This is a genomic window from Aliiglaciecola sp. M165 (genome assembly GCF_007197995.1).
GTDB lineage: Bacteria > Pseudomonadota > Gammaproteobacteria > Enterobacterales > Alteromonadaceae > Aliiglaciecola.
The window spans coordinates 288,358-345,885 of the sequence record NZ_VKKH01000005.1; the positions used below are offsets into that span (position 1 = coordinate 288,358).

Sequence of the window (57,528 nt, forward strand, 5' to 3'; positions counted from 1 at the left end):
TATTAATGTCGATTCAGCAACTAACTCTACGTTCAAACGCGTATTGCCTGGTGACGCAGAAAACAGCTTCTTTTACTTGAAGATTATTGGTGCAGCGATTGCTGGAAACCAGATGCCACTAGGACAAACACCTCTTGATTCGCAAACTCAGGAAACGATTAAACAATGGATTGATAGCGGCGCTCCACTCTCTGCACAACAACTGACAGCGGCGGCAAAAACCGTAAAAGCGAGTAGCTCTTCTACTGAAATATCTTTGACTTTCAGCCAACCGATGGATTCAGCGACGCTTCAAAGCAGCAGTTTTTCGCTTGTTGATGCATTGAGTAAAAACGCCATATCGGCAGAGACGTCAATTAACTGGCTTACGCCTCAAGTGATGACGCTCAGTTTCACTGCAGACAATCTATCACAACAGCAACCCATACTAATCATAAACCAACCTTCACTGTCTACCGTCACTAGCCTAATTGGCCACCAACTAGACGGCGATAGGGATGGCATTGAAGGAGGAGAGTTTCATCATGAAATCACTTTCTAAACCTAATAATAGTGTTGCCGAATTATTACTTGCTCCATTGATGCTGTTGTATACCATTTTTTTGGTTGTAGCACTTATGACCACCAGCTTTGAAGCTTCTGCAGAACCTTATCTAGCGGTGAAAAACAACCTTAAGTGCAGCGCTTGTCATGTAAATCCAATAGGAGGAGGTCTGCGCAATAGTTTTGGTAACATTTATGGTCACACACAGCTACCAGTTGATGTGTCCGATTTTACCTCTGCCGAAATTGGCAAAATCACCGACTTTGTTTCTGTGGGTGGCAACTTGCGCTATAACGGTCAATTTAGCGAAGACGATGCGGATCAAGATTCAGCAACATTTCGTGTGGATTCTGCTCAGGTCTATGTTGCCATAACCCCTAAAGACTCAGGGTTGACCCTCTATTTAGATCAACAGATAGCGCCAGGGGCGGCGGTAAATCGTGAAGCTTACATTCAGTATCAGTTTTCTGGCCAGCATTACATAAAAGCTGGAAAAATGTATGTGCCCTATGGTCTCAGACTTGAAGATGACACTGCCTTTGTCCGCCAAGTCACCGGGTTCAATTTTGATAGCAGTGACAACGGCATTGAATTAGGGCTTGAATACAATCAAGCCACAGTAAATCTGTTTGTCACAAATGGCACGAGCTCGGTTAGTAACAATGACGATAAGTTTTTGTACGGCATTAAAGCAGAGAAACTGTTTAGTGGATTCCGCTTAGGCGGCACAGCTGTTATCAATACCGCCGATGAAAACGAAGAACGATTGTGGAATTTGTACGGTGGAGCGGTATTTGGTGATTTCACCTTTTTAACCGAAATCAATCTAATTCAAACCGAACAAAATTCGGGCCCTGATTTGGAGGAGTTTGTGGGTTTGGCTGAGGTAAATTACCAATGGCGCAAAGGCTGGAATTTTAAGCTGACCGGCGAATACTATGATCCCGACAGATCATTTCCAAATAATCACGAAACTCGTTATTCGTTCATAGTGGAATATGCGCCCGTGTCAAATATACAGCTGCGCGCAGGTCTACGTTCCTCTGAGGGGATCCCTCAACAACCTAATCGTACTGGAGAGCTTTTTTTCCTACAAAGCCACGTATACTTTTAATTGTTGAGCTTCCCTCACCCTTTTGAGCCAATCCTAGATTGGCTTTTTTTTTACCTGCGCAACTTTCAATCAACACTGACGTATTGCTTAACAGAAGCATTTAAATCATTCGTTTTGCTAACCTACAAGGAGAAGAGAAATGAAGTATTCATTATTACCACATCAGACCAACCGCTTATTTATGACGGATGGTGGCTTAGAAACCACAATGATTTTTCACAAAGGATTGGAACTACCTTACTTTGCATCCTTCACTTTACTCAATGAGCCAAAAGGACGAGACCAACTCATGGATTACTTCCATGGTTATTTATCCGTTGCTGAACAGCACGATTGTGTGATGATTTTGGATACACCAACCTGGCGTGCCAATGCTGATTGGTGCGAATTGTTGGGTCTGGACGCAACACAAGCGCATAGGATCAACACTCAAGCTACAGCGTTGATGCAAACGATTCAAGCAGGCGCGCCCCGTACTCCAAGTATCATCAGTGGTTGTATTGGTCCAAGGTATGATGGGTATTCAGCCATTCAACAAATGGATCAGATGGACGCCTTTTATTACCATTTACCGCAAATTGAGTCGTTAACTCAGGCAGGGGTCGATATCATTAGTGCGTTAACCATAAATTATGAGCAAGAGGCGATAGGCATGGTTAGAGCGGCGCAAACGTGTAACATTCCTATTGCCATTTCATTTACAACGGAGACGGATGGTCGTTTGCCCAATGGTTCTAGCATTGAATCGGCGATTGAAAATGTCGACAAGGTTACCGGCTATGGTCCGGCGTACTATATGATTAACTGTGCTCATCCGCAGCATTTTCAACAAGCGCTGGCTGCGGGAGAGGCATGGACGAGGCGAATTCATGGTATCAGGCTCAACGCATCGAAAAAGAGCCACGCTGAACTCGATGCCTGTGAAACTCTTGACGATGGAAATCCTGAAGAATTAGCCCAACAGGTAAAAAGCTTGAAAAGCATTCATCAAGGGATCAATATTGTCGGTGGGTGCTGCGGCACTGATACTCGCCATTTATCGGCCATGCTTAATCTTTGTGCCTAAAGGTTTGCCTTAAGTGTGTCATTGGAGTGATATGTTGTGGTTGAAAACTCGCCACGCAACTTTTTCACTGACACGACGTATATAGCAACAAGCATATCGTTTAATCACTGATTAGAGAATCAAGATAAACATGACTAACGCGACAGAACCGGAAAGGCTACAACAATTGCTTGCTCAATGTGCATTGGGCAATCAAACGGCCTTTGCGCAATTATATGAGTCCGTCTCAGGCAAACTTAATGGGATTGCTTACCGTATCCTTCACAGTGTCGACTCCGCAAACGAAGTATTGCAAGAAGCCTTTGTTCAGATTTGGCACAAGGCCGGGGAATATCGCTCAGACAAAGCCGAGCCGATGACCTGGATGGCTTCGATTGTGCGCTATCGCGCCTACGACAGGATCCGTTTTGAACAACGTCGAATTGAAGGTGCGCAGGTGCAAGCCGAATTAGATAATTTCGAATCGATTGCCGATAGTAGTCACGATCAGCCACTGATGTGCGAATTTGGCCAACAATTGGAAGATTGTCTTGCCACATTGGACAGCAGCCAGCAAGGGTCGATATTGATGGCTTACTATTATGGGTTTAGTCGTGAAGAAATATCCGAGCATTTCAAAACTCCGGTAAACACTGTCAAATCATGGTTACGTAGAGGAATAGTGAGGTTACAACAATGTCTGGAAAAATAAATCAACAAGACTTTGCTCGCTACTTCTCATCGGAAGTAGTCGACCATTTGGCATCCAACTATGTGATGGGAACATTGACAACACGAGTTCGTAATCGCGTTGATGCCTTGCGCAATGGTTTTGAATGTAGGCATATCAATGAACGAATTTTGTTTTGGGAAAACCGTTTGTCACCGTTGGACGAAAAAACCCCCGAATTAGCCCCTAAAGCGCAAACCTGGCAAAACATTCAAGCACAGCTCAATATGACACCACAAGTGGCTTCGGGTAGCGTACAGGAGACATCAAAGAAATTTGATTGGTCGTCTTTGTTTTTATATCGCTGGGCAACCGCTTTCTCGTTAATGCTGGTGGTGATTGTCGGTGTTGCAGTGATGCAAAAACCCGAGACTGTCGGCAATTTGAGTTATGTGGCGGTACTGGCAGATGAGAACCAAAAACCACAAGTCGTAGCAGCGACTTACGGTGATACTCAGACTTTAATGTTGGATATTCTTGAACTGCCAGAGGTCGAGGAAGGCGAATCCTTCGAACTTTGGGTGACCTCAAAAACTGACAGACAAACACGCAGTTTAGGCGAGATACCTATTGGTCAATCTAGCTTTAATCGACAACTCACCGATGCGGAATGGCGATTAATCAAAGATTCGGATTCACTGCTAATTTCAATTGAAGAGATAGGCGGATCGGCGATGGGTGAACCAACAGGAGAAATCGTTTCGAGCGGTCTATGTATTCGTCTCTCGGCATGGCAACAGCAAGACCAAGCATAATGATGAAATTCCTTATTGCTGCTATTGCATGTTGCATGTTGTTGCCAAGTATTACTGCAAAGGCTGACGGATTAACCGTAGAGCCAACAGCCAGATATCGTTTTCAACAAGTTAATGATCCAATAAGGGGAGATGCACAAGCGAGTACCTTAAAGGTTCGTCTAAGTGCAGCTTGGAAAGATCAAAGCCCCGTATCTGCTTTTGTGCAAGCTGATTATGTTGAAGCCTTTAATGAGAATGGCTTTAACTCAGTGACCGTGACCCGAAATGCCAGTCCTATTCCTGATCCACCTGGAGGTGAACTCAATCAGGCCTGGCTGCAGTACACTGGAGAGTCTAATTGGTACCTGCGCGCTGGTCGACAATGGTTAAAATTTGATAACGAACGCCACGTCGGCACCATAGAATTCTGGCAGAACGATCAAACCTTTGATGCATTGTCGCTTGTGTACAACGACTCATTAAATTGGGACATCTCATTGGTACATATTGAACGCGCTCATCGGATTTTTGGTGACGACGCAAAAGCCCGATTACCGGAGAATGACATTCGATTTGAAGTTAATCCAAACCGCCCCGTGTTTGAATTGGGTAATCATGATCATAACAGCCACATTATAAATGCTCGTTACTCTGCTGACCGAAGACTAGCGGTTACCGCCTACGCCTATTTGTTAGAAAACGAATCGGCACAGCGATTATCGACGAATACTTTTGGTGCGCGGCTTAGTGGCGAGTTCAAACCTGAAGCAATCAAATATGCGTACACAGTCGAATTTGCCAAACAGAAAGACAGTGGTGACAACCCTTGGCAGTTGGATGCTAACTACACGCTTGTTGAGCTGAGCGCCCAATATAAAAGTCATCAATTGATGATTTCCCATGAACGTTTAGGTGAAAGCAATGGATTTGGTTTTGCGACATCATTAGGCACAAATCACAAGTTTTTGGGTTGGGCCGATGTGTTTACCAACTACATATCGACAGGGGGTATCCGCGATACCTTTTTCACCTATCGAGGTCGCGCCGCAAAACTACGCTGGCGCATTGTCGCTCATCAATTCAGAGATGATGGCAGTGGTGACATTGCTGGTAACGAGCTGGATCTGGAACTCGGTTTTCGCTTCAATCGACGGTGGGAAGGCAAATTGATTGCCGCAAAGTATTTCGCTAAAAACGGGATTCCAACCTTACCCGCTTCACAACAAAACCTAAGCACCTGGTCATTGTCGCTCGCCTACAATTTCTAACATCAAGTTGGGAGCTCATACCAATCCACATAAAGAAGTGATCAGTCAGAATGCGCCCAGCGGTTTTTGAACAAAGCGGCGCTATGCCCGAAGGGTGGTTCCCTTTTAAATAGCGACAATGCAGGTCAAAAGCCGCTGGGACATTCCCTTCGGGCGAGATTTAAATGGGCGTACTCAGCGTCGCTTGAACTTAAAAGAGCCCCACTCTTGATTCTTTCAAGCGCCTTGATTACGCCCATTTACTTTCTCGCTGCCTGACCACTTCTTTATGTGGATTGGTATTAGTCACTGCCAGTCGTCTGCATTGCCGTCATGACTGATCACAATCCCGGTCTGTTCGTCATAAAAATCGTAGAGCTCGTCTGGCATAGGATTTTGTTTAACATCTAGATATTCAAGTTTGCTTAGTCCGGTAATTTGCAAATCTTCTAATTGGTTGTCAAATAAATGCGCTTCGCGTAACGAAACTAAGGATGTAATGTCGAGTACGGTTAACTGATTCTGCATCATTCTTAATTTTTGCAACGAAACCAAGCCTTGCATATTGATTGAGGTGAGGTTGTTTTTAAATAGAAAAAGTGTCTTTAACTCTCCCAACCCGCTTATTTGCAAGGAGACTAAATCATTGTTAGCAAGATTAAGCATTTCCAACCGGTTTAGCTGGGTTAAGTCTGCTTCTTCAATGCGGTTATTGAATAATGACAAACTTTCAAGATTGATAAGTTGTTGGATGCCATCAAGACTCTCGATACCTTGGTTGTGGCATTTCAGTTTAGTGATTTGTTCAACACCCGTTACACCTTGTTTTGATAAGGCTGCCTGGATACAGGCTTTAAGTGCCGGGTCTTTGATTTGCTCGAGAGGCGACCCGTAGGCCTGTAACCAGCCTATCGACAGAGCTAATCCTAGCGCGACCCAAAGTTGCTTGGTCTTCAAATATTTTTCCCTTTGTTGAATTCAAATTAGAACATAACTGACTAGAGCACAGATTAAGACCATGACCAATCACAAATTACTCCACATAAATACAAATTTATATTGAATTGTCTGTCGAGATATTTCATATTTGTTGCTGAATGTTACAAAATATTTCAATAATAAAAACGATAAAGAGAAATTCACTATGTCACTGACCCAATTTGATGTGCAACCTTTGTTTGCTGTTCCCTATTTTCGAGCCAGCCTTGCTGATGCCATTTCCAAGGAGCAAGTTGAATACATCAAGAGTTTTAAAATGCTCCCGAACAAGCAAAACCTCATTTCAGAGAACCTCTCTATATTTGAGGACCCCAAATTAGCCAGCATCAAAAAAGCTGTGCAAGAGGCACTCGATGTCTATGCCAAAGAAGTGATGGGGATCAGTCAGAAATTATATGTGACCCAATCCTGGTCACTGATCAATCAGCCTAACATCGGTATGCACACCCATTCTCACTCAAACTCTATTGTTTCGGGTTCTTTATACTACGCAGAATTGCCATCGCCAGCGTCGAGAATGATCTTTGATCGTCATACCACATACCGTCAATTGGTTATTAATCCGGCACAAGACAAACAAAACATCTACAACACGCCACTAAATGTTGTGACCCCAAAAACCCATGAAATATTACTGTTTCCATCTGATCTTACTCATCAAGTGGAACCTAACATGTCTGATAAACCACGTTACTCCATTGCCTTTAATTGTTTCATAAAAGGAAAATTGGGTGACTTCAGAGACGTATCTCATTTAGTGTTGTAACAACGAGATTAGAGCGTGTTTCGAAAAAGCACCTCTTTTGCAGGTGCTTTTTTTGATTTCACTGATATCATTTAAAAGATGCTGCCCGGCGCGTTTACCAAAAAAGAATGCCTGATGAAGCAGTCTCGCTGATTACTTTTAGTTTGTGACTTTGTCGGCTCGAACCTTCTTACCTGCGAAGTAGGTTAGCGGCCAAATCAACACGAATATCCATCCTGACGCTTGGCCATTGAAAGGTGCCGGAACAATCCAAACGAGTAGTATCGACAAGACACAAATACCCACCACAATGAAAAACTCAATAATCCCAAGATAAGTTAATTTAATTTCCTGTTCATCCAGCGCTAGTTCCTTATGCAAACGGTATGCTTTGTAATAAAACCAGGCAAAACAAAGGTGGATCGCCAATATACCACCAGCATAAAAGCTGTGAATGATGCTGTAGCGTTCCATCGTAAATCCGTCTATTTCTATCCCTAAAGGCACATCGAGGCCAAGAAACAGATTGAAGAATAAAAAATTTATAACAAAACTGACCGCCCAACGAAACGGAAAGACAAAAAACAGAACAAGGAACATCAATAGGCCATTAACCACAACTATCGACATATTATTCAAGCCATAGCGCCTAAAAAATACGTAGTGGTGATACCAAATTGAAAACAAAAAAATAAAGGCAATACCAAATGCGGGAAATTGCAGGAGAGTGTTGATCAGTCCGTCAAAACTTTTGGGGACCTCGAGCGATACAATCAACAATGTCATAGCAAATGCAAATACTGCGTCAGATAGACCCTCTATGCGGGAAACGTCCCCTCCTCGCCATCGAAAACCGGGATCATCTCCAAAACCTTTCTCGCCTAGTGTCTTACGCATTTAAGAAACCTAAACTATTGTTTATAAAAACATTTGCATTGGATGTTATGCAAGTTTAGTTAATCATGACCAAGTTGCCAGTATCGAGTTTAAGTATATTTGACTGATACCCTATTCGACGAACAAAACAATCGAACCGAGTCAACAGGATTGGCAAGCTGGAAACTTGCTATAAGAACTTAGATACTGGTGGTTCAAAAATGTCAGGTTTTGTTGAGACCTCAGCTGAGGCTTGGAGGTATTCGTTCAACATGTTTTAACCACTGCCAATCCGCTATAACCTGAGAAGCATATTGTTTGGAGGAGGATTGCAATTGTGACTGAACCTTGGGCAATGCCACAAGCATAGCATGCTCGAAGCTTAGTGAACGGCGATCACCACGGCAGTGAGCTAACGCCAAGGCGACGCCGCATGCTCTAGCGTATTGCACAAACCCGCCGTCGTGGGTATTAATATGACCAATACCAATGTGTTCAGGATCAATACCTACTTTGGCGTGATGGCGTGATCGAATTAACCAGTGTTGGCCTTGCCAATAGGCCTCATCTACCAATATATCGGGTTTGCGTTGCATTAACCGTTGACAGCGAGCTGTTAGATGAGCCGGGTTTAATTTGTTTTGTACTGCAATGTCAGGGAAGTAATAAAGCGGCGCTGCCTCGCGTTGTTGTTTGACTTCAACAACGTGGCATAATTTTAAATCTACTAAGTTTGTCAAATTCTCTGGGCCAACTAAAAAGTAAAAGCGTTCCATATTAACCGAACCGGTTCCTGATCCCTGGCGAGCAACTATATCCAAAATGGAGTCATTCATGTATGGTGCAAAAGCCGTCTTAATTTGGCTAAACTCCTCCTCTGCCAGAGGAAGAAACTTGTCTTTAAGCTGTCGAAACATAAGAGGGATATTATCGATATTGATAGCTTTCGCTAAAGAGCTCTTTACTAAAAAATGCTCACTGCCAGCTGCTCGCTTTTTTGCTTTTTTAAAGCGTTTGACCAAAGCCGATGGTGATTCGAAGTCGTTGAAAACCTGATCAAGATGATTGTTATCTTCATCGCCCTTCTGACATACACTCATATAGCCATCAAAAAAAGCATGGATTGCCTGTTCACTCAACCCATCACTAACTGCCGGTTCTGCCGATAAAAGCCTATCTGAAAAAATTTCGCCTTTCACTAAGCGCTGACAATGGTCAGCACATAAACGCAAGCTCACGCAAAATCGAAGCAGATCCCATAACGGATTGCCAAAACAGGCGTCGTCAAAATCGTTGATGGCAAATATCACTTCATCACCGTGAGAGCCCTCTTCTGTAAAAAATCCAAAATTGGACGTATGACAATCTCCCATCACTGTTGTAATTGGCATTTGCACGGCAGGAAAATCTATAATTTGAGCTTGGATATCGGCATAGAATAATTGTGAGGAACCACGAAAAAACACAAAAGGACTGGTTGTCATTTTAATATGTTTGGGCAACCCAGCACCTGGACCCACTCCATCAATTCGCTTCAAATGCATGCGTAAAAAAGCGTTTCTATCAGTCATAATTTTTCTACGGATCCAAAGTGACTTTGAGTGGGATGTCACAAGTGTAGTTGATATGAAATACCTGAAAAAGCCTCTTGGTTACTATTTTTCCAACACTCGTTTAAGAAGTAAAACTTTCTCTGAAGAAGTATATTGCAATAGCCAGACTTTCAAGTCGATAAAGCTGCTGCAATACCCGGCAATACGACATTCTAATTTTGATATTAATCTTTGCAATGGTAGTCTTTAGTGACGTGAGACTTAACTTAATTGTAGAAAGCTCCAAATGACCGTTCGAGCACTATTCTTTTTTCTTGTTGCTCTTGCACAACTGAGCGCCCCCTTGCTCGCGCAAAATATTAATGAAAGATCATCAAATAGCGACAATACAATTCTATTCCCAAGAGTTAAAGACGCTGCTTTGTATCAAGATCAGGCGAATTATTACTTCGAACTTTTAGAGCTTGCATTGGAACGCGCTGATGTGAACTACAAAATAGAAATTGTCCCGATCCCAACGATGGCGCAAAGTCGCAGCTTACTCAATGTAGAGCAAGGTGTTTATGACCTGCACTGGGGAGTTACTTCGACGGAGCGAGAGCAGGCATTGCTCCCTATCAGAATTCCTTTGTTACGCGGGTTACTAGGGTTGCGAATCCCTCTGGTTAATGAACGAAGAAAACGGCTGTTAGAGAAAGTCACACAATTATCGGATTTCAAAAATGTTTATTTTGGTCAAGGTCACGATTGGATTGATACACAGATTTTTAAACAGCACGGTTTGCGCGTGATTGAAGCGTCCAACACAAAAGCTTTGCATGAGTTACTAAATAAAGATCGTATTGATGCCCTGCCGCGTTCAATACTAGAAGTTTGGTATGAGCAAAAACATATGCAACACACCAATGTCTATGTTGACCAGCACATCGCGTTTTTCTATCCACTTCCAACCTACTTTTTTGTCAGGAAGGGTGAAGATGAAATTCATCAACAGTTGACGATAGGGTTGAAACGAGCCATTGAAGACGGCACTTTTTTGTACCTTTTTAACAAATACTTCGAAGATGACATTCAAAGAGCAAACTTAAAAAACCGTCGGTTGTTTCGACTCAACAATCCATTTCTACCTGCGCTAACACCACTTGATGATTCGGCGTTGTGGTTTGATTTTCCTATCAATGATTAGGTTGTCAGACCGTAATGCGAATGTCCAATTATTGGGGTCACTTCAATTTGTGGCGTTTTTCTAATAACAATATAGAAATGTAGCGTGAGCGATTAAGCTCTTTTAAAGCACATATTGTTAAAACCAAGCATTGGCACTAATACATAGATATTGGATAAGTCTATTTCTCAAGATTGATTATCATCGATTTGCTCTGGATTTACTTCAACAATCTTGAATGAAGTGCCTTCATCACCTTCAAAAAGCACGCTGCACTCTCCCCAAGAAGCAGGGACCGACCACATCGAATCCTCTTTAAACGTAAATTTTGTTCGTTTGCTCTGACATCGAATATCAACGGTTTCCAAGTTGCCATTTAACTCAGACACACCAAATGAGTTTCGATATAGTTTGTGAACTTCCACACCTCGCGACCCAATCTTTTGATTACGAACCAATAGCTGATCACTATTCATATAATTTTCGAGCTTTTTGGCGGTTTCAAGTAAATTCGCGCTTATTTTCTGTGAGTTAGGACTATCCTCAATAATTTGGAAGGTATCTAACGCATCGGTGTAAAGCTCGCTTTTCAACTGCAATATAAAAATTCGCTGTTGACTCAACAAGAAGTTATCACTACCCAGGTATTTATCTCCATCGTTTGAGGAAACCGCACGACTGAGGCTTGATAACTCGCGACTCTCGTCTTTAAGCGCTGAGGCGACTTTAGCATCTAACATCCAAAACCAAGCATTTTCATACATATTCCATATTTTACGTGATTTCATTTTGCTTAGGACGTCATCGGCTTCAACAAAATTTCCCTGCTCCAAGTAATCGCTGGCCTTCATATACATGGCCCTAAATCTTTTCCTTACTCCGTCGCTACCATTGTTTAAAACAAAGTCCATTTGCACTTTCATCTGACATTGTTGGATTGGTTCGCCGTCACGCATTGCAGGAGAATATTGCCATTTTTTAATCGCTCTAAGAGTCGCTTTTTCAAAGTCTTTTACACCAGAAGAATCAATAATTACCGGATCAATTACTTGACCATTATTATCAATCACATAACTCACCTGAACCCATCCTTCCTGGCCACGACGGGCTGACTCCTCTGGGTATCTTGCTGCTTTTCTCTCAAGAGGTTTAGCTTCGACCATTTCATATAACAATTCGGACGATGGAGAGTCACTTTTCGCGACAGAAATATTGATTGAGGCGGTAAACGCCACTAAAACCGCAATGGAAAATTGGGCACAACGCATGAACATTCCTTTGTATAGATTGGACAGATTAGAGTTCAAGATAGCAACGGATATATCGACAAGGCAAGCACTTTTGGTTACTCCATACAGTGCACCTTAGAGCACTTAACATAAAAAAAACGCTCATCTAAAGACGAGCGTTTTTAGTGCAGGCTTATTTGTTGACTATTTTCTAGATAGTCTCATCGAACCCAATAGTCCTGCCAAAAAAAGTATAAAAATAGAAGGCTCAGGTATTTGCGTATTACCAATCAATAGATTGTCCAGTTCAAAATAACCTTCACGCACATCTGACAAACCATCGATCCCGATATTTACCAAGCGAACACCAATTGTTGATGTTACACCAAAAAAGCTGTCAAATGACCCATCATTAAAAGCAAATGACCGAGGTAAAGCAAACAACTCAGTTGTATCATCCGCATAGGTAACTAAGGCTGAATACAAGGTATCCCCGCCATTTAAAAAATCAAAGCCAAAACCATAAACACCACCGCCATTTGACACAGACGTGCTTTCAAAATTTAAAGCAAATGAACCATTGCAGCCGGCACAATAGGTTCCGCCTCTGGTGACAACGTTCAGGTCGTTAAATCCTGTACTTTGATATTGAGTTTCACCCAAAACCGCAGACATTACAGCATTTGATTGAATAAATTCGTAAGCGTCATTGCTATAGTCATCGAATACGATTGAATTAAGCTGAGCACGAAAGTCGGTTACATTCGAATAAATCACTCCCGCTAATGATTGCGACGAACAGAGCGCCCAGAAAAACCCACATGCCAATATTTTTTTCATTCTTACTTCCTTACCTCGAGAATAAAATGACCCAGTTATGTATTCCGGGACTAATGAATAAATTTGTTAATGCGATGCATTTGCAAGTATCATACCGAGATAATTTTCCATGACTTTCAATTAGTTAGGGCATCCTATCAATTCAATTGCAAAAAGAACTGACAGTGAATTGTCTACGTTTTATCCACCTCGGGCTCAACGAGGTCACTGACAATCACTTTATTTTCGACTCAATATCGAATTGGTTGCTTCGGGAAGGCTTGTTTAATGCGATTTATCAACTGAGGTGTAGTCTTTTTATTTGCCGCCAAATAATAGCGTAAACTCAAATCACTTAAGGTCAACTTTTCTTCGTAGAGGTTGACGTCAATGTTGTTTCGATTCGCTTGGACCGCAAAATGTGCATGGGTGCTTACCATTAAACCCAATTTATCATTGAAAAATAGTTTTTCAATTAGCAGCCAATCGGAAGATATTAAGAAGTGCTCGCCCTCTTCAAATCCCAATTTTTTAAAGTACTTATGAGTAATATCATCTTTGGTGACAGCAATTTTAAACGCAGCGACATCTTCTTCCCTTTTCAGTTGTATATCTTCTCTGCTTTTAAGACCGAATAACGAGTAAGTGGCCGTTGCCATGGGTGCAACCCAGGTAAATTGTTTTTCACGCTCAGGTGTGCGGACGATGGGGAATATAAAGGTGTTTTGTTGTTCTGAGGCAATCTTGAAAGAGCGAGCCCATGGATAAAGTTCTACACCCGGAAAAGGTAAGTTTGATTGCGTAAATACCTTTTTTAGCTGCTCAATATTTTTGCCTACTACCTGCTCACCGTCATAGTACTGATAAGGTGGCATCACTTCGGAGACCAATCGCAATTTTGGTAAATCCTGAGCTATCCCTAAGCAAGAAAAAACATAGATCAAGCCGACTACAAGACGCATAAATTCAACAACAAGACAAAATATAAAGGTAGCAAACAAATCTATTTTTTGAAGTACAAAAGTGACAATAATTAGCTTAGTTAAAGCACTTAATTTGTCACGCGGATCAAAAAAGGCGCGTCTCTTGCGAGAAGCGCCTTTTTTACTAAAGTCTAAAGCCTATTAAGCTTGAGCTTTGTCTACTACGTCTACCAACATCCAGTTTTTGGACTTAGACAAAGGACGACATTCACGAATTGTTACTACGTCACCTTCGTTACATTGGTTAGATTCGTCGTGAGCGTGAAGCTTAGTAGAACGCTTTTGGAACTTCCCATAGATAGGGTGTTTTACAAAACGTTCTACAACAACAGTGATGGTTTTATCCATCTTGTTGCTTACCACACGACCGCGAACTGTACGAATTTTTTGTTCAGTCATTAGCTATCAGCCTTTTCAGTCAGAATGGTTTTAACACGCGCGATGTTACGACGCACTTTACGTAGTTGGTCAGTTTTTTCCAACTGGCCAGTACTGTGCTGCATACGTAGGTTGAATTGTTCACGAAGCAAGTTAATTAGCTCTGCGTTCAACTCTTCTACGTTTTTTTCTTTCAGTTCAGTCGTTTTCATTACATCACCGTCCGAGTTACAAAGGTTGTTTTAAATGGCAATTTAGCCGCTGCCAATTCAAACGCTTCGCGAGCCAATGCTTCTGGAACACCTTCCATTTCATATAGCACACGACCTGGTTGAATTTGGCATACCCAGTACTCAACGTTACCTTTACCTTTACCTTGACGCACTTCTAGAGGCTTCTCAGTAATTGGCTTGTCAGGGAAAACTCGAATCCAAATTTTACCTTGACGTTTAACGTGACGAGTCATAGCACGACGTGCTGCTTCGATTTGACGTGCAGTCATACGACCACGACCAATCGATTTCAGACCGTAAGTACCGAAACTAACTTTACCGCCCGCAACTGCTGTGCCGCGGTTGCGACCTTTATGCATTTTGCGGAACTTCATACGTTTAGGTTGTAACATAACTATTAGCCCTCACGCTTAGCAGAACGGCCTTTCTTCTTAGGTGCTGGAGCAGGTTGCTCTTGTGTAAGAGGCAATCCGCCTAATACTTCACCTTTGAAGATCCAAACTTTAACGCCGATGATGCCGTATTGAGTCAAAGCTTCAGATGTTGCATAGTCGATATCAGCACGGAAAGTGTGTAGTGGTACACGACCTTCACGATACCATTCTGAACGTGCAATCTCAGCACCGCCCAAACGACCGCTTACTTCTACTTTGATACCCTTAGCACCTAGACGCATTGCGTTTTGAACAGCACGTTTCATTGCACGGCGGAACATAACACGACGTTCCAGCTGGCTAGAAATGCTGTCAGCAACAAGCTGGCCATCTAGTTCAGGTTTACGCACTTCAGCAATGTTGATCTGAGCTGGCACACCGGCTAGCTTAGATACGTGCTTGCGAAGCTTCTCTACATCTTCACCTTTTTTACCGATAACAACACCAGGGCGAGCAGTGTGAATAGTCACACGAATGCTTTTTGCTGGGCGCTCGATAACGATTTTAGATAGAGACGCGTTTTTCAATTCTTTTGTTAGGTATTTACGTACCTGATGATCATTAAACAGGTTGTCTGCATATTCCGCTGTGTTAGCGTACCAAGTAGACGTCCATGGTTTGCTGATACCCAGGCGTATACCTGTAGGATGTACCTTCTGTCCCATTACAATCTCCTAGTCCGCTACTACAACAGTGATATGACTGCTGCGTTTAAAGATACGATCAGCTCGGCCTTTGGCTCGGGTCTTGATACGCTTCATAGTTGGGCCTTCATCAACAAAGATTTTTGCGACAGTCAACTCATCGATGTCTGCGCCTTCGTTGTGTTCGGCGTTCGCAATCGCAGACTCTAGTACTTTTTTGACTAGAGCAGCGCTTTTCTTAGGACTGTAAGACAGAACTTCAAGCGCCTTTTCTACGTGTAAACCGCGAATTTGATCTGCTACCAAGCGTGCTTTTTGAGCCGAAGAACGGGCAAAACGATGTTTAGCTAAAGCTTCCATAATTTTTCCTCTTATCTCTTCGCTTTCTTATCCGCGACATGGCCGCGGTAAGTACGCGTTGGAGCAAATTCGCCCAACTTATGGCCAACCATTTCGTCACTGACGAAAACAGGAACGTGCTGGCGACCGTTATGGACCGCAATGGTCAACCCAATCATATCTGGGATGATCATGGAGCGACGAGACCAAGTTTTAATTGGTTTCTTTTCGCCCTTTTCCACTGCAGCCTCTACCTTCTTCAGCAAGTGCAGGTCGATAAATGGACCTTTCTTGAGAGAACGTGGCATGGTGAATCCTCGCTGTTACTTGTTACGACGACGTACGATAAGCTTATCGGTACGCTTGTTACTACGGGTTTTCTTACCCTTAGTCGGGACACCCCAAGGTGTAACTGGATGACGGCCACCAGAGGTACGACCTTCACCACCACCATGTGGGTGATCTACTGGGTTCATGGCTACACCACGAACTGTTGGGCGGATACCGCGCCAACGTGTTGCACCAGCTTTACCTAGTGAACGAAGCATGTGCTCTGCGTTACCGACTTCACCAATGGTGGCGCGGCAATCAGCCAATACTTTACGTACTTCACCAGAACGCAGACGAAGTGTTACATAACCTTCGGCACGCGCTAAGATTTGTGCATATTGTCCTGCTGAACGAGCCATTTGCGCGCCTTTACCAGGCTTCATTTCAATGGCGTGTACAGTTGTACCCACTGGAATGTTGCGCATAGGCATTGCATTACCCGCTTTAATTGGCGCATCAGCACCAGACTGGATAGCCTGACCTGCTTGAGCACCTTTCGGAGCAAGAATATAACGACGCTCACCATCAGCATAAAGCACAAGTGCAATGTTAGCTGAACGGTTAGGATCGTATTCCAAACGTTCAATTTTGGCTGGAATGCCGTCTTTGTTACGTTTGAAGTCAATAATACGATAGTGCTGTTTGTGTCCACCACCAATGTGACGCACGGTAATGCGACCATTGTTGTTACGACCACCAGACTTACTGTTCTTTTCAAGCAACGGTGCGTAAGGCGCGCCTTTATGTAGATCAGGGTTTACAACCTGAACTACGTGACGACGACCTGCAGAAGTCGGCTTAGCTTTCAATAATGGCATATCTAATCCCCTTCCTACTCTGCGCCACCGACGAAGTCGATGTCTTGACCTTCTTTAAGCACTACATATGCTTTTTTCCAGTCGCTACGCTTGCCAAAAGACTGACCGTGACGTTTGGTTTTACCCTTCACGTTCAAGGTACGAACATTGTTTACTTCAACTTCGAAAAGTTTTTCAACAGCAGCTTTGATTTCAGCTTTGTTCGCGTCTTTCACGACTTTGAACACAACAGTGTTGTTGCCTTCAGCAGCCATGGTTGATTTTTCAGAAACATGTGGTGCAAGTAGCACCTTTAGTAAACGCTCTTCAGAGATCATGCTAATGCCTCCTCTAGCTGTTTAACCGCATCGGCAGTGATTAACACTTTTTCGAATGCGATTAAGCTTACTGGGTCGATGCCTTGAACATCGCGAACGTCAACTTTATACAAGTTACGAGCAGCTAAGAACAAGTTCTCTTCTACTTCTGGCGTTACGATTAGCACGTCGTTTAGCTCAAGTTCATTAAGCTTAGCAACCAATACTTTAGTTTTAGGTGCATCAACACCGAATTTCTCTACCACAATCAAGCGATCTTGACGTACCAATTCAGAAAGGATGCTACGGATAGCTCCACGGTACATCTTTTTGTTCACTTTTTGACTGTGATCTTGTGGTTTGGCTGCAAATGCACGGCCACCACCAACCCAGATTGGGCTGCGGATTGTACCGGCACGGGCACGACCAGTACCCTTTTGACGCCAAGGCTTTTTACCACCGCCTCTAACTTCAGAGCGTGTTTTTTGCGCTTTAGAACCCTGACGAGCTCCAGCACCGAAGGCAACTACTACTTGATGTACTAGTGCTTCGTTAAAATCACGTCCAAAGGTCGCTTCGGAGACTTCAAGAGCGCTGTTCGCGTCTTTCAATACTAATTCCATCACTTAACTCCCCAGACGTTACGCTTTAACTGCAGGCTTGACGATAACATCGCCGCCTGGAGCGCCAGGTACGGCACCTTTAACTAGAAGAAGGTTATTCTCAGCGTCAACACGTACAACTTCCAAAGATTGGGTAGTGACTTGGACGTTACCAAGTTGACCAGCCATTTTTTTACCTTTGAAAACTTTACCTGGTGATTGGTTTTGACCAATTGAACCAGGAGCACGGTGAGATATTGAGTTACCGTGAGTCATACGTTGATGGCTGAAGTTCCAGCGTTTAATACCGCCTTGGAAACCTTTACCTTTAGAAGTACCCGCGACATCAACTTTTGTAGTGTCTGCAAAGATTTCAACAGTGATTTCACTACCTACTTCAATGCCTTCACCTTCGTTGCCGTCTAAACGGAACTCCCATAAACCGCGGCCCGCTTCCACGCCAGCTTTTGCAAAATGACCCGCAGCAGCTTTATTAACGCGGTTTGCTTTTTTATCGCCAGCAGTAACTTGCAGCGCGCGATACCCATCTGTTTCATCAGTACGCAACTGAGTAACACGGTTTGGGGTCGCTTCTATAACAGTCACAGGAATAGACACACCATCTTCAGTGAAGATGCGAGTCATACCTACTTTACGACCGATAAGACCAATCGCCATTGTTAAAACCCTCTCTTGTTAGCCCAGGCTGATTTGAACATCAACACCGGCAGCCAAGTCCAATCTCATCAATGCATCAACTGTTTTATCAGTTGGTTCAATGATATCTACCAAACGCTTATGTGTACGAATTTCATACTGATCACGTGCATCTTTATTTACGTGAGGTGAAACCAATACGGTATAGCGTTCTTTACGAGTAGGTAGAGGAATAGGACCGCTAACCTGAGCACCAGTACGTTTCGCAGTTTCAACGATTTCAGCCGTAGACTGATCGATCAACTTGTGATCAAACGCTTTCAAACGAATACGAATTCTTTGATTTGGCATCGATTAAGCTCCAACCGAAAGAACAAAAAAAACCATCCACACCAACCTTCTATTAGGTGGGAGGATGCATGTAAACCGATGACCCCCAATTGGGGTCTTGTTCATAATATTTTCAGGACTTAGATGACGTTTCTGCTTGCGCGTCGCGTTATCCGTCGTTCCGAAAATCACTACCCATCTGGGCAAGTGGGCGCGAATTATACATGGATTGGCAAACTATGCAATGACTAATTGTCTTTAATGTGTTCAATTTGCAAATACGTAAGTAGATTCTGTTACTGTGGGGGCAGATCCATGAAACGAGAGCAAGTTTACCTCTACTAATGCAGATGGCGGCATTTTAATCAGATTTTGAGCACTAATGACAAGGCCAGTTTCACTTTTCGCCACCATACCGTATATTATATTTACCGTGTCGGGCTTGAATTTTTGATGTATAAGTGAAGACAAACAATACTTGGCCGTACACTATTTTAAACCGTGATAATTCCGTTGACTGTCATCTACAAGAAAAACATGGGTTTTGTTAACGATTACACTCGGTTATAGTTAGGTTTGGAACAATAAATTGATGTAGTACATGACAACAGAACTGGTTATTGAAGACGCCCTACAAAAAATCGACAAATTGTTGGAGGCACATCCGTCACTGATGGACGCCTATCAGCAATTAGAACCGATGATTTTAGGCTTGTTTGAAGCTCAGCGTATGAGTATTTTCCAGCGTCGTCGGCAGCACCAAGATTTGGTTGCTCGATTCAAAACTGGCAAAGAAACCCGCGAGATAAAGGTTCCAATAAGCCCACAGTCAATTGCGGGCTATGTTGCTCTAAGCCAAAAACCGCTCTTGATTTCAGACCCTTACAATGCGCAAGAGCTGGCTGAAATACATCCCAGACTAAAGTTTGCCGATAAATTCGATAAAAAAAGTACCTTCAAAACCGAAAACATTATTTGTGTGCCCATTCTAAATGCAGGGGTATTGATGGGTGTTTTACAGATAATAAACAAAAAAGTGGGTTCTTTTGCGGATGCCGATTTACGCCTGGCAAACTCCTTGTCTGAAATTCTTGGCAATAAATTCCGTTACGAACTGGGTGGCACGAGTAACCCGTTCGATTATTTAGTTCACCGCAACCTAGTTTCAGAAAAAGATTTAAAGCAGTTTGCTGAATCCAGCAGAGACATGCGGCAAGTAGTCCAGCGCTTAGTCTCTGAAGCGAGGATCCCAGAAGACGAGTTGGGTAATGCGTTGTCTGTGCACTACCAAGTTCCTTATATCAGCTATTTACCTGAGAAATATCATGTACTGCAAAGCGGCAGTAAGATGAACCTATCTTACCTAAAACGCAATTTTGTAGCGGTATTGGCTGACGCCGCTGAGAATCCTATTGTACTGATGGCGGAACCAAACAATGCTGCGCTGTTGATGGAAATCGAAAGCGCTTTGGGGATAGAAAGTTATGAGATATCCGTCGCTTTACCCAACCAGGTTTTACAGTATCTTGGTGCAGGTTCTGGCGGCGGCACGCCAGGCGAAATGGACGAAATCCTGGATGAGATTGGTACTAGTGCCGAAGAATTAGACGACAATAATGAAGAAATGTCGGACGATGCACCTGCGGTGGTTCGCCTGGTCAGCCGCGTATTGCACGATGCCAAGCGCCTCAACGCATCGGATATTCATGTGGATCCAGAAAAAGGTGGCCCAACTCGAGTCCGCATGAGAGTGGATGGTGTGTGCCGCGATATCACGCAAGTGCCAGCCTCTCACCACAGTGCCGTGATTGCCCGTATTAAAATAATGTCAAACCTGAACATTGCAGAAAAGCGCGTGCCGCAAGACGGCAAGCTGGCGTTCAAAATGTCCGGGCAAATGGTCGAAGTGCGTGTTGCCACCATACCAACGGTAGCGGGCGAAGGTGTGGTTATGCGGATTTTGGCCTCAGGTGGTGCCCTGCCCATCGAAAAGATGAATATTGCGCCAAGAAATATGACCATGCTCCGAGATATGATCAAAAAACCACACGGTATTTTGCTCGTGGTTGGTCCGACAGGTTCGGGTAAAACGACAACCCTGCACGCTATTTTAGGTTATCTCAACACACCCGACAAAAAGATTTGGACAGCAGAAGACCCAGTCGAAATCACGCAACCTGGGCTTCAGCAAGTGCAAGTGAGCCCTAAAATTGGTTTCACCTTTGCCAATGCATTAAGAGCCTTCTTGCGTGCTGACCCCGACATTATCCTAATTGGTGAAATGCGGGATAAAGAAACTGCCCACGCCGGTATTGAAGCTTCGTTAACAGGTCACTTGGTATTATCTACCCTTCACACCAACTCAGCACCAGAAACCATTACCCGTTTGCTCGATTTGGGATTGGATCCGGTTAACTTCTCAGATGCCTGTGTAGGGATAATGGCACAGCGATTGATACGTACTCTTTGTCCAAATTGTAAAGAAGCCTATGAAGCCAGTGAAACCGATATGAGCTTTATTAAACGGCAGTATGGCGAAGAATATATTGCTGAGCTAAATTTGCCTGAACCTTTGATGCTGCATCGTCCAAAAGGTTGTGACGATTGCGGTGATACCGGCTACAAAGGCAGGACAGGTGTGCATGAGCTGCTGGGCATGACCCCAGATCTTCGCTCTTTGGTATATAAAGAAGAAACCGTATCTGCGATGAAAGCCCAAGCCATGAAAGATGGCATGCGTACTTTGACCCAAGATGGCATTTATAAAGTCATTAAGGGTGATACCGATATTGCTCAGGTGCAAATTATCAGTGGTGCGGATTGATTTACTGGTTCTTTTAACTAGAGCGTGGAATTAAATTATTTTAATTCCTGCCACTTTCCAGTGCCTTAGGTTTTAAGAAAGCCTTTAATTCAAAAGGGATAGCGGTGATATCTCTCCATCCTGCTTCTCTCTTAGCAATCAATTGCACGTAGCCACAGGTGGGAATATTTTCGATTTCACTACCGCTCAAGGCATTACAAAAATCAGTCAGCGCTGGATTGTGCCCAATTAATGTCACATCTGAGACCGAATCTTCAAGCTCTCGACACCACTTGATCAAATCACTTTCGGAGAAACTATATAATCTCTGATCAGTTTTCCAGCGCAGCTCAACATCGGGCAAATGTTTTTTTATTCGTTCAATGGTCGACTGCGCTCTTACTGCTGGACTGCAGTAGACATTGTTAAAAACAGAACCTGCAGCATTTATGTGTGGTGCCATTATTTGACATGCTCGAATTCCACGTGCATTTAACGGTCTGTCGATATCCGCCAGTGACGGATTGTCCCAACTTGATTTTGCATGTCGAATTAAATGGATGGTTTTCATTTAGTTTTACCTCAAACGTGTGAATTCGTTCCTTATTTTGAGACAGGTTTCTATTCTTAGATAACCTGAACTCTGGATAATTCACACGTTATTCGTTATCGCTTACTCTTGGCGCAACGCTTCTACCGGATTTGATCTGGCTACTTTTGCTGCATTGCCACCGACCGTTAGCCATGCCAGCACGAGCAAGATCACACCCACTGCGATGCTGATCGGTAGCAATGAGATAAATTCGATACGATACTCAAATCTTTCTAACCAATTAATCATAGCGTACCCTGCGATCGGCCAGGCAATTAGATTCGCCCAGATAACAGGTTTAGAAAACTGCCAAATAAGTAGGGCGACAATGTCTTTAACGCTGGCTCCCATAACCTTACGAATCCCGATTTCTTTCGTCTTACGCTGAATGGTAAAAGTCGCTAAACCAAATAGTCCAAGGCAAGCAATGATAATTGCGAGTATTGAAAAGACAGTGAAGAGTTCGGTTTGAATTTGTTCATCTGAATACTGCGCAGCCATCATTTCATCAAGGAAAGTGAGATTAATAGGAGTTGAGGGCATTGCTTGGCGCCAAATCTGCTCAACCTGTTCGATCACTTGGCGGAAATTGCCGCTGTTAACGCTGATTGTCGCGACATTAAAGCGCTGAGGATCATGAAAATAAATCGAAGGACGCACACCAAACTTAATCGAACGAAAATAGATATCTGGGATGACACCAATCACCTGCAAACTCTGCGCTCCGCCGTCAAACGTTAGCGTCTTGCCAATAATCTGCTGAGGGTCCCGTATGCCAAATTTTCCTAGTGCTGACATATTTAAAATAGCACTTGCCGCACGGGGCTCTTCACCTTCAGCGGGAATGGAGTCAGAACCAAATTCCTCACTAAATAGACGACCAGCGATTGGTGCCACATCATAGGCTTCAAAAAATCCGTAGCCCATTGTGTGATAATTGAGAAGCTCAGGTTCAGTGTTAGTAGTTGCTTCAATTGCGTCTACCAACTTAAACGCTCGGTTATTTTCATTGTCTTGTGTCGGGGCCTCAGAAGAGTACACCACAGAATCAACACCGGGGATCGCTTCAAGGGCTTGTTGCAAACTGTCTAGTTGTCCACGCGCTGCACGGATACCTAACACCATTTTATTGTCACTGTCATATCCGACATCAATTGATTGTGCATACTGAGTTTGAGTGTAAATCACTGACGTACAGATAATTAATACTATTGAGATCGCGAATTGCATAATAACCAGAGCATTACGAAACGTGTGCGAACCGCTCGACTCACTGCTCTTATTTGATTTAAGAATCTGACTTGGTAAAAATCTGGACAACACCATTGCCGGATAAGAGCCAGCAAGTACGCCCACCGATAAAGCCAGCCCAATCAAAATGCCTAAAAATCCAAGATCGCTAAACAATGCCAAAGATATATTACGACCAATGGCATCGCTATAAAATGGCAAAGCAATTTCAACCAGTACTAAGGCGAATAACATGGCTATCATCACCAGGGCGACCGATTCGCTGAGAAATTGCAATGCAACCTGTTTACGACTGGCACCAAGCACTTTTCGCATGGCAACTTCTCTGGCCCGTTGTGTAGCTCTGGCCGTCGACAAATTCATAAAATTAAAACAAGCAATGGCGAGAATTAGTACTGCCACCAAAGAAAAGGTGTAAATCATGGTGAAATCGCCCATGGGGGTGAGATCACCCATGTTGCCTGCGGCTTTTTTGGCATGCAGATGCAAATCTTCAAGAGGCATCAAAGTGTGCTTCATGAAATCGGTAACCTGTACCCCTTCTTCGACTGCGCCAACATTTTGTTGGTACATCTCCAGAAATGGGCTTTCGTTATTGACCCAATAGCTCAGACGTTCCTGGGCTTGGTCTACGGTTACACCCTCACGTAGTTTGAAATAGGTGTATACGTTTACACTTGTCCAGGTATGCAAAACATTGGTGTCGTTTTCAAATAATGCTGGTTGAAGTCGAACAATGAAATCTAAATCAAAATGGGTTTGTTCGGGAAGGTCTTTTACGACACCTGTTACCGGCAATGTAATGGTTTGCTCTTGAAGACAACAAAAAGTCAACGTTTGACCAACCACATCGGTTTTACCGAAGTACTTGTTTGCCATCTCCTCGGTAATGACCAAGTCGTTAGGTTTAGAAAAAGCCGTTTCGGGAGAACCATGGACAAAAGGTAGGGCAATAACATTGAAAAAACTGCCGTCAGCTATTGTCATCATTTCGCTAAACGCGTCGCTGTCTTGTAAAACAGTCGTTGGGAACCGAATCAAGCGCACACCATCTTCTATTTCAGCCGTAGCAAAATCTCGAACCGCCTCCATCATTCGTCCTGCAGATCGCACGGTCAAAAAAGGCGGGCGATTAGGCATCACATATGCTGAGTGCAGTCTCGCTACTCGATCGCTGTGTTGGATCCATTTGTCGTAACCCGACTCAGCTCTAACAAACAGTAAAATTAGAATGCAGCTTGCCAGCCCTAAGGCCAACGCAAAAATATTGATAATAGAAAAACGTCCATTTTTTATCAGGTGACGCCAAGCGGTTGTTAGATAATTGCGAAACATAAGTGACTCCTTGATTGCCGTTGAGGAATTGTGACGGCGTTACGCTGCGCGTACGCTTTCGGTCACGACCTGACCATCGAATAGGTTAATTGTGCGTTTGGCGTAATCTGCGTGACTGGGACTGTGCGTTACCATAACAACCGTAGTGCCTTCATCATTTAACTGCTGTAACATTTCCATGACTTCTTGACCGTGCGCACTATCAAGGTTACCGGTTGGCTCATCGGCCAGAATTAACGATTGCTTTCCAACAACGGCTCTGGCCACTGCCACGCGTTGTTGCTGGCCACCTGATAACTGACTCGGCATATGTTTGGCTCGGTGTGCGATCCCCACTTTATCCATGACCTCAGCAACCCGGGCTTTGCGTTGCGATGCAGGCACATCGTGATATAGCAGAGCGAGTTCAATGTTCTCTTCTACCGTGAGCTCATCAATCAAATTGAAGCTCTGAAATATAAAACCAATATTGTGCTTTCGAATATTGGCCAATTGCGCTTCTGAATAGCCAGAAACGTCTTCTGAATTAAATAGGTACTGACCTTCTGAAGGTGTGTCTAACATTCCAACGATGTTCAATAGTGTTGATTTACCGCATCCTGAAGGCCCCATTATCGCGACGAACTCACCTTGCTCGATATGAATATCAACCTGGTTCAATGCACAGGTTTCGACGTCATTGGATTGAAATACTTTGGTCAAATTTTGAAGTTGAATCATGTTGAATTCCTTACTGTAAAGTGAGTCGTTGAATATCGGTGAAACTGGTGTATGGACTAGTGATGACTTTTTCGCCCACCTCTAAACCTTCGATAACTTCGATAAATCGGCTATTTCTGCGCCCTAATCTAACGTTTCTTCGCGTCGCTACAGACTCATCATCTGCGACAACAAATATCCAGCTACCACCTGTGTCTTGATAAAATGCGCCATTCGGAATGATCAAGGCCTTACTTTCATCTCCCAACGTCAATTTGGTTTGAATGGTTTGTCCACGTCGAATGTCCGGGGGTTGATTGGCGATGAATTCCAGGTCAACTTCAAATTGTCCATTTTGCACTTGCGGATAGACTTTGGTGACTTGCAAAGGATAGTTTTCGTAAATAGCAGTTTGACCAATATCCACGCGCCCAAGGTAAAATTCATCTAAGAAGGCAGTGACTTTAAAATCATCAGGCGTATCAATTTGGCCTACTCGTTCGCCTCGCCCAATACTCTGACCGACTTCTACGTCAAAACCAGATAGCTTGCCATCAACTGGTGCACGGACTTTCAGTGAGTCCAGGTTTTGTCTTGAGATTTCCAGATTACTCATCAACCGTTGTCCGGTCTCTTGCAAAAAAGCGAGTTGTGATTGCTGCATGCGCGCATCTGACGCTTGGCTTTCCAAGGTCAATTGCAGACGTTCTTCATACCAATGTAATTCGTCTCTGGTGTCTTCCATGGTTGAAAGCACAATCGCACCGGTTTTAACTAGCTCCTGTTCACGCTGAAGCTGTCGGCTAAGTACTTTGATCTGATAGCGAATATCGGCCAAATTCCGTTTATGCTGTAAGCGATTCTGCTCTAGAGACAATTCGATAGATCTAATGTTATTAAGCTGCTCTGCAACCCTGGCCTCATTACCTAAAACACTCAATTGTAGAGAGGCGTTGGACATTTCCACTATAAGATCACCCGCTTTTAATTGAGCCCCATCTTCTGCAACTACCCTTTCAACTCTGCCACCTTCAATGGCATCTAAATAGACGGTTTTAGCCGGTGTTACTCTTCCTCTCAACGGAATGAAATCTTCGAAAATACCTTGCTCAACGGTGGAGATAGTAATTTGGTGTGAGGTAATGGTTAGGCCTCTACCGCCAGATGATTTGTTAAAAACAAAATAGATAAATGCGAGTGTCAAAATACCAAGCGCAATTAGACCAGCGATTTTCTTAAATGAACGCTTGGGTGCGATCTTACGATCCATGCTCGCACCCGAATTTGCAGTAGTCCTGCTAGGCTGATTAGATTGCTGTAATTTGCTGATTGACGACATAACTGCACACTAACAATGAAAAAGATTGTGTTTAGTTAAGTACAATTTTCGGGCCAACAGCTAGATTGTTGTATTTAAAAGGATTTATCGAAAAATGTAGTATTTCTATCCTTACCAACTGTACGTTTTCGAACACTTAGTGTACGTTAATGAACAGATTGAATAGAAAAGTATGCAAAGTATGGACAAGAAAAAAGGGCATATCCTTATCGTGGATGACGATGAAGACATCCTGATTGCGGGTCGTTTACTGGTAAAACGACATTTCGAACGTGTCACAACCTGCAATGATCCGCAAGCCTTGCCCAATCTAATCGAGCAACATCAATATGATGCGATTTTACTCGATATGAATTTTGGTCCAGGCGAAAGTACAGGAAAGCAAGGTTTCTTTTGGTTGCAACGGATGTTGGAAATAAATCCTGAGCTCGTTGTCATTATGCTTACCGCTCACGGCGGTGTGAATGTTGCAGTAAAAGCCATGAAATTAGGCGCGACCGACTTTGTCGCAAAACCCTGGGACAATGAAAAAATGATTGCAACACTATCAACGGCCGTTCAGTTGGGGCAATCTCGACAAGAAACTCTTCGGCTCAGACAAGCGAATCAAATCCTCACACAAAGTACCTCTACAGACTTAGACACACAACTTCTTGGACAGTCAGAAGCAATGCATCAGGTAAAGGAATTGGTCAGCAAGTCAGCACCTACCGATGCAAATGTGTTGATACTTGGAGAAAATGGCACCGGTAAAGAATTGATCGCTCGAAGACTCCACCAGCAGAGTCTGCGCCACAATAAGATTTTTATGCCTGTAGATTTAGGTGCGATCTCGGAATCATTATTTGAAAGCGAATTGTTTGGCCATAAAAAAGGCGCATTTACAGGCGCAAATGAAGATCGGGTTGGCAGATTTCAGGCCGCGGATGGTGGCACAATATTTCTTGATGAAATAGGCAATTTACCGCTATTTCTGCAAGCCAAGCTGTTGACAGTGCTTGAGCAACGCAAAGTTATCCCTCTTGGTTCAAATACCGCAGTAGAGTTTGACGTCAGAGTTATCGCGGCTACCAACCTTGATATTTCAAGATTAAAAGATGACAGACATTTTCGTCAGGACTTGTTGTTCAGGCTCAATACGGTAGAAGTTACGCTCCCTCCATTGCGGCAGCGCACTCAAGACATCTTGCCGATCGCAACATTTTATATCGATAGATACTGTCGAAAATATGGTAAACCTATCAAGACAATAAGCCCATCAGCCTCTATCGCCATGGAGCAGTATCAGTGGCCCGGTAACGTCAGAGCGCTGCGCCATGCAATAGAGAGAGCGGTGATTCTAAGCGACGGTGACACCTTAACTGAAGTCGATTTTCAGCTGTCATCCGAAATTAGTCATTTACCATCGAATGATATTTATCATGGCGCACAACCATTGCAATATGAAGCAGATAAAAGTGCATCACTCACAAAAAATGAGCAAGACTTAAACCTCGAACGGCTAGAAAAACAAACCATTGTTGAGGCATTAAAAAGGCATCGATACAACATTAGCCACACTGCTAAAGCTTTAGGTCTAACTCGAGCTGCCTTATATCGAAGGATGGAAAAACATGGCGTTTAAAACGTTTTCAATTCTCATTATTATCAGAACTTGCCTGTTCATTATTGCGTTATTGGTGCTTACGGCATTATTGAGTTTTCCTGGTTACCATGCGGCGACAATATTAACCGTCGTCGTATTGTTTTATTTGGGGTACGACCTGATCCGATTTGTTACCACGACCAATCAGGAACTGACACGGTTTTTAGAAGCAGCACGGTTTGCAGATTACTCACAGCGTTTTCATTTTTCGGAGCAAGGGAGCGGTTTCGAAGAACTTGGGGCGACCTTCACTGAAATTCTCGAAAAACTAAGAAAGGAGAGAGGCGAGAACGAAAGTCGAAACCGCTACTTGCATAGTCTTATTGAGCAGGTTCCTGTGCCATTACTGAGCATTCACCCTTCTGGAAAAATCACTACTTGGAACGTGAGCGCAAGAAAGCTGTTCGCCCAACACAGGGTGCAATCTTTAGATGATTTTGCGCAGTTAGGGGGGGATTTTTTACAGCAACTGAAAAAACTTAAACCCGGCGAGCGACGGCTTGTGAGCATCTCAATTGAAGGCGCTGAGCATCGTCTGAGTTTAAGCGCGACCGAGCTACTTACCAACGGCAACATCGACATGCTCGTGAGTTTGCAAGACATTCAAAATGAATTGGATTTTGCGCAAATGCAAGCCTGGCAAGATCTGGTCAAGGTCCTCACCCATGAAATAATGAACAGTATTACGCCAGTGGCTTCGCTAGCCAAAACGTCAGTGGAGTTACTAGAGGATGTTAAACAAAAACAGGCCAAAGCACAGAACATTGATGATGAAATTGAAGAGCTATTCCACGGTATTGACACGGTGTCACGACGCAGTGATAGCTTGATTAAATTTGTATCCAGTTATCGCAAGTTGACGGACATACCCAAAGTGCAGCCGAGCAAAGTTGATATAAGCCAATTATTCTCAACGGCTCAAACTATCACCTCGCAGTCGTTTCCTGATCAACAAACAGAAATCACTACTCTCATCGAACCTACGCAATTGACTATCAAGGCAGATAAAGACCTTATTGAGCAAATCATGATTAATTTACTCAAGAATGCCTACCAGGCAACACAGCATAACGACGGACCACAAAAAGTAACCTTGCATGCGTACATCAATCGTAGAGGAAGAGGTGTGATTGAGATCCAAGACAACGGCTCGGGCATTGAAGATGATGTGTTGGACAAAATATTTGTACCGTTTTTCACCACTAAACGTGATGGTTCTGGTGTCGGACTAGCATTGGCAAGACAAGTAATGATCGCCCACCGAGGTAATATTAGTGCCAAAAACCTCGACAGTGGTGGTGCATGTTTTACCCTGACGTTTTGAACCCAGTTCATCTAACACGACGATATTAGAATCAGCTGATGTTTATACCAATCCACACAAAGAAGTTATCAGTCAGAATGCGCCGCTAATTTGAACTGACGTTATACATTGAAAATTAGCCTTTTTCCTGTCAAGATTTTTGAAAACGAGGGCCTGTTGATGTCTGAAACCCAAGAAAGCCAAAGCAACCAAAGCCAGTGGTCATTCGCTGAAAAACTCAATTTGCTTATCGCTGTATGCGCCATACTCATTTCGGCGGCATCATTTTATGCTACTTTCCTACAAGCCGATGCGGCTGAGAAACAAGTTAGAGCAGCGACATGGCCGATGCTAGAATATGGTCACGGTAATGCAGCTGAAGGCAGTTTCAAACCTCTGGTTTACCTAGAAGTTGTCAATGGTGGGGTTGGACCCGCTCATATCCAAACGTTTACTTACCATTGGAAAGAGAAAACCTATACTCACATTGGCCAACTTTTAAAAGATTGTTGCATTGAAGCGGGACAAGAAATAAATAAATTAAAATCTGAGTTTCCTGAATTGGCGTCTCAATTGATTACGGCCGGTATTTCAATCAACCCTCATGGCCGCGTTTTAAGCTCTGGCAATAAAATAAAAGTGTTCCAACTACCAGAGAATAAAATTACCGCCCCTTTATGGAACAAGCTTAATCAGGTTCGCTGGGAAATAACGGCTAGCACCTGTTACTGTTCAGTGCTAGAGGATTGCTACAAAACTGATTTTGAGTCGCCCCCCACACAGGTTAGTAGCTGTAAAGTGGATTAACACTCAGCGCTGCAACGGAAATTAAAAAAGGCTGTTGTTAACCAGCCTTTAAACTCTTATTCGAATGACTAACGTTTCGTTTATTCATCCTGATTTTGATTGGGCAAATTATCCAACAAACGTTTGTTAAACGCATGGAAGTCGTTGATAGCCGTCACTAAATCTGTTGTGCCAAGATCTCGAATTTGATTAACGAGACCAGTGATCAGTTGTTCATATTGATCGCTGTCGGCGAGCTTTTGTTGAGATTGCTCCAATACATTTAACATCTTTTCCAAATATTCACTGACTCGCTCAACCGGCTTAGCTGAAACATTTGCACTGTCATTTTGCTCGTCATACAAAGACACCGACTCATAGGTTTTAACGACTTCAACCTGCTCTTGGCGAGTCAGTTGCAACGCAAAACCACTTAGCTCTTGTTCATCAAATCCAAGCTCCAGTGCTTGATTAAAAGCTGTTTCAATATCACCACTAAAAAATGTATTGGCTAAATCATTTGCATCAGAAACTAATTGTCCTATAGACGCGAGTTCAGCTTCGTCTAACTCTCCATTCACTGAAAAACTGAAACTATTCTGTTCGATGAACACTGCTTGTTGAGCGGTTTGAACTTGATTCTGCTCTACTGGAGACGCTTGCTCCCCAGATTGTTGAGATGCATTTTGAACGTCATTTTCTTGAGCAACCTCTTCCCCCTGAGACGCCGATGCATTGTCATTGCTGGGCACTAATATCGCATCAGGGAACGTCAGTGTTGATGGGGCTTCTGGCCCTTGGTCTGGTGCCTGACGAGGTAGCACATCATTCTGCTCAATATCTTTTTGAGCATCATCAGCAGGCGCTTGCGGAGGTTTCTGCTGGTTGTTATTACTTTGTTCCACAAGAATCTGACGATTGAATTCAAATTGTTGAAAATCTTCAAAACGAATGGTGACTTCATCTCCATCTCGAGTGCGTATATTGAGTTCACCTGACTCTTGTTTAGCTAAGGTTATGTTTTCGGAGACTCGGGTTGACGAGGCACTTGAATCTGTTTCAGGTTCTTGTTTATTGAAAAGTTGATCTTGAAGACGCTGAATCCCTCGTTCAATAAGATCTGCACTTTTGCTTATACCCTCATTAATTTCTTCGTTGAGGAATCCTGCTAAGTCTTTTTCCGCGAGTTTGATCCCTTTGGCTACGCCCGAGCGGGCTTGTTCAAATAAGCTATTTAAAGCATCTTCGTCTGCACCACCACGGGCGGCACTTGTTATCACGCCACCGACAAAGCGCAAAACGTTTTTCGCGATCTCTTCAAAATCAAACAAGCTCTTAGATTCTGATTTAGGCGCGCTAAAATCCGGTTTTTTACCATCAATTTGCAATGTTTGGTTAAATGCGTTGCTGTAGACACGCACCCCCACATTCGTCTGCGAGCTGAATTTACTGACTGTTTGCTCTGCGCGAAGATTTAGGCCTTCAGATGCTTGCCTGAGACCTGATTCTCTTAATTGTTGTTTAACCGCATCATTAGGGTTTGCCTGGGGTTTTTCACCCAGAAACGCCTTGATTTCACCAAAATTCATTTTGAATACCTCACTATCCTCGTTATAGATTATCGGCGATAAATTCAATTTATTGAGTTTTTCTCCCTAAATTGATGGCATTTCGTGCAAATAATTCTAAGAATTGCGTTTTACACGTTAAAATGACGTTGCAAGCCTGAAAGGGATCTTTAAAATGCTCCGTCCTTTTAGTCATATTAAGAAAAGCTAACTAACCATGCGCCCGACACAAATCGATCCAAATAGCTATGAACTTCAGTTGGCTGAAAAAACCACGCGTCTTGGAGCATTATTTGATCGGTTTGACGTGCCTACTCTCGAGGTTTTTAAGTCCGAACCATTGCATTATCGGATGCGCGCAGAGTTTCGTGTATGGCATGACAAAGATGATTTGTTTCACATCATGTTTGACAACCATAACAAAGAGAAATATCGAGTCGATTATTTTCCTCCGGCCAGCACACTGATCAATGAGGTGATGGCTGATTTGATCCAATTATTGCGTGTCAATGACGTGGCAAGACGCAAGCTTTTTCAAATTGACTATCTAAGCACCTTAAGCGGTGAAATTGTCGTTTCGCTGTTGTACCACAAAGTTCTTGACGAAACTTGGCAAACCCAGATGAATTTGGTGTTGGCCGAATTAAGAAAACACTACAGAATCGATATTGTAGGTAGAGCACGAAAACAAAAACTTTTGCTCGACAAAGACTTCGTGACTGAACAATTACCAGTTGCTGGAAAAACATTCAAATTTAAACAAATAGAAAACAGCTTCACGCAACCCAATGCTTCGGTAAACAGCAAAATGATTGAATGGGCGCTCGATGTGACGAAGTCGAGCGAAGGGGATTTACTTGAGCTTTACTGCGGGTTGGGCAACTTCAGCATCCCAATGGCGCAAAATTTCGATAAGGTACTCGCAACAGAAATATCTAAAACCTCTGTCGCCGCAGCACAAATCAACATTGCGCATAATAACGTCGAAAACGTCACTATCTTGCGTATGTCTAGTGAGGAGTTTGTTGAAGCGCAAGCCGGAACAAGACAGTTCAATCGTCTGCAAGATGTGGAACTGAGTGAATATAATTGCCAAACTGTATTGGTCGACCCTCCTAGAGCTGGTCTGGATGACGAAACAGTAAAAATGGTTCAACAGTACGACAATATCGTATATATCTCCTGCAATCCTGAGACACTAGCGGATAACCTTCAAGTGCTCTGCAAAACTCATGACGTGTCGCGATTTGCCTTGTTTGACCAATTTCCTTACACCCACCATGTTGAAGCTGGCGTGTATTTAACTCGAAAATAATTTAATCCCAATCCAGGATTGGACTAAATCTAAGTTTGTTTAGCATACTCTGACGCGCCATTAGATATAAATCGTAATTGAATTTTTAATCTTTCCGCGAGCTGTGCACGCTGTGCGCTGTCCAAATCTAATGCCTCTGCACCGGTGCTAAATACCAGTTTAACCATGGCTTCAGCCTGAAGATTGGCTAATTCTTTAGTTAAACCCGTGGTTGATACAGTGTAATCGGTCAGCTCCACGGTAAAATGTTGGATCTCTCTTAGCACTGCAGCACGAAACGCATTCGACGTTCCGGTATGCTCTCTAAGCAGCAATCTAAAGACGTTACTGTTTGCGGTAATAAACTCCATGAAAGTGTCAATAGAGGTGCTGATAACCCCTCCCCCTGAGGCAATGCGAACCCTTGCTTGGCGCATAAGTTGCCGTAGAGTAAGGCCAGCTTCATCAACTAATGTGAGGCCCAATTCGTCGATGTCTTTAAAATGACGATAAAAAGATGTCGGTGCAATTCCCGCAGCACGGGCAACTTCTCGCAAACTTATACTTGAAAAACTATGCTGGTCGTCAAGGAGTCCAAAAGCGGCATCAATAATGGCTCTACGTGTTCTTAGTTTTTGTTGTTGTCGATTTAGCGTCACGTAACTTCCTGGAAGACAAAATGTAAAGGAACAGGTTCCGAGTATACCAATCCAATTCTATGATTGCCCACCTCAGTCAGGGAGTTTTTAGTGAATTTGCTTGATTAAGCTCGGTTGGCAAGTTAAATTAGCGTACAGTTGTAAGCTCAATTAATTTTCCGGAACCATGCAAAAGCCCCCACTCATTATTACCAATATTTTAATTTTCACACTCACAGGGTTGATTGCGCTTGTTGGTGTCCCTGTATACGCTTTTTTCAATGGTTTTGACGGATTTGAAATCTTTGTATGCGTCTTTTTGATTTATTTTTCAGGCATGTCTATTACTGCGGGTTACCACCGTTTGTGGTCACATAAAACTTACCAAGCGAATAGCTTGGTTCGTGCTGTATTAGCCATCGGTGGCGCTATGGCGTTACAAAATAGTATTTTGCATTGGTGTTCTGATCACCGTGTCCATCACAGATTTGTCGACAAGAACGACAAAGACCCTTATTCCGCAAAACAAGGTTTTTGGTTTTCGCATATTGGCTGGATGTTAAGGCACTATCAGTCAGAAAGATATGATGACTACAGCAATTGCAAAGATTTACAAAAAGACAAAATAGTGATGTGGCAACACAATTATTATATCCCCATTGTGTTGGCGACTAACTTTGGCATCCCTATGTTTTTAGGCTGGCTAAATGGTGACGTATTTGGCATGTTGTTGCTCGCTGGCGTGTTTCGTTTGGTGGCCGTTCACCACGCTACCTTCTTTATAAACTCCTTGGCACACATTTGGGGAAAGCAACCCTATACCGATAGCAACACTGCTCGTGACAATGGCCTTTTGGCTTTTTTCACCTTTGGCGAGGGATACCACAATTATCACCATATTTTTGAATACGATTATCGTAATGGTATTAAGTGGTGGCAATTTGATCCGACCAAATGGTTAATCTACGGGTTGTCATTAATTGGTTGGACAAAAAACTTAAGACGTTGTCCTGAAGAGCGGATTGAAAAAGCAAAATTGGCGATGATAATGCAACGCACACAACAACGTTTTTCAGCCAAAAAAGAAGCTGACGAAATGCTCGCCAAATTACAACGGGAATATGACGTGCTCATTGCCAAGATGGGTGAATATTATGCGGCAAAGAAACGTTTAATAGAATGTAAGCAAAACAGTTTAAAACAAAGTTATGAAAATTTGGAACTCGCCTACAAATATAAAGAATTAAAACAGAGCATGCTGCTGCAAAAACAGAAGTGGCTTGCAATGCACGAGTTAAGCTTCGCTTAAACATTGGGATCCTGGTTAACTACATGCCAGGATAATGACGTAATTGGCCTGCCTCTCCAAACGTCATACCGGCGTGCTCTTGGCCGGTATCTGCCAGACAAAATCACTAAACTAAACCATTCCGTACCCTTTACGAAAATCGCAACCTTACGGTATAACAAATAGTCCTTGTCAGGTTAAAACCATACCCCAGTTCAGGATCACTTATGAGTCAATTCGAACACGCTAGACAATGCACGTTCTGTAAAGACATTTTACCTCTGCCACCTAATCCGGTTATACAAGGAAATGGGCACAGCCCGCTTTGTATAATAGGCCAAGCACCAGGAATAGCTGCGCACAATACAAACACTCCTTGGAATGATCCTTCGGGTGACAGGTTGCGATTATGGTTAGGCACTGATAAAGAAAGCTTTTACGATAAAAACCTAGTTGCAATCCTACCGATGAGCTTTTGTTACCCAGGAAAAGCAAAAGGTGGAGACATGCCACCTATCAAAGCATGCGCGCCAAAGTGGCACAAGCCCCTTCTAGATGAAGCAAAACCAAAACTTACACTATTGATAGGCAAGCATGCACAGGACTACTACTTGTCTGACAAACAACCATTAACACAGAGAGTGAAAGACTGGCGACAGTATTTACCAAATTATGTTGTGCTTCCCCACCCTTCACCTAGAAATAACATTTGGTTGAAGAAAAATGCCTGGTTTGAAAGTGACGTTTTACCTCAACTAAGAGCTTATATTCAGACTCAAATAGCGGGTTTATAGTTATCTAAAAACTCAACCAGTTCATCAAAACGCATTGGTTTTGCGTATAAGAAACCTTGAGCTTCATCACATCCAAGTTTTAACATGTAACTGGCTTGTTCCCGCTTTTCGATACCTTCTGCTATCGTCTGAAGTCCCAATTTGTTTCCTAAGGTGACTATGGTCTCAGCAATAAACGCTGTTTGATTGGGTTTGATTTCATTGATGAAAGATCGATCTACCTTTAATCGGTCGAGAGGAAGTTGTTGAAGATAACTTAACGATGAAAAGCCTGTACCAAAATCATCAATCGCGATGGTAACACCAAAAGACTTCAAATCTTTAAGCGACTCAACCACGATTTGAGGCTCATCCATCACCACGCTTTCTGTGATTTCAAGCTCAATTTGTTCTGGATCGACTTGATGTTTTGTTATGCAGTTTTTTACCATCTGCACAAATTCTGGGTCTCGGAATTGAGGCATGGAAATATTCACCGCAACACGAACATCAGAAAATCCGTTGCTGGTTAGCTCCTTTAGACGTCTACAACTTTCTTCCAGCACCCAAGCACCAATTTCGATGATGAGCCCGGAGTATTCAGCAAGGGGGACAAAAACAGCGGGTGATATAAACCCACTGTCTTTTGAAGGCCACCGTAAAAGCGCTTCCATACCTACAATACGTTCTGTAACCAGATCGATCTGTGGTTGGTACCAGACTTCCAACAATCTAGCCTGGAAGTCGGTTCTAAGCTGACGCACCATACCCAATCGCCACGTAGTTTTTTCTTCCATCTCTGGCTCGTAGAAACCAAAATTGGTGTTTAAATCTTTTTTCGCGCGGTTGAGAGCTATGTTGGTCTGTTTAAGTAGATCGATTCCCGAACAAGTATCATTAATGAGTTTGCACAATCCCATTGTTATATTTATCGGCAATGTGTGGTCGCCTGCTTTAAATGGTATGGCAAATAACTGATTGATACGCTCAGGATTAATAAAATTTTCGCCGCCGATAAGACCAAATACATCTGCACCAATTCGTCCCATTCTGACACTCTCGCCAAAACTATCTTGAATTCGTTGTGCAACGGCTTTGAGAAGGTTATTACCAGCGTCTTGTCCTAAGCCATCATTAACATCTGAGAAGTGATTGATATCCAGCAAAGCAACAACATTGGCATCTTCATCTTCGACCGCTTTGGTTTCATCTAACATATTGATGAACTCATTTCGATTGGGCAATTTCGTTAACCAATCTCTAAACGCGGCATTGCGAAGTTGATGGAATAAATTTACGTTTTCATATCCGACCGAAATACTGGATAAAAAGACTTCTAATAATTTCTGATGAATTGGGCTGATTTGGTCGCGCACATTTAAAAATACGGCAGCTTCATAGCCAGAGCTATTCAAATACAGTACAGAGTAGTCACCCTCGTAAACATGTTGTTTTGATTTTAGGCACAAATTTACCGAGTCTACGACTTTTTTGTCATGGACATTTTCTAGACTTTCGTTGATGTACTGAGCAAACTCACCTGCTGCACCAAGAATATAAACACCATTGTCATCTCGATCTAGCACAGCTCCAGCACGAGCGCACACCACACCACCGGCGTCTAAACCAATCAGTGAACTTATCTGAGTAACGATGCCTTCGCAAAAGCCTTTGACCGAATGCTCTTCAAGTAAATTCGCGGAAGAATGGATAATCTTTTCTAAGCCAATTCGACTTTGATTGATTGTCAGGATCTGTTGATAAGAACGAAGTGAGGCAATAATTGTGGTGACCAACTTACTGCGAGTGAGCTCAGTTTTGGTTTTGTAATCGTTGATGTCATATTCTTTTATGACACTTTCTTCTGGGGCGTAACCCGGTTGGCCAGTACGCAAAATAATGCGCGGCTCCATTAAATTTAGCTCTTCGCGCATCTTACGCGCTACCACCAACCCGGCATCATCAGTTTCCATCACCACGTCAAGTAGTACGATGGCAAGGCGATTACCCATTTGCTCCATGATTTTCAGGGCTTGTTGCCCTGAATAGGCATGATGGAAATGCAGTTTTTTATCGTTTAATTTCAGGTCTGAGAGAGCTAATCGAGTGACCGAATGAATTTCTTCATCATCATCGACCACTAATACGTTCCAGCGACCAAATATCGTTTCTGTTTCTTGTGATTCATCTTCTTCAAGAAAAATCAGTTCGTCATTTTCATAACCCGTTGGAGACATTCAATTTACCGTTTTACTGCCAAATTTTTGAAAATCCATTATTTACGCAACAAACATATCTTAATATCCTCTAAAGAGGAATAATAATTGTAGCAAAATTCAACACTTTCGCTGACTGATACTTTTACGTCTGTGAGAAAGTGTAGCAGGTAAAAAATATTATCTATGAAAATTGAATCCAATCCACCGCCGACAAGCTTAGTAAAACCGACTCAAAGTAAGCCGGCAAAAAGTGCAAAAACTGAAGCCAATGAACCTGCTCAGTCCAAAGTTGAAGTGAAAAGTGCAGGACAAATGCGCGACAAAATGTCGCACTGGTTTATGCGAGCTGGAATATTTTCGCAGGCTTCTATGAATGCGGAAACAGACTTCAGTAAGAGCGTTGCCAAGCATCAATTTGTCAAAGCACAGCGAAAAATGCGTAATTTGGAACGTATTCTTAATCTGGCGATGGAATACAGTCTGGAGCAGGGAAGCAAAGAAGATATTGATCCGGACTGGTTTTTTAGCTTCGTAGACATGGCAGAAGACATCAACTCCCCAGCTATGCAAGAGTTGTGGGGGAAAATTTTCGCTGTTGAAATTGGACACCCTGGCACCTTTTCACTAAAAACATTGCAAATATTAAAAAATCTTACTCACAAAGATGCAAAAATTCTGAAACTCGCAGTTGGGTTAGGTGCAAGAAAAAAAACCGAACACGGTATGAAAATCCTAATTGGTTACAAGCAGAAACCCAGTCTGTTGTCGATATTTAAAATTCCACAAATTCACCAACTAAACTTAGCCAGCTACGGGTTAGCTTACCCCGACTTGTTATCTTTGATGGATTTGGGGTTAATTTATACCAGCGAAATAGAAACGAGTGAGCTTTCTACTGACAGCCGCAGCCAATATCGAATTGGTCAGGAGACCTTTCATTTAAGTCCCAGAAGAAGGGGTCTGAGCTTGCAGTATTACAAGTTTACAACCACAGGTTATGAACTCTCTAAGCTGGTGCACAGCAAAGCAAAAAGTCACTACTTGGAAGAGTTAAAAAGTATGTTTTCTGACGATTTTGAAGTGACGTGAAACGAATTGGCACATAGCGCGGTCAGTATTCCCATGTTATTGCTATATCACTCGTCAAAATATTCGAAAACTAAGGTTTATCAGAACAGGAACAAAACATGACAACAGATACCTACACACCGCCAAAAGTTTGGACTTGGGATGCAGAAAGTGGAGGGCGCTTCGCAAGTATTAATCGCCCCGTTGCTGGAGCAACCTTTGAAAAAGATCTACCCGTGGGAAAACACCCTCTGCAATTGCATTCACTAGCGACTCCTAACGGCGTGAAAGTAACGGTGATGTTAGAAGAATTGCTTGCACAAGGGCATAGCGGAGCAGAATATGACGCCTTTTTAGTTAATATTATGGAAGGCGATCAATTCAGCAGTGGGTTTGTCGATGCCAACCCTAATTCTAAAATTCCAGTATTGATTGACCGCAGCACAGAAACGCCGACTCGTGTGTTTGAGTCAGGTGCCATTTTACTTTACTTGGCAGAAAAATTTAGCGCATTTATTCCTAAAGACCCTGCGCAACGCACCGAGTGTTTGTGTTGGCTATTTTGGCAAATGGGTAGTGCGCCTATGCTAGGAGGTGGTTTTGGTCACTTTTATGCCTACGCACCCGAAAAATACGAATATCCGATTAATCGCTATACGATGGAAGTCAAACGTCAGTTGGATGTGCTAGATCGCCGCCTTGCTGACAATCAATACCTTGCTGGCGACCAATACACCATTGCAGATATGGCGGTATGGCCTTGGTATGGGGCGTTGGTGAAGAATAAAGTGTATGAGGCCGCAGAGTTTATCGAAGCCCATACCTACACAAACGTGCTTAGATGGACGGACGAAATTGCACAGCGCGAACCGGTCAAACGTGGCCGCATGGTAAACCGCACTTGGGGAGAGCCTGAAACGCAACTTCATGAACGTCATGATGCCAGCGATTTTGACACCAAAACCCAGGACAAAATCGGTCCTAAAGACGAAGAATAACGCTCTAAACAAAAGGCTATTTTGCTGTAAACTTGTTGCTAGACACAAAATTGAAGTCGCCGTAAACCCTTCCTTGGGGGCTCTGCATCGACATCCATGTCGATGAAGCTTCAATATTGTATCTATCAACAATTTCTAATAAAGAGTACGAGTTACTAAACAAACCTCGAAGTTGCCAAACAAAAAAGCCCGGCTAAATGACTCAACCGGGCTTTTTTTATTGATTTGATGGTATTAAATACCATCACCAAATTCATGTAATCCGCATTCACGCTTCATACCAAAGAAACGGGTGTCTTGTTCGCTCATACCTGCTTCCAGTGCGCGAGTTGTATGCCAATCACCAATAGACACATAGCCTTTTTCCCATAGAGGGTGATAAGGCAGGTTGTTGTCTTTCATGTAACCATGCAACGCTTTATTTGACTGATCGATAATTGGATAAACCTTTGTTTGACCTTTTAGGCGCTGCAATACGTTGAGGTTTCCGCGACTGTCTGATTGTGAACGACGTAATCCCGCAAACCATGTTTGGGCGCGCAAATCAGAAAGTGCCTGTTGCATCGGCAAAACTTTGTTCATTTGATTGTACTTCTCAATCCCTTCCAAACCTTGCTCCCAAAGGCGTCCATGGCGTGCTTCCTGCCACGCAGCAGAGATTGGCGCGCGATAAACATGAAGATTCAGCTTGAGCCGTTCGCTCATCTCATCAATGAATTGATACGTCTCGGCAAAAAGATAGCCCGTGTCAGTCAACACAACAGGAATATCAGCATATTCTTGGGTCAACATGTGCAACATTACCGCAGATTGGGCACCGAAGCTCGAAGAGACGATATGCTCACCGGGCAAGTTTTCCAGCGCCCATGCGACACGTTGCTGGGGAGATTTTTGTTCAAGCTCAGCGTTCAGTTCAGCAAACGCATCATCATCCAGCTGGTTTAACCAGAGACCTTGTTCAACTGCATCTACTGGCGTCTGAAGCGCTAAATTAGACATAAAAATCCTCAGCAGAGTTAATTACCGGAGCAACCACTTTTGCGCGTATTAAAAAGTCACCAAAGCCTTCATCTTTTTCAGCTTCTTTGGACCAGCGCCCAATGAGTTGATCAAGATGATCCAGGATCTCTTGTTCGCTAATGTTCTCTTTGTACATCTTGGGGATCCGCGTGCCTTCGCGATCTCCGCCTAAATGTAAGTTATATTTGCCGGGTCCTTTTCCAACCAAGCCAACTTCGGCTAGCATCGCGCGACCACACCCATTTGGGCAGCCGGTAACACGAAATATGATGCTTTTCTCAGGAATACCGTGCTTAGCCAATAACCCTTCAATGTCGGTGACCGCATCAGGCAAATATCTTTCTGCTTCAGCCATGGCCAAAGGACAAGTAGGCAACGCCACACACGCCATCGAATCTAATCGCTGGTTGCTGACCCCATCTGTAATCAAACCATGCTCTTTAGCCAAAGACTCGATTTGCGCTTTGTCCTGCGGCGCAACACCAGCAATGATCAGATTCTGATTGGCCGTCAGACGGAAATCACCCTTGTGGATTTTGGCAATCTCAGCACAACCGGTTTTGAGGGTTTTTCCCGGATAATCGAGGATACGACCGTTTTCAATAAATACGGTTAGATGGAATTTACCATCAACACCTTCAACCCAACCAAAACGGTCTCCACGACTGGTAAATTCGTAAGGACGGCTGTCCGCAAACTTAACGCCTGCGCGCCTTTCAACCTCCGCTTTGAAATTCTCTACTCCAACACGTTCCAGGGTGTATTTGGTTTTCGCATTTTTACGATTTACCCGATTACCCCAGTCACGCTGTGTACTGACAACTGCTGCAGCAACATCTAAGGTATTGTCGACGGGAATAAAACCAAAGTCATCGGCCTTACGCGGGAAAGTACTTTGGTCACCATGGGTCATAGCTAGGCCACCGCCAACCAAAACGTTAAAGCCGACCAATTGCCCATCTTCTGAAATCGCGACAAAGTTAAGATCATTAGCATGCACGTCGATATCATTGTGCGGCGGGATCACTACCGTTGTTTTGAATTTTCGTGGCAAATAATTATTGCCCAAAATAGGTTCTTCGTCTGTGGTCTCAATCTTTTCACCATCTAACCAAATCTCTGCGTAAGCACGGGTTTTTGGCAGCAAATGTTCAGAGATTTTCTTCGCCCACTCATAGGCTTGTTGATGCACAACCGACTCGACCGGATTTGAGGTGCACAGCACGTTGCGGTTTACGTCACCTGCTGTGGCAATCGAATCAATACCCACTTTATTCAACGTTTGGTGCATCAATTTAATGTGCGGTTTAAGCACACCGTGAAACTGAAACGTCTGGCGCGTAGTTAAACGAATACTGCCGTAAATACTGTGCTCTTGAGCAAATTTGTCAATCGCTAACCATTGCTCAGGATTAATGATGCCGCCAGGCAAACGCGCTCGAAGCATAACGTTATGTAGCGGCTCCAATTTTTGTTTGGCGCGCTCGGCACGAATATCACGATCATCTTGCTGATACATTCCGTGGAATCGAATCAATTGGAAATTGTCTGATGTAAAACCGCCGGTCAAATCATCTTTCAAGTCTTGTGCAATGGTACCGCGCAGGTGATTACTTTCACCCTTAATACGTTCATTTTCAGACAACTTGCCTTCAACAATAAATTTGTTATCTGCGCTCATTAATAAACATCCTTCTGATAGCGCTTGTTTCTGCGCATGTCAGTCAAATAGGATTCCGCTTCTTCTGCGGATTTGCCGCCATGTTGTTGGACAATGGTTTTCAATGCATCATGAACATCTTTAGCCATATGCGTGGCATCACCACAAACGTAGAAATGTGCGCCTTGTTCAAGCCACTGATAGACTTCTTTACCTTGCTCCAACAACCGATCCTGCACATAGATTTTTTGCTCTTGATCGCGCGAAAACGCCAAGCTTACTTTATCAACGACACCATCTTTAACAAAGCGCTGCCACTCTGTTTGATACAGGAAATCTTGGGTGAAATTCGGATTGCCAAAGAAAAGCCAGTTTTTGCCTTGGGCTTCATCTTCAGCACGCTGTTGCATAAAGGCTCTAAATGGCGCAATACCTGTTCCAGGGCCAACCATGATGACGGGAGTATCATCACTTTCTGGCAGACGGAAATTGTTATTATGCTCTACGAACACCTTCACTTCCTGACCGTCTTCCAAGCGGTTCGCTAGGAAACCAGAAGCTCCACCTGTACGTACATTTCCATCTACGTCATATTCAACTAACGCAACGGTAAGATGCACTTCGTCTTCAACATCAGCTTGGCTTGAAGCAATGGAATAAAGTCTAGGTGTGATTGGACGTAATGCTCTGGCAAGTTGTTCAGCCGTCAATTTAATCGGGAATTCACGCACGATATCGACGATCTGTCGGTCTGCTAAATAATCACGAAGCTTGGCTTTATCTTCCAGCAATTGCTGAAGCGGCTCACTTTTACCCGCTTCTAAGTAGTTTTTCACAAACGTTGGGTAGCTTAGAGTCAATTCAAACTTCTCAATCAACGCTTGTTTGATGCTCAGCGTATCATCACCGACGGTAACGGATTCGTCAGCGCTTACATCAACCAAAGTCAAAAGCTCATCAACGAGGGTTTGGTCATTGTTAAACCAGACACCTAAAGCATCTCCTGGTTGATATTGAATACCAGAGTCTTCCAATGAAATTTCAATATGTCGAATATCCTTAACTGAATCCCGTCCGGTGATTTTTTGACTCTCACTTAACGTCGCCACAAAAGGGTTCTTTTTCGTGTATTCAGACACAGCAGCGGCGGCTGCTTTGTTTGCCGCAGTGGGTAGTTGCACTACCTGTGATTGCTTAGCCGTCATTTCATCTTTTAACAAGGTGCTAAGCTGATCAATAAATGCAGTGGCTTGCGTATCGTAGTCAACATCGCAGTCAACACGGTCAATGACTCGTTTAGCGCCTAGTGCTTCAAGTCTTTGATCAAAGTCTTTTGCCGTTTGGCAGAAGAATTCGTAACTGCTATCACCCAAACCCAGAACTGCATAGTTTAACTCTGGCAACTTAGGTGCTTTTTTGCTCGCAACAAATTCATGTAATTCGACCGCATCATCAGGAGCATCGCCTTCACCATGAGTACTTACAACGATCACTAGGTGTGTTTCATTTTTAAGCTGTTTGGCTTTGTAATCCGCCATATTTTGCAGATTCACCGTAATACCGGCACTTTCGGCTTTGGCTTTATATTCTTGCGCTAAGCCTTTGGCATTTCCGGTTTGCGACCCGTAAAGGATAGTTAATTTTTTGTCGGCGGCAGGAGCTTCAACCGGCACAACAGATTGACCGGCAACTTGATGATTGGCCAAGCCCGCTAAATAACCACTCATCCAAGTGAGTTGGTCCCGATTTAACGGCGCTATAGCGTTGTTAATTTCTGTCCACTGACTCTCGTTTAGTACAGCAGATGGCACAATTGCCTGATTGGTTGATGAAGACATAAATCGCTAACCTCTAATTTGACTCGGTAAAGGTTAGCGACTTTTATAAATAACCGGAAAGACTTAAATAAGATTTTTTATTACTTATTGGACTTACAAAATATGCAATTTTTTTAGAAATGCACTTCCAAGCCGGCAAATACACCACTAAATTCGAGATCAGAATAAATATCATCCAAATCTTCAAGCTCTAAAGTGGTCGCTCGATAGCCAAGTTGAAAGGTCATATCAACGGCTAAATTATCAACAAATTCATAGGCTAAGGCAATTTCATAATCGCTTAACGTGTGGTCATCAATCGCCAGATAACTACCTTCAGCATAAACCCCAAGGCCGGTAAATGGCAGTCCAAAGTACACGCGCGAGTATACCATTGGCACCACACCAGAGAATTCTTCGCGCGCAAAATTTGTGGGATCAGCGGTCTCGCTTACAAAAATTTCACCATCAACATACTTTCCATTGATACCAAAATCGAAGCTCACCAGGTCATTGTCGAACAACTCATAATACAGAATGAAGTCAGTATTGGTCATATCCACTTCAGTCGACAAAGGGGTATTTACGCTAAATATTTCACCATTAAAGGTAAAAGTACTATTTAGCGTGACGACACCAAAGGTATCCATCGCGGTTCTGCGTACTTTAATGTTTGGCACTAGCGGAATGGGATGTTCAAGGGCGACATAAAAACTGGCTTTGGTTTCTTTATCAAAGTCAAATTCAGTCAAATCGACGTCATTTGAAAAGCCTCCTTCAGTATCCATATTCCAACCTTGGGCACCAATATAAAGTCCAAGTAAGGTATCAGCTTGCACTGGCGCTGCAACAACAGATGCGGCGAGTAATAATGAAGTAATTGAACGTTTCACTCATTTATCCTTGATTTAATAATTCAGTCAATTCAATTAAAGCAGCATTTGCACGGGAAATATAGTTCGCCATTACTAACGAGTGATTAGCTAACATACCTAAACCACTTCCATTTAGGATCATTGGGCTCCAAATTGTCTGCTGGGTTGATTCTAGTTCGCGAATAATTTGACGTAGACTGACAGTTGCGTTTTTCTTTTCCAAAACTTCTGCAAAATCAACTTCTACTGCTTTAAGGTAATGAATCAACGCCCAGGCAGCCCCTCGAGCTTCATAAAAGTTGTCATCCGTTTTCCACCAACTTGTTTTGTCAAAATGTTGCTCAGGGACAGGGGTTGAAGTGCGTGCCTGTGCATCGCCAGCCAAATCAGTATTCAAGGTTTCATGACCGACACTGGCGCTCAACTTTTGTGAAAGATTACCCAGGCGTTTTTCCGCTTGTTTAAGCCAGTCCCGCAAGTTATCTGCACGGGAGAAAAATTGTGCATCACCTTGCGTACGATCAGCCAAGTCCGAGCGATAAAGTCGTAATTCTCTTAGCGCATCGTTGTACATCGATTCGGCAGACGGCAACAACCATCTTAAATGATTCATATTCATTGCCGGTTGAGCTTTGATCAATTGCGGATTTTCGAGGGATTGAGATTGAGAACGGCTAAAGTCTTTGCGCATTGCCAAGGCAAGGTCTCGTGACATTTCCAAAGCGCCAAATTCCCACCGGGGCATATTATCCATAAATACGCTGGGCGGCATTACATCATTGGATAAAAAACCACCGGGCTTTTCCAGCACCGTTTCCATGACAGTAATCAGCGCCTGAGTAGTGGTATAACCAACGACTACTTGTTCAGCATTTTGTTCGGCTTGTTGTTGAGCTTCCGCTCTTACATTGAATAGATCAGGCTCTGAACTCCAATAAACCGACAATAACCAAAAAAGAAAGAGGATGATCGCGATAAACGTCGTTATCCATTTGGTATTTAAAAAACCTTGCATAGTCCCATCCTTTTTAATGTGTTAAATACATCACCTTTAGTGATGGTGATGTTGTTGTTTCTCTTCACCAGGTTTAACTGCTTTAGCTTGCAGTGAAATCGATTGGTTGTCAGAGGTGATTAGGTTAATTTTCACCATCTGCCCTTCCTTTAAAGAGGCTTTTAACCCAAAGATCATGACGTGCAAACCACCTGGAGCAAATTCAATGGATTGACCAGCGGGCACTATAACCTGATCTTGCTTTTGCATGCTCATCATTTCACCTGTCATAATGTGCGCGTGCAGTTCAGCACTGGTTGCCACATCCGTATTTGCAGACACTAAAGCAACATCTTTATCACCGTTATTTTTAATAGTGAAATAAGCAGAGGTATTGGGGATTCCTGGAGGTAAGACGCGAACAACCGCATCAGAGACAGTTACCTCAGCAAATACGTTGATACTAAAGAGTATCGATACTGCCACCAGCATAGATTGAATTCGGTTATTTTTCATACTCAGCTTTGCGAAGAATTACGATGATTCAATTATTCTTTAATTCCACACGCTTTACCAGTGACAGTTTTGCGGATCGTGATAAGTTAAATTAATACCGTGGCTGGCGTTTATCGCGCACCAGCCAAATGATGAAGCCAATGACTAATAACATCGGCCAAAACACGCTTAGTCCTGCGAAGATTAGTGCCAAGACACCTACAACCAGGCCGATCATTAATGCACCAAATATGCTAACCGCCACAATAACACCTATAACCGCCATTATCGCACCAACCAAAGTGATACCCGCAACTGATTCAAGTGGCCCGAGTAAGTGGTCATCAAAATGAATTGCAAAATCGAACCAATGATTAGCAATCAGGCCACAGCTGTAAGTAATCAATACTGCGATAAGAATAGCTAAGACAAAGTTTTTCATGATCCTCTCCTAAACAATGGTTCGGTTGTGGCCGTGCGATAAAATGACTTGGAAATCTTTCTAACGTGTGGGTATTAACACCACAGCGAGCAGATAAGCAATTCCCACTACCATTGGCATAAATATGAATGCCGCGATAGCTGCAACCCTTGCGACCCAAGGGTCTACGCTAAAGTGACGGGCAACGCCTGCACATACGCCGGATACTTTGCCCTTCACGGTATCTCTGTAAAGTTGATTGGTATTTAAATAATCTTTCATTGTTCTACTCCGACGAAACGCTTTTTAAGTAAAGGCAACCCCTTTTCGGGGTTACCTGTTTGGACTGAAACTTTGATTAAGCAACTTTCTTGCGTAACGCTTCCAGTTCTTTTTCAATGTTTTCGTCTTCTTCTAACTTGTTGATTTGGGCGGTTAACGAATCAGTCTCTTTAACCAGATCATAAGCTTCTACTTGGGATTCCAAATCATCGATTTTTCGTTCGTAGTGTTCGAATTTAGCAATGGCATCGTCAATCTTTTCAACCTGCTCAGTGGTTTTTACCTTTAAACGCACTGTTGCAGACTGCTGTCTTACTTGAAGTGACTTTTGACGACCTTTTGCTTCTTTTAACTTATCTTGCAAACGGCCTGTGTCCTCTTGAAGCTTTTCGATGGCTTCTTCGACAACAACCATTTCCTTTTCTACTTGGACTAACACTTCCTGAACCTTGTTCTTTTCAACTAACGCTGCGCGTGCAAGATCTTCACGATCCTTTTTCATTGCAACCGCCGCTTTGTTCTGCCAATCGGAAATTTGTTCAAGTAGCTTTTCTTCTTTGCGAGCTAATTGCTTTTTGTCTGCAATGCTGCGTGCCGCTACTGAACGAATTTCTACTAGTGTTTCTTCCATTTCCTGGATAATAAGACGAATGACTTTTTGTGGATCTTCCGCCTTGTCCAAAATTGCGTTTAAGTTAGCCTGTACGATGTCTGACATTCTTGAAAACATACCCATTTTTCGATCCTCCACGATATTGATGAGTGTCAATAATGAATTGCATTAGGCGATTCAAAATTTTTTATTAACTTATCCAATTCATTACAAGTGGCATGCCAAAATTTCAAAACGATTTATCTAACTGTTTTCATTAGCTTTATTTTTTAATTTACAATATTTTTAAGATTTGCACTGTTGGAGACTTGCGTGCAATTTAGTCAAATTCACCACTAGATTGGTCAATTTGAAAAGTGAGGTTAAAACATCGATACAGTCGGATTTGAGGAATTCTTTTTTCTACTGCGTGTCATTTTGTCGTGTCATGGTGAAATAGTAAATAAGGCCAAAACAAGACAGCGTTAGCGCTTGGACAATCAGCAGGTCAACTACATCAAGACAAGTAAACAGCAAAATGCACTAATTAACCTTGAGACACCAAGGTTTACAGTGCCTAACAAGAGTCAGAAGCAAAATAGATTGCAGATTTTATTTTTTGAGTGAATACGTTTAATTAAAGTTTATTAAGAAAAGACAGCACTGTTTCAATCTGGTACTGACGCGCTTCAGGCAACATGGATTCGGCACTGTGCTGAAAACTGGTGAAAGCGTCTTTGTACACCTGTTTTCCAGTTTCCGTCAGTTTAACGAGGCTCACCCGCGCATCGCGAGGGTTGCTTTGTTTTTCTACAAGGCGATTCTTGTCCATAGGATTTAATAATCGTGTGGCACCCGACGCGGTAATTCCTAAATATTCGGCTATTTCTGTTCGATTGAGAGTGTTTAAATGGGCCTCTGACAAAAAGTGTAAAGCCAAAAATTCATTGAAACTAATACCATGTAGACTCAAACAACGGTCCAAACGTTTGGAAGCTTTAACCGCTGCAAGTTGCAACGCAGCTAGTAGTGACATGGATTCAGATAAGTTCATAATTAGCACCTCAACTCAATATTTGATATATCAAGGATATATCAACAATTCATCAAAGTATAGGTGAGAGTATGATCTTAATTTGTCGTTTAATGGCGTTTTGTTGAATTTGTTAAATTGAGCGGAATAGGAAAGTCGTTATTGTTAAGAGCAAAAGAAGACGATAATGACGGTCTTTACTGCGGACTGTGACCGTCATGATATCGGATATTGGCGGTATTGCTTGATGTGTTTGCCGAGAAAGCATGGCCACCTTTTTTACTTTCAACAAGACTGAATATCAGTGCTGCTGCTAGGTAGGCCATGACCGGTGCAAAAATCAAGGTGATCAGATGTATTTGACTAAACATGCTGGCAACCTCTCTTTATTCTGCTTGATCGCTTTCTTCTTTCATATCTGTAATCGTTACGTGAGTTGCGAAGAACTCTTCTTCACTTTCCATAGTGATGTTGTTGTTAGCAGTTAACACAGCTTCTTGAACTTTATAAGTTAGCTCTTGTTTAGTTGCTGAAACGGCTTGGGCAACAAGTGAGCCAACAAATTGTTCTAGTGAAACTTCGTTAGCGCTCGCAGTACCTGAAAGCAACAAACCTGAAAGAACAACAGTAGCAGTAGTGATTTTCTTAAACATGACATTTTCCTTAGTAGTGGTTTCAATCTAATAACTGGTTATTCAGTTACTAGTTAAGTCGCAGTCACTATTGCGATAGTTGTGCCAACTACTAAAAAAATTCATATACTATTGATTTTAAAGTATTAATTTATTTTTCGTTTGGAAAAGGACTTGTTAGACTAAAGTCTAAAGTTGATGGGGCATTTATTTTTTAGCATTTTTGACCAGCGCAGTTGGTTAATTTAACCAACGCGCTCTGCTTTAATGTCGTTTTGATATTTATGCGCTGCAGCTTGCGCTTCATCTAAGGTTTCGAGCGCCTGACTCAACAACTCAACACCTGTTCCTCGCTGTGTGCCATTTTGACTCAAATAACGTCGCCAAATTCTGGCACCTGCCTGACCTTGGAAAAGACCAAGCATGTGACGAGCAATATGCCAAATTCTTGCGTCGTGCTGTTCAATCTGGACTTGAGCGTATTCAATCATGTTGGCAACAATCTGGTGGCGTGAAGGCACGTCATGTCCGTCCTGATAATAACGACCATCTACTTCTGCAAGAATGTAGGGGTTACTGTAAACCTCACGTCCAATCATCACCCCATCGATGTGTTGCAGATGTAAATCCACATCGCCTAGAGTTTTAACGCCTCCATTGATACTGATGTGCAGATCAGGAAACTGTTCTTTTAGATGGTAAACCCGATCGTAGATTAGCGGCGGTACATCTCTATTCTCTTTTGGGCTGAGACCTTTTAGCCAAGCCTTGCGAGCATGCACAATGAATGTTTCGCAACCTGAAGCAGCAACCACATCAATGAATTTAGTTAGATCTTCATATTCATCCATTTCATCAATGCCGATTCGAGATTTAACCGTTACCGGAATATCAACCTCAGCCTGCATCGCGCTGACACATGAAGCTACGGTTTCTGGTTCAGCCATTAAACAGGCACCAAATCGACCATTTTGAACACGATCCGAAGGACAACCTACATTGATGTTAACCTCGTCATAACCCCTTTCTTGGGCCAATGCGGCACAACGGGCCATATCGGCAGGATCTGAACCGCCCAACTGCAAGGCAACAGGATGCTCTTCATCATTGAAAGCAAGGTAATCACCTTTTCCAAAAATGATTGCGCCAGTAGTCACCATCTCAGTGTACAGCAACGAATGCTGAGAAACCTGCCGCAAAAAATAACGACAATGTTTATCAGTCCAATCCAGCATTGGCGCGACAGAGATGGTGCGGTTTAACATGATTTAATAGTTTGCCTATGAGTGAATATTTGTGAACGGTTAGTGTGTGTATTGTACAGGACGTGCTGCGTATTGAAAATGATCTTGCGTTTAGCAGTAAACCCTTTTTTATTCTTGTTGCTTACTAAAAATAATAAACCAAATTTCTTCTTGCATTTTCAGATTACAAATGTAATCTAAATAAAGAATTACATGCGTAATCTATAAATCGGAGATTCGAATGGACATCAGCAATGCTGAATTTGAAGTACTAGAAGTGATATGGCAAGGCCACCCTTGCAGTGCAACAGACATCATTGAACGTTTGAGTGAGCATAGTGAATGGCACGAAAAAACCATCAAAACATTACTCAATCGCCTAGTTAAAAAAGGGGCGTTGGGCTTTGAAAAGCAAAAACGTCACTACCTTTATTACCCACTAATCGAACGGGAAGCTTACCAACATACGCAGAGTAAAAACCTATTAGAGAAACTCTTTGAAGGCCGTGTCTCTCCCCTCGTTGCCAGTTTTGCCAATAAAGGAAACTTGAATAAACAAGACGTAGACGAGCTTAAAGCGCTCATTGATCAATGGGAGAAAAACAATGATTGATTGGTTGATTCAGGCTTTTCTACTTAGCAGTGTACTGCTGGCTTTTTTAGTAGCTTCACGTAAACCCTTGGTCAAATGGCTAGGCGCTAAAGGCTACTATCAAATGTGGTGGATGGTGCCTGCTTCGCTGGTCCTTCCTTTACTGCCTCTTTCATCCTTGTCGAACAACGATCTTTTCACTTATGTAGTGAATATTGATGCGGCGGTTAAGTCTATTGACCAAGCGTTATTATCAGTCGCAGAGGCTGCTGCCATTGTTTGGGCGTTTGTGGCGATTCTTTTAACCGTCTTATTACGCAAAGCTCACGCTAGCTTTCTTAAGTCTGTTAAGCCTTTACCAGAAGACGAAGAAAATAAAGACGCAATTCGACAATTAGCTTCCGCAGAATTTGCAAAATTAGACATTTTTAAGAGCCATCACATCACGAGTCCATTTATTGGCGGAATAATACGCCCCTATCTGGTGCTGCCCGCTGGCTTTACGCAAGACCTTAACCCGCAACAGCGTCGATTGGTGCTGGAACATGAATTACAGCATTTAAAACAGGGTGACCTGCGTTGGAACTTGCTTGCACAGTTATTATTAATCGCATTTTGGTTCAACCCGCTGGCATGGATGGCGTTCGGTCATTTTCGTGTCGCCCAAGAAATGTCCTGTGACGAATCAGTGCTGGCTAAACAAGATAAAACCACCCGAGTACTTTATGCCAAAGCCATGCTTAGCTGCGCTGAACATAATACTCGACCCTACCTTAATATCGTTAGCTATGGAGTGAAACGAGAAATGAAATCTAGACTACAACATATTCAAACAATGCGACCTTCATCACTAGGCAAATCACTATCAATGATTGCAGCCTGTTTACTCATCCTAACCACAATGCAGTTTGCCATTGCAGGGCAGGAAAAAGGCACTGACGACATTCGCCCTGTGCATCGGGTGGAGCCTTTGTATCCAACACAAGCCGCTGAAGAAGGAATCGAAGGATCAGTAGTGGTCAAGCTGGATATAGAAACAGACGGCTCTGTATCCAATGTGAAAGTTGTCGATGCACAGCCTAAAAGGGTCTTTGACAGACAAACCAAAATTGCAGTGAGACAATGGCGCTGGGAGCCGGTACCACAAAAAGTAGAAGGTGTTCTGATTCAGTTGGACTATGTTTTAGATAAGGATTCAGAGACTAAAGCCGGCCTTATTAAAGGAAAGGAGATGGAACAAATAGCCGTCGAAGCGAATGACTAGTTGAGTTCTTTCGGAATATTAAAGCCCGCTTGTAGCGTAATGTTGGACAGTTGAGCGAATTCGAATGTTTCAACATTACGATAAGGAGAAGCAGAACGCTTTTTACTTTACGCCAAATACCCATCCATGGGGGCTCGACTTCGGCATCCGTGCCTCAGACGGAAGAAAAAGCGTTCTACTCTCTCCCTCGTTCACAAAACAATTCTTAACTGATCGGCATCGCGCTTGTCGCGGGCTTTTTAGTTTGCAATGAGGGATTCAATTAGCCTTTATTAGGATTTACCAAATACTTTTCGCCGGTTTTCTTGGCGTTGTACTTAGCAATTATCGCCGGATCCATAACCTGTTCCAGGGTGATTTCTTCGGTAAATTCGCTGGCAAACGTCGTGCTGATTTCATTCGCCACTCTTTTGTGCAATGCACCAATTTTTTCAGGCGTTAATTTGGCCAGGAAGCGCATCAACAACCAACCGCCAATTCCCCATGTCATGCCATAGGCACGATTTAGAATGGAAGGAGAAAAATCCAGCCCGCCATAAATGTAGACTTGTTTGTTTGTCGCAGAGCCATAGGTATTGAATCCTGTTGCGTCTTTACTTCCTGACATCTCCATAGCGGTAAGAATATCACTAACTAGGGTTCCACCGCCTATCGCGTCAAATGCTAAAGTAGCACCCGTTTCGTCGATGGCTTTGTACAAATCTGCTTTAAAGCTATCGCTGGAAGAATTACAAATATATTTAGCGCCGAGTTTTTCAAGAATATCTGCTTGTTCCTGTTTTCTGACGATATTGACCAAGGGTACACCCTCAGCAATACAGATTTTGTTCAGCATGATGCCAAGACTCGAAGCTGCGGCGGTATGCACTAGCGCTGTATGCCCTTCCATGCGCATGGTTTCAACCATACCCAATGCAGTCAGTGGGTTAACAAATGAAGAAGCTGCTTGGGCAGCTGTTGTACCTTCATTATGTAATAGGCATGCCTGGATCGGCACGCAGCAATATTCAGAATAAGTGGCACCAGACAATACACCAACGGTTTTGCCTAAAAGAGATTGTGCAGCAGGGCTTTCTCCAGCTGCTACCACAGTTCCAGCGCCCTCATTACCAATTGGCAGAACTTGGTCTAAACGAGACTTGATGCGCATTAACATGCTTTCATGCACAGGAGCGCTCAACGTTTTACTATTTGCGTCATAACTTGCTTCAGCCAAATTTGCCGGACCAAACATGGGCCACATATCTGAAGGATTGATGGGTGTTGCTTCAATACGAACAACGACTTCGTGTGGTTTCGGTGTGGGGACGTCTAATTCTTTAAGGGTGATTTCGAGCTTACCTTTAGATGTGATTTCGGTAAAAAGCTGCTTTGATGTTTTCATATACTTTTCCAAACAGGGTTAACTGATCAATTTCACCAAACTTAGCATGCCAACATCTATCATGCGAGTTAATAGAATTGTTAGATAAGTATAAGCTGTATATATTGAATTACCTGCCACACGAATAGGAGACATGTCACTGTGCGTACTATTAATAAACGAAATGGGTGAGCAATACTTACCTAATCAATTTGAATTCCATTAACACCCGCCAATTCTTTTTCAACGTGCTCTGCAAACAACTTTAATCTCAGAGGTTTATATCTATTTGGCAGAAAAGCAATGTGGATAGGCAACTCAGGCGCTTGCCATTGTGGAAGCACATTGATTAGCGCTCCTCTTTCGAGTTCTTCGCTAACAAACCATAAGGGCATAACCGCGATACCCAGACCTAATTTACAAGCCTCTTTGACAGCAAAAATATTGTTAGTTTGCATGGCTGCAGAAAACGTAATTTTTTCCACTCTGTTTGATTTTTTAAGCGGGACCGTTTGAGCTTCAAATGGACTTAAAGCGATAATCGGTAAGGAATGAATGGTGTCTATATTTATATCGCTTAACGTTGACTCTAATGATTTTGCCCCAACAAGCACACGTTTTACTTTTGCCAAAGGTTTAACTATCAAAGTGTCGTCTTGCACTGCGCCTATTTTTATCCAGCAATCACAGCCAACCTCGGTAAAACGGATCTGATCGTCATTGAGCTGCCAATTTAAATTGACGTTGGGATGCTGCAATTGAAACTCTGTTGCGATTCTTGCCAAGTGCAGTTGGCCTAACGCAACGGGTGCCACTACGTTCAATGCACCTTTCACTTCGCTATCGAAATTAATGTGCTTTTCTTCTAAAGATTCCCAATCTGCAAGGAGTGTGCGCGCATCCAGGAGTAATTCAGCACCCGCGTCTGTCAGAGCTAACGAATGGGTGTTTCTTCGCATCAATTGGGTTTTAAGTTTCGATTCCAATTCTACCAGATGCCGACTGGCTGAAGGTTGCGAAATCCCTAAATCTCTTGCAGCTGCACTAATGCTGCCACTTTCGGCTATGCGAACAAAGGTGCTCAATAAATTTAAACGATCAAAAGATTTACTCATGCATAATACGTATATCAATTATCATTGTTATCAGTCTACCGTATTTCAAAGAGATCGCTAGTATTTACTCATCTTCAACTAATGAGTAAATCTTATGAAACCTTTATTAAAACTATTTTCTATTACTACCTTGGCTATTTCGGCAAACCTTGCTGCTAAAAATGTCGAGCACAGCCCAAATCCTCTGTCCCAGATGAAAGCCGAGCATGTGATGATTTCGACTGACAACTACGATGAAACCATTGCTTGGTATCAAAACGTTTTGGATTTTTCCATTCGCCACGAGTGGACAGTACCGGAATTTCCAGGCGTGCGTTTGGCCTACGTTGAAAAAAACGACTTCATCATCGAAGTGGTGAGCACACCAGCAAAGTTCCAAAACAAAAAGACACCAAAGGATTTAGGTGAAGCCTTGAACGAACGAGGATTTGGCCATTTAGCTTTCTTAGTTGCTGATGTCGACCTAGTAGCGGCTGAATTAGTTAAGCGTGGAGTTGAATTGGTAGTTCCTCCAACAAGCTTTCCAGACGCTGGAAGACGCCTGATTTTTATCCAAGATAATAACGGCAATTACATCGAGTTTCTCACTCCATTATCTGCGTACGAAGCAAAGCTTTAATCAATCATTTTAAGGAGCATATTTAATGAACACGTCTAAAACATTTTTATTGGGTGGTACTGACTCGATTAACCGTATTGGTTATGGCGCTATGCGGTTAACCAATCAACCAAGTAACTTTGGTGCATACCCTAACTGGCAACAGGGCTTAGAATTGCTGCAGGAAGCGAGCGCATTGGGTGTCAACTTTTTTGATTCTGCCTATGCCTACGGGCCTGGTTGGGCGGACAAAATCATCGGCGAAGCATTTGGCAATCTAGACAAGAAACCATTTTTCGCAACCAAAGGGGGAGTGGATAAACCCGCACCAGGAAATATCGTCACAGATGGAAGCGAAAAAATGTTGCTTCAGCAGATTGATAAAGCCTTGGTCAATTTAAAAGTCGAACAAATTGATTTGTTTCAACTGCACCGAGTGGATCCCAACACACCAATTGAAATATCCGTTGCGGCCATTGCTAAGGCGCAAAAAGCAGGAAAAGTGAAGCATATTGGATTGTCGAATGTGTCAAGAGACCAACTCGATGCTGGGCTTTCGGTAGCCGCAATTGCATCTGTTCAAAACCGATTCAATCAAAATGAACAAGGTGACAATGACTTGGTTGATTATACACTTGCGAAAGGTATCGCATACATCCCTTATGGCCCATTAGGTGCACACCCTATGAAACAAGGGGCAGCGCTCCCGTCTCAGCAAGCACTTAAATGGCTGCTTGAGCGCTCCCCTAACATCATCGTAATTCCTGGCACCACCAGCATTACCCATTTGCGTGAAAACGTTACAACTTGGGAAACAATGTAAGGGGCAAAACATGATATTTCGACAGCTTTTTAGCAACTTAAAAATGAAGAACATTGTACTTTCAACAGTAAGTATTTGGTTAGGTGTTTACCCATTATTAACTGTTTTGGCGTTCGCCTTAGATCCCCTCTTATCTGGCCAGGAAGTGTATATCAGAACGTTGATTATGAGTCTGTTAATGGTGCCTCTGATGGTGCTATTTATCATGCCCTTTATAAATTACTTAACTTCGCAATTTTCAAAAGATGAAAAAAATTGAGGA

At 43.0% G+C, this 57,528-nt stretch carries 60 protein-coding genes (1 of these 60 only partly in view); 21 read left to right on the forward strand and 39 right to left on the reverse strand.

Translation table 11 applies throughout. From position 1 onward, the window contains the following. The 6 genes from FM019_RS11420 to FM019_RS11445 all read left to right on the forward strand — a co-directional run. A protein-coding gene (locus tag FM019_RS11420; protein WP_143836066.1) for a hypothetical protein crosses the window boundary here: on the forward strand, window positions 1-541 show its 3' portion. The gene continues 281 nt to the left of window position 1, outside the view; the window shows 541 of its 822 coding nt (coding positions 282-822); the start codon falls outside the window, past its left edge; it ends in the stop codon at window positions 539-541. Next, window positions 525-1,658: a porin gene (locus tag FM019_RS11425; protein WP_143836067.1), complete on the forward strand. Its 1,134-nt coding sequence runs from the start codon at window positions 525-527 to the stop codon at window positions 1,656-1,658. The genes FM019_RS11420 and FM019_RS11425 overlap by 17 nt, the downstream gene beginning before the upstream one ends. A 139-nt stretch (window positions 1,659-1,797) precedes the next feature. Further along, window positions 1,798-2,724 carry a homocysteine S-methyltransferase family protein gene (locus FM019_RS11430; protein WP_143836068.1) on the forward strand — a complete coding sequence of 309 codons (927 nt, stop codon included), beginning with the start codon at window positions 1,798-1,800 and terminating at the stop codon, window positions 2,722-2,724. Between the two features lie 130 nt (window positions 2,725-2,854). Then, window positions 2,855-3,415, forward strand: a complete 561-nt coding sequence (locus tag FM019_RS11435; RefSeq protein ID WP_143836069.1) for a sigma-70 family RNA polymerase sigma factor — start codon at window positions 2,855-2,857, stop codon at window positions 3,413-3,415. Then, the gene (locus tag FM019_RS11440; RefSeq protein WP_143836070.1) at window positions 3,400-4,188 is read left to right on the forward strand and encodes an anti-sigma factor domain-containing protein; all 789 of its coding nucleotides are present in this window, start codon (window positions 3,400-3,402) and stop codon (window positions 4,186-4,188) included. Before FM019_RS11435 ends, FM019_RS11440 begins: the two co-directional genes overlap by 16 nt. After that, window positions 4,188-5,438 (forward strand): alginate export family protein, encoded by a 1,251-nt coding sequence (locus tag FM019_RS11445; protein WP_185969262.1) that lies wholly within the window; start codon window positions 4,188-4,190, stop codon window positions 5,436-5,438. The genes FM019_RS11440 and FM019_RS11445 overlap by 1 nt, the downstream gene beginning before the upstream one ends. Before the next feature lie 285 nt (window positions 5,439-5,723). Here the strand turns inward: FM019_RS11445 and FM019_RS11450 are convergent, their stop codons facing one another. Continuing rightward, a complete protein-coding gene (locus tag FM019_RS11450) occupies window positions 5,724-6,374 on the reverse strand; it encodes a leucine-rich repeat domain-containing protein (protein WP_143836072.1) in 651 nt (216 codons plus the stop codon). Window positions 6,375-6,561: 187 nt separating this feature from the next. Here FM019_RS11450 and FM019_RS11455 point away from each other — a divergent pair, with 187 nt between their 5' ends. After that, window positions 6,562-7,182, forward strand: coding sequence for a TIGR02466 family protein (locus FM019_RS11455; RefSeq protein ID WP_143836073.1), 621 nt, complete (start codon window positions 6,562-6,564; stop codon window positions 7,180-7,182). 138 nt (window positions 7,183-7,320) lie between these two features. Here FM019_RS11455 and FM019_RS11460 read toward each other — a convergent pair whose 3' ends face one another. Further along, on the reverse strand, window positions 7,321-8,058 hold the full coding sequence (locus FM019_RS11460; RefSeq protein ID WP_143836074.1) for a TMEM175 family protein: 738 nt from the start codon (window positions 8,056-8,058) through the stop codon (window positions 7,321-7,323). A 221-nt stretch (window positions 8,059-8,279) separates the two neighbouring features. Then, the gene (locus FM019_RS11465) at window positions 8,280-9,608 is read right to left on the reverse strand and encodes a DUF2252 family protein (RefSeq protein ID WP_143836075.1); all 1,329 of its coding nucleotides are present in this window, start codon (window positions 9,606-9,608) and stop codon (window positions 8,280-8,282) included. Window positions 9,609-9,876: 268 nt separating this feature from the next. Between FM019_RS11465 and FM019_RS11470 the strand changes: the two genes are divergently transcribed. Next, the gene (locus FM019_RS11470; protein WP_143836076.1) at window positions 9,877-10,776 is read left to right on the forward strand and encodes a transporter substrate-binding domain-containing protein; all 900 of its coding nucleotides are present in this window, start codon (window positions 9,877-9,879) and stop codon (window positions 10,774-10,776) included. A gap of 167 nt (window positions 10,777-10,943) precedes the next feature. Here the strand turns inward: FM019_RS11470 and FM019_RS11475 are convergent, their stop codons facing one another. From FM019_RS11475 to rpsJ, 14 genes are all read right to left on the reverse strand, one after another. Then, entirely contained in the window at window positions 10,944-12,023 is a 1,080-nt protein-coding gene (locus FM019_RS11475; protein ID WP_185969263.1) for an energy transducer TonB, read from the reverse strand. 165 nt (window positions 12,024-12,188) lie between these two features. Next, window positions 12,189-12,824, reverse strand: a complete 636-nt coding sequence (locus FM019_RS11480; protein ID WP_143836078.1) for a hypothetical protein — start codon at window positions 12,822-12,824, stop codon at window positions 12,189-12,191. Window positions 12,825-13,054: 230 nt separating this feature from the next. Continuing rightward, the gene (locus FM019_RS11485) at window positions 13,055-13,765 is read right to left on the reverse strand and encodes a substrate-binding periplasmic protein (RefSeq protein ID WP_143836079.1); all 711 of its coding nucleotides are present in this window, start codon (window positions 13,763-13,765) and stop codon (window positions 13,055-13,057) included. Between the two features lie 162 nt (window positions 13,766-13,927). After that, a complete protein-coding gene (gene rpsQ / locus FM019_RS11490) occupies window positions 13,928-14,185 on the reverse strand; it encodes a 30S ribosomal protein S17 (RefSeq protein ID WP_143836080.1) in 258 nt (85 codons plus the stop codon). Further along, window positions 14,185-14,376: a 50S ribosomal protein L29 gene (gene rpmC / locus FM019_RS11495; RefSeq protein WP_143836081.1), complete on the reverse strand. Its 192-nt coding sequence runs from the start codon at window positions 14,374-14,376 to the stop codon at window positions 14,185-14,187. Before rpmC ends, rpsQ begins: the two co-directional genes overlap by 1 nt. Continuing rightward, entirely contained in the window at window positions 14,376-14,789 is a 414-nt protein-coding gene (rplP, locus tag FM019_RS11500; protein WP_143836082.1) for a 50S ribosomal protein L16, read from the reverse strand. Before rplP ends, rpmC begins: the two co-directional genes overlap by 1 nt. A 5-nt stretch (window positions 14,790-14,794) precedes the next feature. Then, a complete protein-coding gene (rpsC, locus tag FM019_RS11505; protein WP_143836083.1) occupies window positions 14,795-15,496 on the reverse strand; it encodes a 30S ribosomal protein S3 in 702 nt (233 codons plus the stop codon). 9 nt (window positions 15,497-15,505) lie between these two features. Further along, window positions 15,506-15,835 carry a 50S ribosomal protein L22 gene (gene rplV, locus FM019_RS11510; protein WP_143836084.1) on the reverse strand — a complete coding sequence of 110 codons (330 nt, stop codon included), beginning with the start codon at window positions 15,833-15,835 and terminating at the stop codon, window positions 15,506-15,508. Window positions 15,836-15,846: 11 nt separating this feature from the next. After that, window positions 15,847-16,122, reverse strand: a complete 276-nt coding sequence (gene rpsS, locus FM019_RS11515; protein ID WP_014107406.1) for a 30S ribosomal protein S19 — start codon at window positions 16,120-16,122, stop codon at window positions 15,847-15,849. Between the two features lie 15 nt (window positions 16,123-16,137). Continuing rightward, the gene (rplB, locus tag FM019_RS11520) at window positions 16,138-16,962 is read right to left on the reverse strand and encodes a 50S ribosomal protein L2 (RefSeq protein WP_143836085.1); all 825 of its coding nucleotides are present in this window, start codon (window positions 16,960-16,962) and stop codon (window positions 16,138-16,140) included. A 14-nt stretch (window positions 16,963-16,976) separates the two neighbouring features. After that, entirely contained in the window at window positions 16,977-17,279 is a 303-nt protein-coding gene (gene rplW / locus FM019_RS11525; RefSeq protein ID WP_143836086.1) for a 50S ribosomal protein L23, read from the reverse strand. Continuing rightward, entirely contained in the window at window positions 17,276-17,881 is a 606-nt protein-coding gene (rplD, locus tag FM019_RS11530) for a 50S ribosomal protein L4 (RefSeq protein ID WP_143836087.1), read from the reverse strand. Before rplD ends, rplW begins: the two co-directional genes overlap by 4 nt. 18 nt (window positions 17,882-17,899) lie before the next feature. Next, window positions 17,900-18,538 carry a 50S ribosomal protein L3 gene (gene rplC / locus FM019_RS11535; RefSeq protein WP_143836088.1) on the reverse strand — a complete coding sequence of 213 codons (639 nt, stop codon included), beginning with the start codon at window positions 18,536-18,538 and terminating at the stop codon, window positions 17,900-17,902. 18 nt (window positions 18,539-18,556) lie between these two features. After that, entirely contained in the window at window positions 18,557-18,868 is a 312-nt protein-coding gene (gene rpsJ, locus FM019_RS11540) for a 30S ribosomal protein S10 (RefSeq protein WP_008845776.1), read from the reverse strand. A 652-nt stretch (window positions 18,869-19,520) separates the two neighbouring features. Between rpsJ and FM019_RS11545 the strand changes: the two genes are divergently transcribed. Continuing rightward, window positions 19,521-21,671 carry an ATPase, T2SS/T4P/T4SS family gene (locus FM019_RS11545; protein WP_409553373.1) on the forward strand — a complete coding sequence of 717 codons (2,151 nt, stop codon included), beginning with the start codon at window positions 19,521-19,523 and terminating at the stop codon, window positions 21,669-21,671. A gap of 40 nt (window positions 21,672-21,711) precedes the next feature. On the opposite strand, the gene FM019_RS11550 is transcribed toward FM019_RS11545, so the two are convergent. The 4 genes from FM019_RS11550 to FM019_RS11565 form a co-directional block, all read right to left on the reverse strand. Further along, window positions 21,712-22,221, reverse strand: coding sequence for a SixA phosphatase family protein (locus FM019_RS11550; protein WP_143836089.1), 510 nt, complete (start codon window positions 22,219-22,221; stop codon window positions 21,712-21,714). Between the two features lie 102 nt (window positions 22,222-22,323). Next, entirely contained in the window at window positions 22,324-24,828 is a 2,505-nt protein-coding gene (locus FM019_RS11555; protein ID WP_143836090.1) for an ABC transporter permease, read from the reverse strand. 39 nt (window positions 24,829-24,867) lie between these two features. After that, the gene (locus FM019_RS11560; protein ID WP_143836091.1) at window positions 24,868-25,548 is read right to left on the reverse strand and encodes an ABC transporter ATP-binding protein; all 681 of its coding nucleotides are present in this window, start codon (window positions 25,546-25,548) and stop codon (window positions 24,868-24,870) included. Window positions 25,549-25,558: 10 nt separating this feature from the next. Further along, on the reverse strand, window positions 25,559-26,797 hold the full coding sequence (locus FM019_RS11565; protein ID WP_185969264.1) for an efflux RND transporter periplasmic adaptor subunit: 1,239 nt from the start codon (window positions 26,795-26,797) through the stop codon (window positions 25,559-25,561). 250 nt (window positions 26,798-27,047) lie between these two features. Between FM019_RS11565 and FM019_RS11570 the strand changes: the two genes are divergently transcribed. The 3 genes from FM019_RS11570 to FM019_RS11580 all read left to right on the forward strand — a co-directional run bounded on the left by FM019_RS11570 (window position 27,048) and on the right by FM019_RS11580 (window position 30,621). Next, on the forward strand, window positions 27,048-28,490 hold the full coding sequence (locus FM019_RS11570) for a sigma-54 dependent transcriptional regulator (protein WP_143836093.1): 1,443 nt from the start codon (window positions 27,048-27,050) through the stop codon (window positions 28,488-28,490). Next, window positions 28,480-29,835, forward strand: a complete 1,356-nt coding sequence (locus FM019_RS11575) for a sensor histidine kinase (RefSeq protein ID WP_143836094.1) — start codon at window positions 28,480-28,482, stop codon at window positions 29,833-29,835. Before FM019_RS11570 ends, FM019_RS11575 begins: the two co-directional genes overlap by 11 nt. Window positions 29,836-29,994: 159 nt before the next feature. Next, window positions 29,995-30,621, forward strand: a complete 627-nt coding sequence (locus FM019_RS11580) for a hypothetical protein (RefSeq protein WP_143836095.1) — start codon at window positions 29,995-29,997, stop codon at window positions 30,619-30,621. An 80-nt stretch (window positions 30,622-30,701) separates the two neighbouring features. Here the strand turns inward: FM019_RS11580 and FM019_RS11585 are convergent, their stop codons facing one another. Further along, window positions 30,702-32,189, reverse strand: a complete 1,488-nt coding sequence (locus FM019_RS11585; protein ID WP_143836096.1) for a DUF5610 domain-containing protein — start codon at window positions 32,187-32,189, stop codon at window positions 30,702-30,704. A gap of 196 nt (window positions 32,190-32,385) precedes the next feature. Here FM019_RS11585 and trmA point away from each other — a divergent pair, with 196 nt between their 5' ends. Beyond that, window positions 32,386-33,483 (forward strand): tRNA (uridine(54)-C5)-methyltransferase TrmA, encoded by a 1,098-nt coding sequence (gene trmA / locus FM019_RS11590; RefSeq protein WP_143836097.1) that lies wholly within the window; start codon window positions 32,386-32,388, stop codon window positions 33,481-33,483. 29 nt (window positions 33,484-33,512) lie between these two features. On the opposite strand, the gene fabR is transcribed toward trmA, so the two are convergent. Beyond that, complete coding sequence (gene fabR, locus FM019_RS11595; RefSeq protein WP_143836098.1) at window positions 33,513-34,121, reverse strand: HTH-type transcriptional repressor FabR; 609 nt, start codon at window positions 34,119-34,121, stop codon at window positions 33,513-33,515. A gap of 166 nt (window positions 34,122-34,287) precedes the next feature. On the opposite strand from fabR, the gene FM019_RS11600 reads away from it, so the two are divergent. Both FM019_RS11600 and FM019_RS11605 read left to right on the forward strand, forming a co-directional pair. After that, complete coding sequence (locus FM019_RS11600; RefSeq protein WP_143836099.1) at window positions 34,288-35,409, forward strand: acyl-CoA desaturase; 1,122 nt, start codon at window positions 34,288-34,290, stop codon at window positions 35,407-35,409. 206 nt (window positions 35,410-35,615) lie between these two features. Next, entirely contained in the window at window positions 35,616-36,182 is a 567-nt protein-coding gene (locus FM019_RS11605) for a uracil-DNA glycosylase family protein (RefSeq protein ID WP_143836100.1), read from the forward strand. Here the strand turns inward: FM019_RS11605 and FM019_RS11610 are convergent. Then, complete coding sequence (locus FM019_RS11610) at window positions 36,164-38,398, reverse strand: EAL domain-containing protein (RefSeq protein ID WP_143836101.1); 2,235 nt, start codon at window positions 38,396-38,398, stop codon at window positions 36,164-36,166. The genes FM019_RS11605 and FM019_RS11610 overlap by 19 nt on opposite strands. A gap of 165 nt (window positions 38,399-38,563) precedes the next feature. On the opposite strand from FM019_RS11610, the gene FM019_RS11615 reads away from it, so the two are divergent. Both FM019_RS11615 and yghU read left to right on the forward strand, forming a co-directional pair. Continuing rightward, a complete protein-coding gene (locus tag FM019_RS11615; protein WP_143836102.1) occupies window positions 38,564-39,469 on the forward strand; it encodes a TIGR03899 family protein in 906 nt (301 codons plus the stop codon). A 98-nt stretch (window positions 39,470-39,567) separates the two neighbouring features. Continuing rightward, window positions 39,568-40,446 (forward strand): glutathione-dependent disulfide-bond oxidoreductase, encoded by an 879-nt coding sequence (gene yghU / locus FM019_RS11620; protein ID WP_143836103.1) that lies wholly within the window; start codon window positions 39,568-39,570, stop codon window positions 40,444-40,446. 234 nt (window positions 40,447-40,680) lie between these two features. Here yghU and FM019_RS11625 read toward each other — a convergent pair whose 3' ends face one another. The 13 genes from FM019_RS11625 to dusA all read right to left on the reverse strand — a co-directional run bounded on the left by FM019_RS11625 (window position 40,681) and on the right by dusA (window position 51,532). Further along, window positions 40,681-41,445, reverse strand: a complete 765-nt coding sequence (locus tag FM019_RS11625) for a phosphoadenylyl-sulfate reductase (RefSeq protein ID WP_143836104.1) — start codon at window positions 41,443-41,445, stop codon at window positions 40,681-40,683. Then, window positions 41,438-43,147, reverse strand: coding sequence for an assimilatory sulfite reductase (NADPH) hemoprotein subunit (gene cysI / locus FM019_RS11630; protein WP_143836105.1), 1,710 nt, complete (start codon window positions 43,145-43,147; stop codon window positions 41,438-41,440). The genes FM019_RS11625 and cysI overlap by 8 nt, the downstream gene beginning before the upstream one ends. Beyond that, window positions 43,147-44,964, reverse strand: a complete 1,818-nt coding sequence (locus tag FM019_RS11635) for an assimilatory sulfite reductase (NADPH) flavoprotein subunit (RefSeq protein WP_143836106.1) — start codon at window positions 44,962-44,964, stop codon at window positions 43,147-43,149. Before FM019_RS11635 ends, cysI begins: the two co-directional genes overlap by 1 nt. Before the next feature lie 113 nt (window positions 44,965-45,077). Next, window positions 45,078-45,836 (reverse strand): TIGR04219 family outer membrane beta-barrel protein, encoded by a 759-nt coding sequence (locus FM019_RS11640; protein ID WP_143836107.1) that lies wholly within the window; start codon window positions 45,834-45,836, stop codon window positions 45,078-45,080. Between the two features lie 4 nt (window positions 45,837-45,840). Then, entirely contained in the window at window positions 45,841-46,833 is a 993-nt protein-coding gene (locus FM019_RS11645; protein ID WP_143836108.1) for a DUF2333 family protein, read from the reverse strand. Window positions 46,834-46,869: 36 nt separating this feature from the next. Then, the gene (locus FM019_RS11650) at window positions 46,870-47,328 is read right to left on the reverse strand and encodes a copper chaperone PCu(A)C (protein WP_260681607.1); all 459 of its coding nucleotides are present in this window, start codon (window positions 47,326-47,328) and stop codon (window positions 46,870-46,872) included. Window positions 47,329-47,419: 91 nt separating this feature from the next. Beyond that, complete coding sequence (locus tag FM019_RS11655; RefSeq protein ID WP_143836109.1) at window positions 47,420-47,749, reverse strand: hypothetical protein; 330 nt, start codon at window positions 47,747-47,749, stop codon at window positions 47,420-47,422. A 60-nt stretch (window positions 47,750-47,809) separates the two neighbouring features. Continuing rightward, a complete protein-coding gene (locus tag FM019_RS11660) occupies window positions 47,810-48,010 on the reverse strand; it encodes a PspC domain-containing protein (protein WP_143836110.1) in 201 nt (66 codons plus the stop codon). A 76-nt stretch (window positions 48,011-48,086) separates the two neighbouring features. Continuing rightward, window positions 48,087-48,746, reverse strand: a complete 660-nt coding sequence (gene pspA, locus FM019_RS11665; protein ID WP_143836111.1) for a phage shock protein PspA — start codon at window positions 48,744-48,746, stop codon at window positions 48,087-48,089. 493 nt (window positions 48,747-49,239) lie between these two features. Then, entirely contained in the window at window positions 49,240-49,656 is a 417-nt protein-coding gene (locus tag FM019_RS11670) for a MarR family winged helix-turn-helix transcriptional regulator (RefSeq protein ID WP_260681608.1), read from the reverse strand. 176 nt (window positions 49,657-49,832) lie between these two features. Next, window positions 49,833-50,006 (reverse strand): hypothetical protein, encoded by a 174-nt coding sequence (locus FM019_RS20810; protein WP_185969265.1) that lies wholly within the window; start codon window positions 50,004-50,006, stop codon window positions 49,833-49,835. Window positions 50,007-50,021: 15 nt separating this feature from the next. Further along, window positions 50,022-50,288: a hypothetical protein gene (locus FM019_RS11675; RefSeq protein WP_143836112.1), complete on the reverse strand. Its 267-nt coding sequence runs from the start codon at window positions 50,286-50,288 to the stop codon at window positions 50,022-50,024. 224 nt (window positions 50,289-50,512) lie between these two features. Further along, complete coding sequence (gene dusA, locus FM019_RS11680; protein WP_143836113.1) at window positions 50,513-51,532, reverse strand: tRNA dihydrouridine(20/20a) synthase DusA; 1,020 nt, start codon at window positions 51,530-51,532, stop codon at window positions 50,513-50,515. Between the two features lie 220 nt (window positions 51,533-51,752). On the opposite strand from dusA, the gene FM019_RS11685 reads away from it, so the two are divergent. Further along, on the forward strand, window positions 51,753-52,124 hold the full coding sequence (locus FM019_RS11685) for a BlaI/MecI/CopY family transcriptional regulator (RefSeq protein ID WP_143836114.1): 372 nt from the start codon (window positions 51,753-51,755) through the stop codon (window positions 52,122-52,124). Beyond that, on the forward strand, window positions 52,117-53,367 hold the full coding sequence (locus tag FM019_RS11690) for a TonB family protein (protein ID WP_143836115.1): 1,251 nt from the start codon (window positions 52,117-52,119) through the stop codon (window positions 53,365-53,367). Before FM019_RS11685 ends, FM019_RS11690 begins: the two co-directional genes overlap by 8 nt. 262 nt (window positions 53,368-53,629) lie before the next feature. Here FM019_RS11690 and FM019_RS11695 read toward each other — a convergent pair whose 3' ends face one another. Beyond that, the gene (locus FM019_RS11695) at window positions 53,630-54,751 is read right to left on the reverse strand and encodes a zinc-binding dehydrogenase (RefSeq protein ID WP_143836116.1); all 1,122 of its coding nucleotides are present in this window, start codon (window positions 54,749-54,751) and stop codon (window positions 53,630-53,632) included. A 182-nt stretch (window positions 54,752-54,933) separates the two neighbouring features. After that, on the reverse strand, window positions 54,934-55,845 hold the full coding sequence (locus FM019_RS11700; protein ID WP_143836117.1) for a LysR family transcriptional regulator: 912 nt from the start codon (window positions 55,843-55,845) through the stop codon (window positions 54,934-54,936). Window positions 55,846-55,939: 94 nt separating this feature from the next. Between FM019_RS11700 and FM019_RS11705 the strand changes: the two genes are divergently transcribed. Continuing rightward, window positions 55,940-56,464: a VOC family protein gene (locus FM019_RS11705; protein WP_143836118.1), complete on the forward strand. Its 525-nt coding sequence runs from the start codon at window positions 55,940-55,942 to the stop codon at window positions 56,462-56,464. Window positions 56,465-56,489: 25 nt separating this feature from the next. Further along, window positions 56,490-57,266: an aldo/keto reductase gene (locus FM019_RS11710; RefSeq protein WP_143836119.1), complete on the forward strand. Its 777-nt coding sequence runs from the start codon at window positions 56,490-56,492 to the stop codon at window positions 57,264-57,266. Window positions 57,267-57,528 lie beyond the last annotated feature (262 nt).

Bases quoted from the DNA above. Each gene is read 5' to 3' on its own strand.
- FM019_RS11425 (WP_143836067.1), top strand. From the start codon at position 525: ATGAAATCACTTTCTAAACCTAATAATAGTGTTGCCGAATTATTACTT.
- FM019_RS11430 (WP_143836068.1), top strand. From the start codon at position 1,798: ATGAAGTATTCATTATTACCACATCAGACCAACCGCTTATTTATGACG.
- FM019_RS11435 (WP_143836069.1), top strand. From the start codon at position 2,855: ATGACTAACGCGACAGAACCGGAAAGGCTACAACAATTGCTTGCTCAA.
- FM019_RS11440 (WP_143836070.1), top strand. From the start codon at position 3,400: ATGTCTGGAAAAATAAATCAACAAGACTTTGCTCGCTACTTCTCATCG.
- FM019_RS11445 (WP_185969262.1), top strand. From the start codon at position 4,188: ATGATGAAATTCCTTATTGCTGCTATTGCATGTTGCATGTTGTTGCCA.
- FM019_RS11455 (WP_143836073.1), top strand. From the start codon at position 6,562: ATGTCACTGACCCAATTTGATGTGCAACCTTTGTTTGCTGTTCCCTAT.
- FM019_RS11460 (WP_143836074.1), bottom strand. From the start codon at position 8,058: ATGCGTAAGACACTAGGCGAGAAAGGTTTTGGAGATGATCCCGGTTTT.
- FM019_RS11465 (WP_143836075.1), bottom strand. From the start codon at position 9,608: ATGACTGATAGAAACGCTTTTTTACGCATGCATTTGAAGCGAATTGAT.
- FM019_RS11470 (WP_143836076.1), top strand. From the start codon at position 9,877: ATGACCGTTCGAGCACTATTCTTTTTTCTTGTTGCTCTTGCACAACTG.
- FM019_RS11475 (WP_185969263.1), bottom strand. From the start codon at position 12,023: ATGCGTTGTGCCCAATTTTCCATTGCGGTTTTAGTGGCGTTTACCGCC.
- FM019_RS11480 (WP_143836078.1), bottom strand. From the start codon at position 12,824: ATGAAAAAAATATTGGCATGTGGGTTTTTCTGGGCGCTCTGTTCGTCG.
- FM019_RS11485 (WP_143836079.1), bottom strand. From the start codon at position 13,765: ATGCGTCTTGTAGTCGGCTTGATCTATGTTTTTTCTTGCTTAGGGATA.
- rpsQ (WP_143836080.1), bottom strand. From the start codon at position 14,185: ATGACTGAACAAAAAATTCGTACAGTTCGCGGTCGTGTGGTAAGCAAC.
- rpmC (WP_143836081.1), bottom strand. From the start codon at position 14,376: ATGAAAACGACTGAACTGAAAGAAAAAAACGTAGAAGAGTTGAACGCA.
- rplP (WP_143836082.1), bottom strand. From the start codon at position 14,789: ATGTTACAACCTAAACGTATGAAGTTCCGCAAAATGCATAAAGGTCGC.
- rpsC (WP_143836083.1), bottom strand. From the start codon at position 15,496: ATGGGACAGAAGGTACATCCTACAGGTATACGCCTGGGTATCAGCAAA.
- rplV (WP_143836084.1), bottom strand. From the start codon at position 15,835: ATGGAAGCTTTAGCTAAACATCGTTTTGCCCGTTCTTCGGCTCAAAAA.
- rpsS (WP_014107406.1), bottom strand. From the start codon at position 16,122: ATGCCACGTTCTCTCAAGAAAGGTCCATTTATCGACCTGCACTTGCTG.
- rplB (WP_143836085.1), bottom strand. From the start codon at position 16,962: ATGCCATTATTGAAAGCTAAGCCGACTTCTGCAGGTCGTCGTCACGTA.
- rplW (WP_143836086.1), bottom strand. From the start codon at position 17,279: ATGATCTCTGAAGAGCGTTTACTAAAGGTGCTACTTGCACCACATGTT.
- rplD (WP_143836087.1), bottom strand. From the start codon at position 17,881: ATGGAATTAGTATTGAAAGACGCGAACAGCGCTCTTGAAGTCTCCGAA.
- rplC (WP_143836088.1), bottom strand. From the start codon at position 18,538: ATGGCGATTGGTCTTATCGGTCGTAAAGTAGGTATGACTCGCATCTTC.
- rpsJ (WP_008845776.1), bottom strand. From the start codon at position 18,868: ATGCCAAATCAAAGAATTCGTATTCGTTTGAAAGCGTTTGATCACAAG.
- FM019_RS11545 (WP_409553373.1), top strand. From the start codon at position 19,521: ATGGACGCCTATCAGCAATTAGAACCGATGATTTTAGGCTTGTTTGAA.
- FM019_RS11550 (WP_143836089.1), bottom strand. From the start codon at position 22,221: ATGAAAACCATCCATTTAATTCGACATGCAAAATCAAGTTGGGACAAT.
- FM019_RS11555 (WP_143836090.1), bottom strand. From the start codon at position 24,828: ATGTTTCGCAATTATCTAACAACCGCTTGGCGTCACCTGATAAAAAAT.
- FM019_RS11560 (WP_143836091.1), bottom strand. From the start codon at position 25,548: ATGATTCAACTTCAAAATTTGACCAAAGTATTTCAATCCAATGACGTC.
- FM019_RS11565 (WP_185969264.1), bottom strand. From the start codon at position 26,797: ATGGATCGTAAGATCGCACCCAAGCGTTCATTTAAGAAAATCGCTGGT.
- FM019_RS11570 (WP_143836093.1), top strand. From the start codon at position 27,048: ATGGACAAGAAAAAAGGGCATATCCTTATCGTGGATGACGATGAAGAC.
- FM019_RS11575 (WP_143836094.1), top strand. From the start codon at position 28,480: ATGGCGTTTAAAACGTTTTCAATTCTCATTATTATCAGAACTTGCCTG.
- FM019_RS11580 (WP_143836095.1), top strand. From the start codon at position 29,995: ATGTCTGAAACCCAAGAAAGCCAAAGCAACCAAAGCCAGTGGTCATTC.
- FM019_RS11585 (WP_143836096.1), bottom strand. From the start codon at position 32,189: ATGAATTTTGGTGAAATCAAGGCGTTTCTGGGTGAAAAACCCCAGGCA.
- trmA (WP_143836097.1), top strand. From the start codon at position 32,386: ATGCGCCCGACACAAATCGATCCAAATAGCTATGAACTTCAGTTGGCT.
- FM019_RS11600 (WP_143836099.1), top strand. From the start codon at position 34,288: ATGCAAAAGCCCCCACTCATTATTACCAATATTTTAATTTTCACACTC.
- FM019_RS11605 (WP_143836100.1), top strand. From the start codon at position 35,616: ATGAGTCAATTCGAACACGCTAGACAATGCACGTTCTGTAAAGACATT.
- FM019_RS11610 (WP_143836101.1), bottom strand. From the start codon at position 38,398: ATGTCTCCAACGGGTTATGAAAATGACGAACTGATTTTTCTTGAAGAA.
- FM019_RS11615 (WP_143836102.1), top strand. From the start codon at position 38,564: ATGAAAATTGAATCCAATCCACCGCCGACAAGCTTAGTAAAACCGACT.
- yghU (WP_143836103.1), top strand. From the start codon at position 39,568: ATGACAACAGATACCTACACACCGCCAAAAGTTTGGACTTGGGATGCA.
- FM019_RS11625 (WP_143836104.1), bottom strand. From the start codon at position 41,445: ATGTCTAATTTAGCGCTTCAGACGCCAGTAGATGCAGTTGAACAAGGT.
- cysI (WP_143836105.1), bottom strand. From the start codon at position 43,147: ATGAGCGCAGATAACAAATTTATTGTTGAAGGCAAGTTGTCTGAAAAT.
- FM019_RS11635 (WP_143836106.1), bottom strand. From the start codon at position 44,964: ATGTCTTCATCAACCAATCAGGCAATTGTGCCATCTGCTGTACTAAAC.
- FM019_RS11645 (WP_143836108.1), bottom strand. From the start codon at position 46,833: ATGCAAGGTTTTTTAAATACCAAATGGATAACGACGTTTATCGCGATC.
- FM019_RS11650 (WP_260681607.1), bottom strand. From the start codon at position 47,328: ATGAAAAATAACCGAATTCAATCTATGCTGGTGGCAGTATCGATACTC.
- FM019_RS11655 (WP_143836109.1), bottom strand. From the start codon at position 47,749: ATGAAAAACTTTGTCTTAGCTATTCTTATCGCAGTATTGATTACTTAC.
- FM019_RS11660 (WP_143836110.1), bottom strand. From the start codon at position 48,010: ATGAAAGATTATTTAAATACCAATCAACTTTACAGAGATACCGTGAAG.
- pspA (WP_143836111.1), bottom strand. From the start codon at position 48,746: ATGGGTATGTTTTCAAGAATGTCAGACATCGTACAGGCTAACTTAAAC.
- FM019_RS11670 (WP_260681608.1), bottom strand. From the start codon at position 49,656: ATGAACTTATCTGAATCCATGTCACTACTAGCTGCGTTGCAACTTGCA.
- FM019_RS20810 (WP_185969265.1), bottom strand. From the start codon at position 50,006: ATGTTTAGTCAAATACATCTGATCACCTTGATTTTTGCACCGGTCATG.
- FM019_RS11675 (WP_143836112.1), bottom strand. From the start codon at position 50,288: ATGTTTAAGAAAATCACTACTGCTACTGTTGTTCTTTCAGGTTTGTTG.
- dusA (WP_143836113.1), bottom strand. From the start codon at position 51,532: ATGTTAAACCGCACCATCTCTGTCGCGCCAATGCTGGATTGGACTGAT.
- FM019_RS11685 (WP_143836114.1), top strand. From the start codon at position 51,753: ATGGACATCAGCAATGCTGAATTTGAAGTACTAGAAGTGATATGGCAA.
- FM019_RS11690 (WP_143836115.1), top strand. From the start codon at position 52,117: ATGATTGATTGGTTGATTCAGGCTTTTCTACTTAGCAGTGTACTGCTG.
- FM019_RS11695 (WP_143836116.1), bottom strand. From the start codon at position 54,751: ATGAAAACATCAAAGCAGCTTTTTACCGAAATCACATCTAAAGGTAAG.
- FM019_RS11700 (WP_143836117.1), bottom strand. From the start codon at position 55,845: ATGAGTAAATCTTTTGATCGTTTAAATTTATTGAGCACCTTTGTTCGC.
- FM019_RS11705 (WP_143836118.1), top strand. From the start codon at position 55,940: ATGAAACCTTTATTAAAACTATTTTCTATTACTACCTTGGCTATTTCG.
- FM019_RS11710 (WP_143836119.1), top strand. From the start codon at position 56,490: ATGAACACGTCTAAAACATTTTTATTGGGTGGTACTGACTCGATTAAC.